The organism is Pseudoalteromonas sp. RB2-MNA-CIBAN-0110, from assembly GCF_040309305.1.
Classification (GTDB): Bacteria; Pseudomonadota; Gammaproteobacteria; order Enterobacterales; family Alteromonadaceae; genus Pseudoalteromonas; species Pseudoalteromonas arctica.
This window is the reverse complement of sequence record NZ_JBEOOQ010000031.1, coordinates 1-56780: the sequence shown is the minus strand read 5'-3', so window position 1 is coordinate 56780 and position 56780 is coordinate 1. Positions and strand designations below refer to the sequence as shown.

Here is a 56780-nt window from a genome sequence, read left to right as displayed (position 1 = left end):
CAAATTACGCGTACTACACCAGCACGTTTAATAACTTTACAGTTACGGCATATTTTCTTAACGGAAGCACGTACTTTCATTGCTCAACTCCGTAAACTGACCTTATCGACCGTAGCCTTTAAGGTTCGCTTTTTTCAGCACAGAATCATACTGATGAGACATCAGGTGAGTCTGTACTTGTGCCATAAAGTCCATGATCACTACAACGATAATCAAAACTGATGTACCGCCGAAGTAGAATGGCGTTTGCCACGCCATCGTCATGAATTCAGGCACCAGACAGATAAAGGTTATATACAAAGCACCTGCCAATGTCAGGCGTGTCATCACTTTATCAATGTATTTAGATGTCTGCTCACCTGGACGAATACCTGGGATAAATGCGCCAGATTTCTTAAGGTTATCTGCTGTTTCACGTGGGTTAAAAACCAACGCTGTGTAGAAAAAGCAGAAGAAGATAATAGCCGCAGCTAAAACAAGTGAGTACAACGGTTGACCTGGGGTCAACGTAGTAGCAACAGCTTGTAATACATCAGCGACTGGACCTTCACCTTGGCCGAACCAGCTAGCAATTGTACCAGGGAACAGAATTATACTGCTAGCGAAGATTGGTGGAATAACACCCGCCATATTTACTTTTAGTGGTAAATGCGTGCTTTGAGCAGCAAATACTTGACGACCTTGTTGGCGTTTAGCGTAGTTAACAACAATACGACGTTGTCCACGTTCGAAAAACACTACAAGATAAGTAACAGCGAATACGATTACCGCAACCATCAACAGTACAAAAACATTCAAATCACCTTGGCGCGCCATTTCGACTGTCGAACCAATAGCAGACGGCAAGTTAGCTACAATACCAACAAATATTAGAACAGAGATACCGTTACCGATACCGCGCTCTGTTATTTGTTCACCCAACCACATAAGGAACATAGTACCAGTTACTAAACTCACCACTGCGGTGAAATAGAAACCCATACCAGGGTTAACAACTAACCCCTCCATCATGCCCGGTAAGCTAGAAGCAATACCGATTGATTGAATAGTAGCTAGCACAAGCGTGCCATAGCGTGTGTACTGGCTAATTTTTTTACGCCCTTGCTCACCTTCTTTCTTAAGCTCTATAAACGGAGGATACATATGCGTTAATAGTTGCGTAATAATCGAAGCCGAGATATAGGGCATAATACCCAGTGCTAACACTGAAGCTCGCTCAAGTGCACCACCACTGAACATGTTGAACATCTCAACAATGGTGCCCTTTTGTTGCTCGAAGAAATCGGCAAGTACAGCGGCGTCAATCCCAGGGATCGGCACAAATGAACCTAGACGGTAAATTATGATAGCACCCAATACGAAGAGTAATCGGCGCTTCAATTCCGAAAGTCCACCTTGTGCACTTTTTGTATCTTGACCTGGTTTAGCCATTAGTACTTCCTTAGTCTTCTACCTTGCCTCCGGCAGCTTCAATAGCTTCGCGAGCACCTTTAGAGGCTTTAAGGCCTTTAACGGTAACAGCGCGTGAAACTTCGCCAGATTTAACAACTTTAACGAAAAGAACGTTCTTTTTAACTAGACCAGCTGCTTGTAACGCGCTTAGGTCTACCACATCGCCTTCTACTTTAGCGATTTCAAAAAGGTTTATTTCTGCAGATACTAAAGATTTGCGAGAAGTAAAACCAAATTTAGGTAGACGACGTTGCATAGGCATTTGACCGCCTTCAAAACCAACGCGTACTTTGCCGCCAGAACGTGATTTTTGACCTTTGTGACCACGGCCGCCAGTCTTACCTAGACCAGAACCGATACCACGACCAACACGTTTTGGAGCAGTTTTTGAACCTGCAGCAGGTGAAAGTGTATTCAAATGCATCGAATTAACCCTCTACCTTAACCATGTAAGAAACCTTGTTTATCATACCACGTACACATGCTGTGTCTTCTAACTCAACAGTGTGGTTGATACGACGTAAACCAAGACCGCGTAATGTAGCTTTATGTTTCGGTAAACGACCGATAGAGCTTTTTACTTGTGTTACTTTTACAGTTTGATTTGCCATGGTTACCCCAGTATTTCGTCTACGCGAAGGCCACGTTTAGCAGCGATTGACTGTGGAGAATTCATATTCTCAAGAGCCGAAATCGTTGCACGTACCACGTTGATCGGGTTAGTAGAACCGTAACATTTAGAAAGTACGTTCTGCACACCAGTAACTTCTAGTACTGCACGCATAGCACCACCTGCAATGATACCAGTACCTTCAGATGCTGGTTTCATGAACACTAGTGAGCCAGCATGACGTCCCTTAACAGGATGCTGTAATGTGTTGCCATTTAGGTCTACGTTGATCATGTTACGACGTGCTTTTTCCATTGCTTTTTGAATAGCAGCTGGAACTTCACGTGCTTTACCATAACCGAAACCTACTTTACCTGCGCCATCACCAACTACAGTTAGTGCAGTAAAGCTAAAGATACGACCACCTTTAACTACTTTAGACACACGGTTCACCGCGATTAGCTTTTCAGCTAGATCAGGCTGTTGTTGCTTTGCTTCTACGTTAGCCATAGTCTACTCCTAGAATTGCAAACCGGCTTCACGCGCAGCATCAGCTAGCGCCTTCACACGGCCGTGATATTTAAAGCCACTGCGATCAAAAGCAATCTTTTCGATGCCTTTGTCAGCCGCACGTTCAGCAACCGCTTTGCCAACTGCTTGCGCAGCTTCAACGTTACCGGTGCCTTTAACTGTTTCGCTAATAGCCTTTTCAACAGTAGAAGCAGCAGCCAGTACATTACCCTCAGCATTTACTACTTGAGCGTATATGTGACGTGGCGTGCGGTGGATAACAAGACGCGTTGTGCCTTGTTCAATATAATTTCTACGAGTGCGTTTAGCACGACGTAGACGAGCTGTTTTTTTATCCATCGTCTTACCTTACTTCTTCTTAGCCTCTTTACGGCGTACATTCTCATCTGAATAACGAACACCCTTACCTTTATAAGGCTCAGGTTTACGGTATGCACGAATGTTAGCAGCTGTTTGACCAACTAACTGCTTATCTACGCCCTTAACTAGAACTTCTGTTTGGCTTGGAGTTTCAATCGTAATTCCTTCAGGAACTGCGAAATTAACTGGGTGTGAGAAGCCAAGAGTTAAATCTAATGTTTTACCCTTAGCTGCAGCACGGTAACCCACGCCTACTAACTGAAGTTTCTTCTCGTAACCTTCATGCGTACCAACAACCATGTTGTTGATTAGAGCGCGAGCAGTACCTGCTTGAGCCCATGCATTAGCTACGCCATCACGAGGTAAAGTAGTAATAACGTTGTCATTAACTTGTACTTCAACAGCGTTGTTGATAGTACGAGTAAGTTCACCGTTTTTGCCTTTAACTGTGATTTCCTGGCCTTTTAATGTAACTTCTACACCGGCAGGAACAGTAATTGGTGCCTTTGCTATGCGAGACATAGTTCCCCTCCGATTAAGCTACAAAACCAATGATTTCACCACCAACACCAGCACTACGTGCTGTGCGGTCTGTCATTAGGCCTTTAGAAGTTGATACGATAGCGATACCAAGACCACCCATTACCTTAGGTAATTGGTCACGTTTCTTATAGATACGTAGACCAGGGCGACTTACACGCTGGATATTTTCAATTACAGCTTTGCCTTCGAAGTACTTCAACTCGATAGAAAGCTCAGGTTTAGTTTCACCGTTAACGGCGAAATCTACGATATAACCTTCGTCTTTTAGTACTTTAGCTAATGCTACTTTCAGCTTTGAAGTTGGCATCGTTACAGATACTTTCTTCGCTGATTGACCGTTACGAATTCGTGTAAACAAATCCGCGATAGGATCTTGCAAGCTCATAGTCTTACTCCCATGATTCTATTACCAGCTAGCCTTTTTAAGGCCAGGAATTTCACCGCGCATAGCTGCTTCGCGAACTTTAATACGGCTCATGCCGAATTTGCGAAGGAAACCATGTGGGCGGCCCGTAATGTTACAACGATTACGTTGACGTGCAGGGCTAGAATCACGAGGTAAAGCTTGTAGCTTAAGTACCGCGTCCCAACGATCATCTTCAGATGTATTAACATCACTGATGATAGCTTTTAGTGCCGCGCGCTTTTCAGCGAACTGAGCAACTAGTTTTGTGCGCTTTGCTTCGCGCGCTTTCATAGAATTCTTTGCCATAACCCTACCCTTATTTCTTAAATGGGAAGTTAAACGCTTCTAACAACGCACGGCCTTCCTCATCAGATTTCGCAGAAGTAGTGATAGTAATATCCATACCGCGTACACGGTCTACTTTATCGTAATCGATTTCTGGGAAGATGATTTGTTCACGTACGCCCATGCTGTAGTTGCCACGTCCATCAAAAGACTTAGCACTTACGCCACGGAAGTCACGAATACGTGGGATAGCGATTGATACCAAACGCTCAAAAAAGTCCCACATACGCTCGCCGCGTAGGGTTACTTTACAACCAATCGGGTAACCTTCACGCACTTTGAAGCCAGCAACAGATTTGCGTGCTTTAGTGATTAGAGGTTTCTGACCAGAGATTGCTGCTAGATCCGCTACTGCGTTATCTAAAATCTTCTTGTCAGCTAGGGCTTCGCCCACGCCCATATTCAATGTGATCTTTTCGATCTGAGGGACTTGCATGACAGAGCTGAAACCAAACTTCTCTTGAAGTTCCGCAACTACTTTGTCTTTATATACTTCATGCAGTTTCGCCATCATTCTACTCCAACTATTAGATAGTTTTACCAGTAGATTTAAAGATACGTAATTTCTTACCATCTTCAATCTTGAAACCTACACGATCAGCTTTACTCGTTTCCGAGTTGAAGATCGCAACGTTTGATGCATCCATAGATGCTTCTTTCTCAACAATGCCGCCAGCTTGGTTCAATTGTGGAACCGGCTTTTGGTGTTTCTTGATCAAGTTTATGCCTTCGACAAAGATTCGACCAGATTCAGTAACAACTGAAAGCACTTTTCCGCGCTTACCTTTGTCTTTACCTGCTAGTACGATTACTTCGTCATCACGACGTATTTTTGCTGCCATGATTGGCTCCTTACAGTACTTCTGGGGCTAGTGAAACGATTTTCATGAACTTATCATTACGAAGTTCGCGAGTCACAGGGCCGAAAATACGTGTACCAATTGGCTGCAAGTTATCATTTAAGATAACAGCCGCGTTGCTGTCAAAACGGATCAAAGAACCATCTGGACGGCGAACACCTTTTCTGGTACGCACAACTACCGCGTTTTTAACATCACCTTTCTTCACTTTACCGCGAGGAATAGCTTCTTTTACAGAAACTTTAATGATGTCGCCAATCGCTGCGTAGCGACGGTGTGAACCACCAAGGACTTTTATACACTGCACTTTGCGAGCGCCGCTGTTATCAGCAACTTCCAGCTGAGTTTGCATTTGGATCATGTTAATGACCTCCGGTGTAGTAATTACAACGTGTCTAAAATTCGTTTAAAAATCAGACATTTCGATTAAATCCCAATCAAAAAACAAACGAGTTGTCTCTTAAGGGCGGGCAATTGTACCAGCATTGAGGGGGTAGTGATAGGTTATTTTTTAATTAATTTAGAGCGTATGGTTATTAAAGTTGAGTAATTACGGCTATGTAGCTATTTTACAGGTGGTTACAAAACAAACAAGGCACTATATAAGTGCCTTGTTTGTTTTAACTATAGATGATTAACCGAATAAACCTTTTAATTTATCTTTAATCTTATCCTTTGCTTTGTCTTTGGCTTTTTCTTTTGCCTCATCAACCTTCTGCTTAGCTTCATCTTTAAGCGCATTGCCTACATCAAGCTTTATACCAACATCGTGGAAAGGCCCTTTTATACGTAGTGGTATTTTAAAACCAGTGCTGTCATCAGTGGTCCCCTGTCCTTCGATTGATCCAACTATGCCTGTAACCAAACGGTAATTAACTGTTGTTTGCGGTAAATCAACATCGCCTTCACCTGATATTCTAACGAGTGGGCTAATAAGTGATAAATCAGTATTTTTACCAACACCATTAGTAAAGTTAAAACTTCCCGTTAGTGCAGAGAAATCTGTTTGCTCTGATTCTTCAAACCCGGTACCCAACCCTTCAGACGCAGCACCAAAGTTTCCTGAAATGAGTTCCTTACCTTTACGAACCATCTCAGCTATATTCGCACCTTTTACAGCTCCATCAGCAAACTCAAATCCAAGTTTTCCGTTAAGCGCACCAATAAACGACTTTTGACTTTGGCCAGTTGTGTTTAGGTTCCAATTTAAAGACCCCTTACCCATTAGCTTGTCAAAACCTGCCGCATCAGTTAATAAAGGCTGTGCATCTATACCAGCTAAGTCAAAGTTAGTTGATATTTTATAAGGTACTTGTTGTGCGTTTACATTGATAACGCCTTTACCTGACCCTTCATAAGCAGAAAAGCTATCTAGGCTTAGTTTTGCAATGCTATTTTTTAAAGCAACAGTAAATTGATTTGCGCCCAACTTAATATCGTTAGCTTTTAATCCACTTGAACGAATAACTACATTCGCATCTAGTGAATTTAACGCACTTAGATCAATTTTAGTGTCATCCCATACTATTGGCTCTGCAGGTTTATCATTTTGCTCTACTGGCTCTTCTTGTTTTGCTACTGCTTCAGGTAGGTACGGGTTTAAATCAAGCATACCTAAATCAATATCAGCATTTACAGCTAAACGCTTACCTAGGTTAAGCTCGCTCTTACCTTTTATTTCCAATGCGTCTAACGTCGCAACTAAATCTTCTAAATTAAATTTCTCACCTGCTAGGTGCATTTTACCGTTTACACTAAATGCGTTAAAAGCATTGTCTTTAGCGTCTAACTCTACACCTTGCCATTTTGCAATACTTTTAACAGACTCACCGCTTAGTGATAACTGACCTTTAATATCTTGGCCTTGCCCAGCGATGCTCCCTTCGAACGTTAGATCAACTAAACGAGAATCTAAGGTTTGTTTAACATTAAAAGTAGCACCTTCAATTGCTTTAGCAGGAGTATCTAATTTTATATCAAGCTCAAAACGCTCCTGCATATAAGTAATACCCCCTTTTACTTCTAATGTTTTACGAAGTGATGGAAGTAAAATAGCGAGTTCTAAATCACTAATTTGTTGCTTAGCACCTGTTAGACCATCTAGATAAGTAAATGTGCCGCCATAAATAGCAACCTCACCTAACTCAATATCAAAGTTATCTGGAAGCTTTATCGCTTCACCTGATTGGCTTTGCTCTTTAGGTTGCTCTGCAACTGCATCAAACAACTGCCAATTAGCTTTACCATTTTTGTCAGTTTCTAATAGGATATTTGGTTCATTTATAACAAACTTATCTAATTTAAACTCACCACCAAATAATGAAAACCAAGGTATATGTACAGCAAGCTGTTTCATACTCGCCATATCGGCGCGCGAACCTGATTCCATATTTGCAAAATGCACGTCGTTAAGTTCTAACTTTAATGCAGGGAATACGCTAAGTGTTTTATCACCTTTAATAGTAAGAGTGCGCCCAGTTGTTTGTTCTACCTGCTGCGACACTTTATTAAAAATAGTATCAGTAGGGATTAAAAACGGTGCGGCAACAATTAGTGCTATACATAGTAAAAGTATTACACCTACAATTTTAAGTAAGGTTTTCATGATCGTCCTTTCAAACGTGCAAATAATGTTCTTATCATAGCGAGTGTTAGCCTTAAAATCATTGTAGTTGATGTAAAAAAGCCACTAAAACCATTTTACCTGTTCTATATGAATCTTTCCTGAAACATTTTGATACCTTTAGGTTACAAATAAATATTGACCCGGTGATACCCCAAGGTTACATTGATACCCAGAGGTTACAAAATATCAAATACTATTACAGGATAAATATTATGAAACAACAGGATATTAAAACTGAAGAAAAGTTTATGAGTCAAAATATATGGCTTAGTATAAGCACAGGCATGGTTTGTTTACTTCTCAGTGTTTACTCACTAATAAAGCACGATAACGAAGGGTTATTATTTGTTGGATTGGGCGTTTCTTTTTATATGGTTATAGTGATTATTTACCTCATTAAAGGAGGCTTTCCGTTAAAAATGTATTTTCAATACGCTTGTAAAGATGAGTTTCTAAACACCATCGATACTAATGCCTTTAAACATACAAGTTTTGCATTTGGATTTTGCCTTCTGGGTGTTTTTTATAAAGGCGATGAAATAGCTAGCGAGGTCTCGCATGCAACTATGGCGGTATTCTACCTAGGTATCGTGCTTTTGGTATATGGCGCTTCATTGCTTTGGCAAAGTCGTGATTAGGAGTGGATATGCAAAATAACATAGCAAAGTATCGAAAAGAGGCTGGGCTTTCACAGCAAGAACTTGCTGATGCTATTAACGTGTCGCGCAAAACAATAAGTACAGTAGAAACAAACCGGTTTACGCCGTCGGTAATAATTGCTCTAAAAATAGCAAAGCATTTTAATATCTCAGTCGAAAGCCTCTTTGTACTGGATGAAAATGATTGATACATGTTAAAGCATTAGTCTCATTTTATTAGCAAAAATACCGATTTAGTCACTTCAATTACAACGTATGGAGGACAGCGCTGTTGTTATTAGCGTAATTGCGCTAAAATAGACCAGCAAAAAAATATATATCTAAACCGGAGATTCTACAAGGCATGAAAAAACTGCTAATTTCACCGTCAAAAATGACGCTAGGCGAACAAGAAAATCAAATCTATCAGAACATTCTGAAGCAATCTTCAGAGTTAAGCCTTAACCTTATGGCCGTGAAAGTAGAAAACCACCCTGATGATTTTTTACCTTGGTGTTACGAATTGCTAAGTGCAAGCAGAGATCGTATGAACTACGATTTACTAGAGTCACAGCAGTTACCAGTACTTAAGAAGCTACACGATCAGCTTATTTCAGCTATCAGCTTTTTACAGGTTAAAACTTTACGTATTGCTCCGTGGCCTGTTGTAAGTGTATTTGTAGAACAACACAAAGATGTTATTGCACTTGATGAACAGCTTCGTTTGGTAGACTACATTAAAAGCATTCGTGAACAATCTCTTAAAGATATGATTCCTGAAGACTTACTTGCGTTTAGCGGTAAGCACATGGCATCACTTGATCCAAGCACATACAACTTTGACGTTGAATGGTTTGCATCTACAAAGAGTGCAAAGAGCTTCCATCAAATGCTTGGTGATTTACCAGGTGCTTTTGACGATGCACTAGTGAATATTCCACTTGAAGGTGATATTACTCAATACGAATATCAACAATTTGTTGCTGCTTATTCAAAAATATTCACCGACAACAACGAAAAACCAACACTTGCGCCTGCAACACGACTGCTTGCAATGCGTCGCCCTGATTTATTTACTCCGATTACAAATAATCGATTAGATGCATTATGTGGTGCCCTTGGTGTTTCTAAACTTAAAAATAGTGATTTTGAGCGTTACTGGCAAGATATCGTAAAAGGTATTCAAGCTATGTCATGGTACAAAATGGCTAAACCTAGTAACGAGTTAGAAGAACAATTGGTTGCTATTAAAGCATTAATTCCATGTTTCTTTCACTACGCTGATGCTAAAACACCAGATAACTCTAACTACATTAAACTGCTAACCAAGCCTAAACGTACTACAACTACAACAGGTAAAACTCAGCGTAGAGGTAAAGAGTCTGCAGAAATATTAGTAGACCGTGCTCTTGCTGCTGACGATATTCCTGAACACATTCGCAGTAAACGTGATTCAATTGTGAGTGAAGTACAAAAAGGTCGCAGCGTAAACGAAACAATTAGCCTTATGCGCACTATATTCGGTTAAAATCTTCTAATTTAGCCGTACTTTTATGGTGCGGCTAGGTTAATTTATGCACCAGCAATGTGCGCAACATCTTCCTTCATGTTATATCCCCATCCTATTCATAAAATTCAAGCTCATGTTTTTAATAAATAAAAAATAATTTTTAATAAAAAATAATGAAGCTGGCACATACAGTGCAATTATCCCGTTAGTTAAACAATAAAAAGCCGTCAGCCTAAAGGTTCAGATTACATAATAAAAACCTTGGCGAGCAAAAATCATATAACGGGAAATGGACATGCTAAAACTAAAAAAAACCATCGCTATCAGTGCTATAGCATTAATGGGCGCAACATCTTTAACGTCAACAGCCGTACATGCTGAAGTAACAGCAAACGCAGCGGCAACATCAAACTACTTATGGCGTGGTCAAGAGCAAACTGGGGGCGATGCAGCTATTTCAGGCGGTATTGATTACGCCAATGAATCGGGCTTTTATGCAGGTACTTGGGCTTCAAATGCATCGTGGGCAGATGAAATGACCTATGAGCTTGATTTATACGCAGGCTTTGGTGGCGACATTAACGAAAGCGTTAGCTACGATGTTGGCTATATTTATTACGCTTACCCAGATGCCGCTTCTGAGGCTGACGCAGATTTCTCTGAAATTTACGGTAGCATCAGTGTTGAAGGCTTTACATTTGGTGCTTCAGTACTTGCAACATCAGCTGCAAGTGGTGATGGTACAGACTTTGGTGATTCACTTTACCTAACAGCTGATTACGGTTTTGCTGTTGGCAGTAACGGCACTGAAATGGCACTTCACTTAGGCCACTACTCTGGTGACTTTATTGGCGATGACAATATTCTAGATTACGGTGTATCAATTTCGAAAGATGGTTTCACTTTTGGTTTATCTGATACAGATATGGATGATTCAGATATTAAAGCTTACGTTGCTTATTCTGTAGACTTTAATTTATAAGAAAGAATGTGTTACTTGCTGCGACACGAAGGGCCTTTTGGCCCTTTTCTCGTTTTTGAACAAGACCCCTCACATCTGTTAACAAACCGTTACAATTGAATAAAAACAATACATACATTTTCCTTTATTCTATTACTTAGTCACTGGGCATTTATAACTGCCTAGCCATAAAATAGGTATAAAGGAATAATAATGAAATCACCTAACGCTTTTAGCGCCCTACTCGATATTTATATAAATCCTAGTAAAGCTTTCAATGGTGTTGAACACGCCAAAGGTTGGTCATGGTTAGCATTTATATGTATTACCCTTGCTAGTATCGCTAGTGTTTATATTTTTTACTCTAGTGTTGATATGCAGTTTTTGATTAATGAGCAAGTAGCAGCATCAAGTATAGATGCAACAATTGGCGAGCAAAAAGCAATTCGTCAAAGTATAGAGCTAAATGCAGAAAACCAAATTTGGTTTGCTCTGTTTGGCGGCGTAATTGCGCTGGCTATCATGAATGCACTCATGGCACTTTATTATATGCTTGTGGCTAAACAAGATCCTGAATCAGAACATAGCTACGGAGCTTGGTATGGATTCTCTACCTGGACAATGATGCCAGTTGTTATTTCAAGCCTAGGCACAATTGCTCTTGTACTAAGTGCAAGTACAGATCAAATATCTCAACAAGCCGTATTTAGCTACGCATCTATTAACCAATTAATAATAGGACTTGAAATTGGTCATCCTTTTTATAGCTTATTAGAATCAATAAACTTATTTAGCTTTTGGAGCATTGCACTGGGAATGATCGGCTTAAAATGCTGGACTAATTTTTCAACTAACAAAGCACTCCTATTCTCTGCACTTCCTTCAATCATTATTTTTGGTATTTGGGCAGTCATTGCAGCAATGTAACCACTAGATGGGGGTATGTATTGCCTCCGCATTACTTAATTCACGGATAGATAAAAATGAAAAAAGCAATAATCATCACACTCGCTGTAGGCGCATTTATAGCCCTAATTGTGTCAAAGCAAATTTCTGGCGATGAAAAACAAGCCGAAGTAAATATTGCTCAAGTAGAGCTTGGCGACATTACTGACTCAATAATGGCTTCAGGTAATTTAGTTTTTAATACACAAGTGCAATTACGCTCTGAAGTGACAGGCCGAGTCGATAAAATATTTGTTCAAGAAGGCCAAGGAGTGAAACAAGGTGACATGTTAATGCGCCTTGATACAACTGCTTTTGAATCAGAAGTTACCCGTAGTAAAGCAATCCTTCGCGCCACAGAGATTGAAATTAAACATAGTAGAACACGCCTTACTAATCTAGAGCGCCAACTTAAAAGACAAAAAGACTTATACGATGTCGGTTTAGGTAATCAAGAGAGCTACGAGAACATTGAGAGCGCACGCGATCTGGCTAAAATCGATATTGAATCACGAATAGAGTCGTACAACCAAGCACAAGCGTCACTACAAATTGCGCAAGATCGCTTAAGTAAAAGTGTATTTAGAGCTCCAATGAGCGGCTTGCTTGCATCTGTAAATATTAAAGAAGGTGAAACCGTTATAGCCGGTACTACTAATATTATTGGTTCTGATTTGATGTTAGTAGCCGATCCTAGCGCTATTTTAGCCGAGCTGCGTGTTGATGAAACCGACATTGCGAGTATTAAGCTTAACCAAAAAGCGAATATTTATGCGGCCGCATACCCTAATAAACCATTTAGCGGCACAGTAATCAATATTGGTACTTCAGCTAAAAACCAAGCCGGCTCTCAAGGTTTATCATTTAAAGTAAAAGTATTACTCGATACTACTGAGCGCCAGCTATATGCAGGAATGAGTTGTAGAGCAGAGATCGCAACAAGCATTGCCGAAAACGGTTTAAAACTTCCAATAGAAGCAATCCAAAAAGAGGACGATAAAACATTTGTATGGCGACTAAATAGTGACAACACAGTTAGCAAAATTGCCGTAACTGTTGGAATATCATCTGATATAGAGCAAGCAATTACTGACGGCTTAAATGAGGGCGACAAAATAGTTATTGGCCCTGCGCGCCCAGTAAGTCTTCTGACTGAAGGTGATGTGGTAAAACTTAAATCAGATGCAGACAAGGAAGAAGCCTAATGTCTGCGGTAATCAAGCTAGAGCATATTAATAAACAATACAAAATGGGCTCAGAGGTATTTAAGGCACTTGATGATGTAAACGTACATATAATGCAAAACGAATACGTGGCGATTATAGGACCTTCTGGTTCAGGCAAGTCGACCTTAATGAACTTACTAGGCTGTTTAGATACACCCAGCAGTGGCGAATACTACTTAAAAGATAAACTAGTAAAAAGTATGACCGAGACAGAGCTTGCTCATCAGCGTAATGAAAGTGTCGGGTTTATATTTCAAAGCTTTAACTTAATACCACGTGCAACCGCACTAGAAAATGTAATGCAGCCTTTAGTATATCGCTTTATTCCTAGTAAACAACGCAAGCAACAAGCTCTAGAAGCACTAAAGCGGGTAGGTCTCGGTGATAAAGTTAATCATTTATCTAGCCAGCTATCGGGTGGGCAACGTCAACGTGTTGCTATTGCCCGCGCTTTAGTCACAAAACCACATATATTATTAGGAGATGAACCCACAGGTAATCTTGATAGTAAAACAACCCGCGAAATTATGGATTTGTTTGATGAGCTGCATAACGAAGGTCACACTATTATTTTAGTAACACATGAGCAAGAAATTGCCGATCATTGCCAACGCGTAATTCGTTTAGTGGACGGTAAAGTGGTAAGTGATGTAACTAAAGATGAAGGAATCAAGCAACATGTTTAAATCAGCTCTTGCCATAATGGAAGGCACTAAAGCCGCTTTTTCAGCTATTAAAGCTAATGCAATGCGCAGCGCACTGACTTGCTTGGGCATTATTATTGGTGTTGCCGCCGTAGTTACTGTAGTTGCAGTAATGCAGGGTTTTACAAAGCAAATAAACGATCAACTTGCTGATATGTCGCCAGATGTAACAACAATAAAGCCTTACACCAGTATTGAACTCGAAATGGTTGGCAAAAATGCCAAGCTTACCTACGACGATTTTTTAGCTTTAAAGTCGCGTATAAAAGAAGCTGAAACGCTAACTGCCCTAATGTTTACCTGGCGCTTTTCGGGGGGAGCTGAGTATGGAAATAAAAGCCATTCATCGCGTGTTATCGGTACTGAGCAAGACTATCAAAAAGCGTATCGTACTTATCCTGAACTTGGTCGCTTTATTCGTGCTGAGGACGATGATAAGCGAAGAAGGGTCGCATTTATCGGCCCTTCAATCATAGAAAAGCTAAACCTTCCTGAAAACCCAGTAGGTGAATATATAAAGCTAGGTGGTGAATGGTTTAGAATTATTGGCGTTGCTGAAAAACAAGGTAGCTTATTTGGTTTTGACCAAGACGATTACATTAATATTCCAATTAGTACCATGAGTGCTTTAGAAGGCGGAAGTACACAAACTAATGTGCAAATTATGTTTAGACTGAATGAAGATACTAACGAAGAACAAGTGCTTGCAAAAATAACCCGTGTATTGCGCCAACTACATAAACTAAAAGAGAAAGATGAAAACGACTTTGAATTTGAAACCGCTGAAAAATCTCGTGCCCAAATAGATAAATTTACCAGCAGTGCTACTGCTATTACTGCTGGTATTGTTGGAATAAGCTTACTTGTTGGCGGTATTGGTGTTATGAATATAATGCTAGTGTCGGTAACTGAACGCACACGCGTTATTGGTACATTAAAAGCACTAGGCGCAACACCTGGTTTTATTATGCTGCAGTTTTTAGTTGAAGCCGTTGTGCTTTCACTCTTTGGTGGTTTAATAGGACTCATTATAGGATATGGCGCCGCAGGGCTTATTTCGTTTTTAGTCCCTAGTATGCCTGATGCATATATACCAGCATGGGCTGTAATACTATCGTTCGGATTTACATCAATGATTGGGATTATATTTGGTTTAGCCCCTGCTATTAAAGCAGCAAGACTAAACCCTATAGATGCACTGCGTTACGAATAACTATTTTAAATAATTATTTAGCTTTAAATGGTACCTTATTACATTGTACTTCTACTGTTTTAGGGTACCAAGCTGGGCTGATTTGATTCACAACCACCTCAGCTAAACCATTAGTAAACGATTTATACGTATGAACGCTTTGCCACTCCCCTTGTGGGCAATGTGTTGTTAAATCTAACGGCTCTGATCCCTCGTACAACGCAAGTGCAAAATTATGATGCCACTGTGAGCTTTTTAGCGTTTTATTGCTTACTTTGCTCTGTATACCGTTATCAAAGTAAATATTTGTACACCCCGTTAAAATAATCAGTGTGCAACCGGCTGCAAATAGCTTGATGCTCATAATGTCTCCCCTAGTATTTGCTCTTGGCACCACACTTTAATGGTATGGGGCGAGTATATTCCAAGCGTAATTAAACTCAGCGCTCCATCACTAAACGTTTGTTGTGACTGCATTTGAATAACCGGTGTATTTGAACATATTTGTTTTACGTCTACCCGCTGCTCACCCACTAATCCCCATAAATAAAATGGGCGGCTATCTTCGAAATTAGCTTGGCTCGTTACTTTTGCTGTTGCCTGTGGCTGAATGGTTACCGCAGAACAAGCACTGAGGCTTAATGCTATCGCCCCTATAATTAATGGTTTCATACTCTTCCTTATAAACTAAATACCAGTAAGGTAACTTTATAAGAGAACATATAATATTAGCGTAAAAAGCTGTGGGGAATATGTAGAAACGCTATGAAGTTTTATACAGTTTATTACACATAAAGGCCGCATAAATGCGGCCCTTAAAGTAGTTAGTTTAGGTTAGTAAATAAATAGACGTTAGAATTTAGCTAAATTATTTTTACTGTCTTTGTCGACCAGCTTAATGTAAGGATCTACCCCCGCAAATAATGGTTTTTCTTTTACTTTTAGCTCAATAGTATTGGTACCAGACACTATTTGATGCTTTTGCGAGTAAATAACAAAGTCTTCAGCTAGTAAGTTTTCAGGGTCGTCGCTAAATAATGCAATATCAATTAGCTCATCGAGCGGCTGTTCAGTTTCTTCACCTTGGCCATCCGCACGCTGTTTAATGGCTTCAATGTTTAGCGTAACGCTATAAAAGCCATCACTATCAACGCTATCTGTAACTGAAACATCTTTCATCTCAAGCTCATACAAGGTGATATATTTAAACTGATCGTCAATAAAGCTTTGTTCAGCTTGCGTTGCGTCTTGTTTTAAATAGCTAAGTAAATCAAGCGTAGTTGGGTATGGTGTTGATTGGTACTGAAATTCATTTAAAAATGCTTTGAGTGCATCATTTAAACGTTTTTCACCTAAACGATCATAAATCGCCATCATCACAACTGATCCTTTATTGTAATGAAGATATTGTTGCGACTGTGTTTTATATAGTGGCATTTCTTCAAAGGCTTCCCCTGTACGCCCTATTAAGTACCTATCAAGCTCATATTTTAAAAACTTACGTAGCTTCTCTGCGCCAAAGCGTTTCTCAAGCACCATAAGCGCACTATACTGTGAAAGCGTTTCTGAAATAACGGCACTGCCCTCAACATTCGCTCCCGACACTTGATGTCCCCACCACTGGTGCGCTACTTCATGTGCGGTAACATAGTAAGGGTAGTCAACTTTACTCTCATCTCTTAAGTCTGTAATAAACCCCATGCTTTCTGAGTAAGGGACTGTATTGGCAAAACTTTGTGCAAACGAGCGATACTTAGGAAATTCAATTATACGTAGCTGTTTATGCTGATATGGCCCAAATGCTTGTGTAAAGTAATCTATCGAGTCTTGTACTGACTCAATCATACGGTCAATATTCCATGCATGATTTTTGTGGTAATACACCTCAATATTTACCCCATTATGCTCAACCTTTTTACTTTCAAGTTCAGCCGAAAGCACCGCATAAAAGTTTAAAATAGGCGCATCCATTTCATAAACAAAAGTGCGGCGCCCGTCTTTTACACTTTCACTTTGTAAATACCCTGGGGTAATAGCAAATTGCGACTCGTCGGTTGTTACCGTTGCCTTAAAGTTAATAAACCCATTAGCTGCACCAAAATCACTTTGTGTATAGTACTGACTGTCTTCTAGCTTATGGGCACGTTCAAGTTCTGGTAAATCATGCTTACGGCGTTCAAATTTATCAGCTACCTGTAAACCACGGCTATAACCAAAGCTAGGAAGGAGTTCCAAGTTATTAATAAAAGTGCCATTGGCAACTAATTGTGTATCAGAACCTTGATCAGTAAAGCCTTTGTGATCGCGAGTAACCGACAGCTGCCCTTCTCTTACTTCGTTTGGCATAAGCGGCTGCTCAAACTCAAACCATGCTGAATAAAACGCTGGTAATTTTTCAACTATCTTACCGCCTGCCATGGCTACATCCCAACTTTTAGCGTGTTGAGGTGAGCTTATTAACACTCGCGTAATTGGCTCGTTAGATGTATTGGTAAATTTAATTTTTGCCACAGCACTTAAAGCACGCTTTTTTGAAAAAATATCAACAGTTAAGTCAACATCGGTCACCATAGGTAGTGCTAAGTCTTTGTATTGTGCAAACTGCTGCTCATAACTTATTTGCTTGTCTTGAAACTCATCGCTCGTAGTAAACTCATTCAAAACTCGCGTGTTGTTATAAATATTGTAGCCTGCACCAACAAACACTAATGCACTAATAACCGCAACCGCTTGCCCTTTTAACGACATATTATAACGAAGCATAGACAGGCGTGTGCGCAGCGTTTGTGAAGGACCACGATGCCATAACGCAAACCCAACAATCGCTAAAACAAGACTTAACGCACCCCAATATAATGTGTACCAATGCGCGCCTTGTAAAAAGTGCCCATAACCATTTATATCAGAATACGGTACGCTACTGCTTTGCGAAAAGTGATACATATGGTGCTCAAACCCATAAGAACCCATTACTTTTTGCGCTATGTAATACAAAATAAACAAGCCCATTCCTACATATTTATTCGGGCTAATAATTTGTAAAAAGAAGGCGAGTACCGTCAGCATAATTAACGGTAAAATCGATAAATAAACAATCCTAAATAAATACTGTCCTAGCTCTAAATTAAATTGACCTTTAAATAACTGAACTGTAATTGTGAGTATCATTCCCACTAGAAACAACCCAGAAATAGCGGCGATTAAAGCCAGTATTTTTGACACCCAAAAAACACTGTTATGTACAGGAAAGCTGTCAACAATATCGCCCATGCCACTTTGTCGCTCTCGCCACACTAGCTCAGCACTATAAAAAGCGATAATAACAAACAAAAATAAACCGGAAATACCACTAATAACATTTACCATATTCTGAGTTAAAGGCCAGTTAGTAGTGCCATAAGCACCAATAGGCGCAAACAGAGGGATCATAAGCGTTACAATGCTTACACCCGCTAAAATCATAAAAGGAGCACTAAATATAACTTGTTTAAGTTCGAATATACTGCGCATTATTAGCTGAGATTTAGTACTAACCCCCGCTGATTTATAATTTTTAGCACTATTGATAAGTGCAGCTTGTTTATTTTGTACAAAAGCAGAGACTTTAAATTGCTTCTTCTGTTTTTTAGTTACTATGCGATTGCTTAGCTTTCCAAGGCCAAAAAACATTGCAACACTGATTGCCACCCACAATATACGGTTAACTAAAAGGTCACCTGTGAGCGTTAGCACTTCTGTGTTTTTATCATTTACAGTCCAATAACGTGTTAAATCAATTAACGAACCAGAACCAAATGGGTCGGCGTAAACAACAATATTTCTAAATGCTAAATCATCAAAGTAAACGCCGGCAATTTGATAGGCTATAAAAATCACAACAGCTGCTACATACACCGACATCATGGTTTTAAAATAGACCGCTACACTATTAAAAATAGCCGAAAGCACCAGTAAACTTGGCACTGCTAAATAAAGATAAGGCGCAGCGTAGTACATTAGCTTATTAGGACCAATCAATTCGCCATCGAGCCAGCCAACTAATAAACCAAATTGCGACCCTAAAAACACACCCGATGGCACGCTTAAAAACACAATAAGTACAACTAAGTAAGAACCAAAAAAACGCCCTGCTTGATAAGGCACAGGATTAACAGGCTTACTAAAAACCAGCTCATCCATTTTGCTTTCACTGTTGCGAATAGCAGAGCTGGCAACAAAGTTAACCACTAAAAACATCGCAAACGTACAAAATGTAACGGTTAAAAGCATAATAGAGAAAGGCGAGTTCATATGAACATTCGCCCCACCAAGTGGAAATTTACTGCTAGAGCTTATAAAAAACGCCATCAAAAAAAAGATTAACGAGGTGACATAGAACGAAGGCTGACGCGCGAAATAACGCAGCTCAAACGCGAGCATATTAAAAAACATAACGCCTCCTTATGCTACTTGGCTGTTACGATGATTAAGCAGAGTAGAAAAATACACATCTTCTAAATTTGCATTACTTGCTTCAAACCCTTGTGGGGCTTGCTCTGCTATTACATGTAAAATTGTTTTCCCTGCAAATAGGCGCTTAGAAATAACCGGTAATTGCGGCTCAAGTTCTTGCGCTTCTTCTTGGCTCATGGCTTTGCGCCAAATTTGTCCTTGCAGTTTATCGGTAAGCGCGATTGGGTTGCCTTCGAGTAAAATCTTACCGCCAGCCAACACCGCCATGTTTGGGCAAAGCTCTGCTACATCTTCAACAATGTGGGTCGATAATATAACTACTTTTTGCTCGCCTAAGCTTACTAACAAGTTATGAAAACGATTACGTTCCTCTGGGTCTAGCCCCGCTGTTGGTTCATCAACGATTAGTAAGTCGGGGTCACCTAGTAAGGCTTGTGCAATACCAAAACGCTGGCGCATACCGCCCGAAAAGCCACTTACGGCTTTTGAGCGATGTTGATATAAATTAGTGTGCGCAAGTAATCCTTCAACCGACTCTTTACGCTCTGCTTTATTATGAATACCCTTTAAAACAGCCATATGGTCCAGTAAGTCGTAAGCACTAACACGCGGGTACACACCAAAATCTTGTGGTAAGTAACCTAAGCGTTGACGCAGTGCCTGTGGGTCTTTAAATACATCAATACCATCAAAAGTAATTGAACCTGAATCAGCCGACTGCAGTGTTGCAATGGTACGCATTAGCGATGACTTACCTGCGCCATTTGGCCCAAGCAATCCAAACATCCCTTTACCGATAGATAAATCAACACCTTGTAGTGCATGTACGCCGTTATCGTAGGTTTTAGATAACCCAGTTATTGATAGCATTTTTACTTCCTTGAATATGAGTAATTATTTTTATAATGTTTTATACCACAAGGAAAATAGGAACATAAGTTACTTGATGGTTAAATTTGTAACAACAAATAAACATAATTTAAACTCATAACACTTGCCTGCACTGTATTCACTCGGTATAAAAACCACATATACTTTTTATAAGAAGCGAAAAGCCATGCAAGATCACCAAAGCCAACCATTAAACGACTTTATAGAATACCCACACGACGAAATGCTAAATCGCGCTAACGAGTTTTTACAAACCAGCCAACGCCGCCATAGCATTCGCAGCTTTAGCGATCGCCCAGTACCAAAAAATATTATTGAGACATGTATAAAGGCAGCAGGTACAGCACCTAGTGGTGCAAATCATCAGCCTTGGCATTTTGTGGCTATAAACAGCAGTGATGTAAAAAAACAAATAAGAGAAGCGGCCGAAAAATTAGAGCGTTCTTTTTACGAAGGACGAGCAGGTGAAGAATGGTTAGATGCGCTAAAGCCGTTAGGTACCGACGCCAATAAACCTTATTTAGAGCATGCACCTTGGCTTATAGCTGTATTTAGTCAAAAAAAGGGCGGTGTAAGCACCGATGATAAAAATACGAATTATTATGTGCATGAGTCTGTTGGTTTAGCTACCGGCTTTTTAATTCAAGCTTTGCACCGCAGTGGTTTGGCAACCCTTACTCATACTCCAAAGCCAATGAGCTTTTTAACCGACATATGTGGTCGCGATAGAGATAATGAACGCCCATACATGCTACTTATTGCAGGCTACCCAAGTGATGATGCAACAATACCGGCTCATGCACTGGATAAAAAATCACTCGATGAAATAGCTACATTTATTTAGTATTTTCTTGTCGGCAAAACCACTCATATAGCAAAGCAATGATCGACTCAACTTTTGGATCGGTCAATGAGTAATAAATAGTGTGCCCTTCTCTGCGAGTAGCAACCATATCTGCCTTGCGTAAACTTGCTAAATGCTGAGATAACGCTGACTGTGCTAAAGGTACATTTTTATTTAGCTCACCTACACTTTGCTCACCTTGTAATAAACTACATAAAATCATTAAGCGATTTTTGTTAGCCATTAATTTTAAAAACTGTTCGGCTTGCTCTGCGTTGACAGCTAGTTGTTCAATATTCATTTTATTATTTCTCTTTTTGATACCTTTTTAAGTATAGACTTTTACATTAGTAAGTTCTAATGTAATTAACATTAGGTTTTACTAATATTAAGATGACCATGAAACTACCGATGCCATTTTATTAATCGGCGGAAGTGCTGTAGCAGTATCCGCACTATTAAGTTACTTTATATAAAGTAACTTTCAGTTTTTAACGTTATTTATAAGTATTAACTCAATTCAACCTACTTATACCAAGTAGCACTCATTAATGTCTTTTTTAAGAAAAAGAGGATTTACAAACTAATGCTTACATCAATCCCTGACTTACTAAAAATTATCACACCTAACCAACGCCGTATTGACGCAGCGCAAGCAAAACTCGAGCTTGAACAAAATAAAGGTTTACTTATTGATGTGCGAGAACCTGCAGAGCACGCGACAAAATCGGCTGCCGGCGCTATAAATATTCCGCGTGGATTACTCGAGATGAAACTAATGGAAATAGAAAAAGACGCAGCTCGCCCTATTTACGTGCACTGCGCAAGTGGTGCACGCGCAACGTTGGGAGCAGAAGCATTAACGCGTGTGGGTTATGAAAACGTGACTGTTATTACCTGTGACGCAAACCAAATATGTAGCGTATTTTAAGTATCTACTAAGTACTTATAATTATGCGCCTAACAAAGGTAGGTGTTTAACGCTGTGATAAGTCAGTGCTAATTTAATACACTCTTTAACTGGGTGTTCTGGTAATGGCTTTTCACTATTTAACACTATTGCTCTATTTCCTTCAAAGATAAGATTATGAGAGTACAACTCTCTAAATGTGCTTACTAGCTTTGATTGGCAATGAAAAAACAAATAACACGATGAGCCCTTAAAGCCTACGCGAATGGGGCTACCATTTATTGTGTTATAACTTGGCTCTCCCCACTTTAAAGACTCTTCAACAGCTCCTAAGTTTTGCTCTTGTGCTACGGTATAAATTAGCTCTCGTAATTGTATAAGCGTACTTTTAGCTGCCTCAGGATGATTATTAAATATATTTTTTATATCCGTATTCATAAAAACATCCTTATAAGCGCTCTACCTATACTTAAAGGTAAATTACTTTTGTTGTTTTTCATCAAGTAAAACAAGTAGCATTTGTTCTATATTTTTTACACTATAAGTCAGCGCTCTTAGTAGCTCTTTCTCACTTTGCTCTGTTGCCTGCTGCGACGTTTTACCTTGATTAGCCAATACATCTTTTTGCTCAAGTATCGCCTCTCTAAACTCACTCGCATTAACCACACCAAGCAAAGACACTAAAGCACCATTTCCTGACTGCCCTGCCGTTTCAAAGCTTAAACGATATAATCCAAAAATTCGCATGAGCGGCCCTTGGCTTAATCCAACATCGGTTATTTTTTCAAGCGGAATAGATTTTTCTTCTTTAAATAATATGCCACGTTTAACTACCAATTTTTGTGGTAATAAGTCAGCCGACATAGCTGCGAGTATTCGCCCGCCCACCAGCCATACAATCGCTAAAACAATGGGTAACAACGGAATAGTCACCAGCGCTAGTACACTAAAAAAAGCGGCCATTAGCATCCAGTATTGCTGAACCTTCGGGTCGAAAGATGCACTTTTTAAAATATGTTTTGTCATTGTTTTAATCCTTTATCTATATAACTAAAAATACACTCTGCAAACTTCAATAATCTCTACTCAATCTTACAAACTAATAACGACTTTTATAGCAAGAGCAATAAACACAACCCCCAGTATTTTATCAAGCCATGGGTTCTGCTTAGTAAAACCAAAGCGATTTTTTGAAACCTCAGTAAGTACTGCAACTAGTAAATACCAACCTGTATCAATTACAAACACGGTTAAGCACATAATAATGCCAATGCTTAAAGTGAGATTTTGCGGGTCTATAAACTGCGAAAACAACGCTAAAAAGAAAATAGCGAGCTTGGGGTTCAAAAAGGCAATGGCAAAGCCATCTTGTAATGCTTTAACTGCACTTATCTCACTTTTTTGTACTTGCAGTTCGTCATTATTGGGTTTTGCTAATAGTATTTTTAAACCTAAATAGGCTAGATACCCAGCGCCCAAATATACAAGCACTTGGTATACCGTTGGAAACTGAGCCATTAATGCCCCTAAACCAAGTAATGAAGCTGCCGCATAAAGCCCAACGCCTAGGCCATGACTAAGCGCTGCAAGCATGCCGTTTTTCATTCCGCCACTCATTGTATGCTTTAACACAACTGCAAGGCTTGGGCCTGGCGACATTGCACCCATCATGCATACAAGTACTAAACTAAACCATGCTGCTAATGTCATTCTTATCCTTATAGTTCATCGTTTTCTATTAATAATATATAGGCCGTTATTTGGCCTTGAAAAGCAGTCGCGGTATTTATACTTATTACTTTCCAACCTTCTTGATTTAAGTGGTATACGCGCTCATTCAAAGCATCTACATCAATGCCGTTACTGAAAAAGCCACGCTTTTTAAATTCTACTATTTTTTGCATTGTTTGTTATCCATTTTATAAGCGGTAGTCAAAGTCGTAATAGTGAATGCCCTGCTCAATGCGTATTTTCATACTGCCAGTTAACCCTTTTAGCTCATTTGTGCCTGAATCAGGAGTAACATTTAAAATAAGATTGTCTTGGCCTTTATTCATAGTGCCAAAGTGTTGCAGTACAAAACTGCCCTGCTTACCTTCAAGCTCACCTATCACTTGCTCTATTGCCACGTAACCCGCACTGCCTTGGGTTGGCGTCATTGCGCTAAGCATCTCGCCTTGGCCTGTAGCATTTAAGTCACCACTAAATGTTTTATCAATCGACATGCGCCCTAAGGTAATGCCTTGCTGCCCTTTGGCATAACCTTCAATAGGCGCTAAAGCCACTGTAAATTCACCGCTTATTATTTTTGTTGTCATAACAATTCCTTATTGATGATATTTAATACTATTGATTTTTAATCCGATGATGCCATATCTATACCTTAACCTTTAAAAAGAATCTACTATGTCAAAAAACACCTCTGCATCCGAAAAAGCAGCTTTTAGCAGCCTATTACCTGTTTTTGCTTTTATAAAACCTTACAAATGGATGGTAGTAGCTGCGCTAGCTGCACTGTTAGTGACTGCGGGTGTTAACTTATCACTAGGTCAGGGGGTTAAGTTTGTTATTGATCATGGGTTTATTGCAGGCTCCAAAGATCAATTACAACAAGCTGTACTGGTGCTCATTGGCTTAATCAGCTTATTAGCGATAGGTACCTTTAGCCGTTTTTATTTAATGTCGTGGATTGGCGAGCGAGTCAGTAACGATATTCGAAAAGCGGTGTTTAATCGTATTGTTACGCTACACCCTAGCTACTTTGAAGAAAACCGCAGTGGCGAACTTATGTCGCGTTTAACCACCGACACCACATTACTGCAATCAATTATCGGCTCATCATTTTCTATGGCACTGCGCAGTGTACTTATGTTGATTGGTGGACTTGCTATGTTGTTGTTTACTAATTTGAAGCTCACCTTAATAGTTGTTGCCTGTGTACCGCTGGTACTTGTCCCTATGATGATATTTGGTCGCAAGGTACGCAAACTAGCAAGCTCAAGCCAAGATGCCATTGCCGATATAAGTACCTATGCAGGCGAAATCATACAAAATATTAAAGTAGTGCAAAGCTATAGCCATGAAGAACAAGAGCAACATGCTTTTGCACTTGAGACCGAAAAAGCCTTTAACGTAGCTAAAAAACGCATTAAGCAACGTTCATTTTTAATAGCCGTAGTGATTTTTTTAACCTTTAGTGCCATTAGCGCAATGCTTTGGGTCGGTGGTAACGATGTACTTGCGGGTACTATGACCGGCGGCGAGTTAGGTGCATTTGTGTTTTACGCTATTATGGTGGCAATGTCGGTGGCAACCGTTGCTGAAGTATATGGCGAACTACAACGCGCAGCAGGCGCGGCAGCAAGGCTGCTTGAGTTACTTGCCGTTAAAAGTGAGATAGAAAACCCATTAAATCCACAAGATAGTAATTTACTGCAAGAGAGTAGCAGCCCCGCAATTGCACTTGAAAATATTAGCTTTAACTACCCTTCACGCCCCGATGTAAGTGCACTTAATAAAATAAGCCTAAATATAAATCAAGGCCAAACCGTGGCAATTGTTGGCCCTTCTGGCGCAGGTAAAACAACGTTATTTGAATTGCTACAACGTTTTTACGATCCGGCTAGCGGAGCTATTAAGTTTAAAGATGTAAACATTAAAGACCTATCACTTAATACTCTGCGTAATAAAATGGGCATGGTAGCGCAAAACCCTATTTTATTTAGCTCCGACGTAATGCATAACATCCGCTACGGCAACCCAAGTGCAACCGATGAGCAAGTATATGCCGCAGCAAAGTATGCGCATGCCGATGAATTTATCAAACAGTTACCGCAAGGTTATAACAGCTTTTTAGGTGAGCAGGGTGTGAGGTTATCGGGTGGGCAAAAGCAGCGTATTGTACTGGCACGCGCTATATTAAAAGACCCTGAAATACTCCTTCTTGATGAAGCCACCAGCGCGCTGGATGCGCAAAGCGAACACCATGTACAAGCTGCACTTGAGCATTTAATGCAAAACAGAACAACGTTAATAATTGCCCATAGGCTGGCAACGGTAAAACATGCCGATGTAATTGTAGTAATGGAAAATGGGGAAATCATAGCAACGGGTACTCACCAAGAGTTGTTAGCAAGTAACCCGTTGTATCAAAAACTGTGTGAATTACAGTTTAATAAGGATTAGGGTCTGTTGACCTTTCAAGGTTAAATTTGCAAGGTTCAAGAACCCTAACCTTCGGTATTTGGCACTATCTGAATTTCTACGCGACGGTTTTGAGCACGGCCATTTGCACTATCATTAGTTGCAATTGGGCGTGTTTCGCCATAGCCCATAGTGCTAACACGTGTAGCCATAATTTGTTGGTTCACTAAGTAGTCTTTCACACTTTGTGCGCGTTCACGCGATAGGTTCATGTTGAAGCTATCTTTACCCGTACTGTCAGTATGCCCTTGCACACTAAGGTAGGTTTTTTCGTACTTGTTCATTACTTTAGCAATCGCATCTAACGTATCGTTAAAGCCTGATGAAATATAAGACTGAGCAGTCGCAAACGTAATGTTTGATGGCATTACTAAACGTAAGTTATCGCCTTCACGCACTACTTCAACACCTGAACCCGCTAACTCATCACGAAATGCTTCTTCTTGCTTATCCATGTAGTCGCCAACAGCAGCGCCCGCCAGTGCACCAATAGCTGCACCAATAAAAATACGTTTATCTTTATGATTACCCGTAGCCTTACCTAATACACCTCCGGCTGCGGCGCCTATAGCGGCTCCTTTACCTGTGTTATTCATTTCACAACCAGAAAGTAATACAGCTACTACGGTTACGCTTAAAAGTGATTTAGTTAAAGTCATGGTGATACCCTATTCATTAAGAATTTAGCAAGAGTATGCAAATACATGTATGAACAAACTATGAAGAGAGTGTTAAAAGCAACGCATCTTGCTTGATTGTTAAACAGACCTCAAACTAATGTGTCATTTTAATAAAAATGTCATACTACGCTGTGACAATTTAATGAATTTTACAAAGGATATTGGCGCAATGTTAATTGCTATTTTTAGACAGTTTTTTTTACTAGGGTGTATGAGCTTTGGCGGCCCTGCTGCGCATTTAGGTTATTTTAAACGCCACTTTGTAGACTCGTTAAATTGGTTAACTAACACGCGTTACGCACAACTTATTAGTTTAAGCCAAGCACTGCCTGGGCCAGGCTCTAGCCAAGTTAGTTTCGCTATTGGTGTTGAGCGTGCTGGAGTACTGGGTGGTATAGCTGCTTTTGTAGGTTTTACTCTGCCTTCGTTTTTAATAATGGTGCTACTTGCGGTTAGTGCTCATCAGTTTGACGCTGTTTACTTTGCTATTATTGCAGGCTTAAAGTTATTTGCCGTTGTTATAGTTGCTGATGCAACACTTAGTATGGCTAAAAGCTTTTGTACAAGTGCTGCGCTTAAGTTACTTGCTGTAATGAGTACACTTGCTTTGGTGTTATTTCCAATGATGGGAACTCAAATCGCTATTTTAATAACCGCTGCAACAATAGGTGCTATATGGCCTTTATTAAAACTGGGTACAGCCACAGAAAATGTTAGCAGTACAAAAAGTAATATTAATTGGATTGCACTGGGATTATTTGCGCTCTTACTGGGTGTTAGCTTTATTCCACTAGGACATGAGTTTGCTTTGTTTGCCCCTTTTTACCAAGCGGGTGCAATGGTGTTTGGCGGCGGACACGTAGTACTGCCGGTACTTCAAGCTGGCGTACCAGCATTGAGTGATGATCAGTTTTTAAGTGCTTACGCGAGTGCACAAGCAGTGCCTGGGCCTATGTTTACTATTGCTACTTACTTAGGCGCACAACTTACTACAGAACAACCTTTAGTGGGTGCTCTTATAGCTACACTGCTTATATTTATGCCTGGTTTTTTACTTATACTCGCATTTCAAAAGAGCTGGATTAACTTGGCAAGTAAGCCACGTTTTGCAAGCTCAATAGCGGCGCTTAATGCCGCGGTAGTAGGTTTTTTAGCGGCTGCACTATATTCGCCAATTTGGACATCAGCGGTGCATAACCTTTGGCAAGTTGCGTTAGTAATAATTACATTTGCATGGCTGCGATTTAAAAAGCCACCTATTTGGTGGCTCTTAGCTTTATTTATTGCTGTGGGTCTTTTGCAACACTATTTGCCATCACTCTAAATGTTGGCTTATCTGTTTGTTGCTCACTCGGTGGGCTTAATTGCCCACTTACACTTTGATACGCTCTAAGCCCAAACACGGGTAATACCGCAAGTAAATGGTCCATTATTTCGGCTTGTAAATGCTCGTACGAAATCCAGCGTTTGTCTTCACTAAAGCAATAAAACTCAATAGGTAAACCATGGTTTAGTGGTTGTAGCTCTCGTACCATTAACGTAAGCGACGTATTAATTTTACTGTGCTGTTTTAAATAGCCTTCAGCATAGCGACGAAATAGCCCTAAATTAGAAACCTGAGCAGGTAATGTCGTCACTCGAATATAGTCGTGCAGCGGAATAGCCGCATCAATTTGTTTTCTAAACTCATCACCCACTAAACAAATACTGTGCATATCAATATTGAGTGAGCGTTTAATACGTCTACCGCCCGACTCTTGCATCCCGCGCCAGTTTTTAAATGAACCCGCTACCAGCATATAAGTTGGAATAGTTGTTATGGTGTTATCCCAGTTACGTACCTTTACGGTATTTAAACCCAAATCAATTACTTCGCCATCGGCGCCGTAGTTTTCTACTTGAATCCAATCACCATAGGTTACTAGGCGATTTGCTGCTATTTGAATACTGGCTACAAAGCCTAAAATAGTGTCTTTAAATACTAACAACGTAACAGCAGCAATAGCACCAAAGCCAGAGAGAATATAAGTAGGTGACTTCTCAAGAAAAATGCTCACAATTAAAATTGCACACACAATAAAGGTTATTAGCTTAACAACCTGAATTAAGCCCTGAATAGGGACCTCGCGGGCAAACTCTAACTGGTTATAAATAGTACCCGCAATGCTCACAATACTGCTAAAAATAAAACCAGCATAAATAATAAGCAAAGCTTGTCCTATCGTTTTTAGTATTTCTCCTGCAATTTCATTAACTGGGTATACGCTATCAAACGTAGCTAAAAACAATACGCAGCACAGCATTCCGGCAATACGCTTATTTAGCTTATTAAGCATAGGAGAAAGCGCACCAATTCGCTCAGGAGAAAGCCTCGTCACTATTTTTTGAATGCCAGGTAACATTAATCTACGAGTAAATAAGTAAACAATTAATAAAGAGAATATTCCTATTGAGACTGCGGTAATTGAGCTAAGAAAATCCGCGTCGGGTACTTTTTCAAACCAAGGAGCAATTAATTCCTGAAGATGGGTGTTGGTCATAGTGTTTCAATTTCCTTACTGATTTGTGGTTCAGGTAAATCTTGTTGAGCATAAATGTCGGCAAGCTGCTGATCTTTAGCAACCCATAGCTCATTCACATAATGTTGAAAATTAACTTTAAATACGTCATCGCTTTGATAGCTGCCCTGCATATTGTCATTAATGGGCGTTACGTCTATTGAAACATAAATAGAATCTAGCTCACCTTTTAGCAAGTTACGACAAACGTGATCTGTCTTACCGCTATATACTAAACTTGTATTAAGCATGGCATCAAATTGATCGGCTAATACTTCAAGCGCAAAAGCAATGCCACCCGCTTTGGGCTTTAATAAATGCTTAAAAGGGCTTTGTTGCAGATTATGTTTGGCTGGCGTATAGCGTGTACCTTCAACAAAATTAATGATGGTAGTAGGATGATGACGAAAATTACGACAGCTACGCTTGGTGCGCTCTACATCCAACCCTTTCAACTTTGGATTTTTAGCTAGTTGCGCTTTGCTTACCCGTTTCATAAACGGCATACCCATAGCCCACGCACCAGTGCCAATAAAAGGCATGTATTTTAACCCGTCTTTTAAAAAGAACTTAGGGGCAGGCAATGCATGTAATGAGCTAAGTACAGTTATATCTAACCAACTCGCGTGGTTACAAATAAGTAAATACCAACTTCTTGAGTTTAAGTCGCCACTTATATCAACCACAATATTAGGGCAACCTAACCAAAGCCCTAAACGGTTGCCGTTACACCAACCTCGGTAAGCGCTGTGTAATATAGAGTTAACCACAGGCAAAGGCAGTAATAACTTAATAAGGCCCAGTACAAATACTAGCGAGCCAAAAAGTATCATGTTAGAAAACAATACGCAGCCTACAATTAAGCCGTTAAGCCAATTTGGTAACCACTTTTTTAGCATAACTGTAAGCTCATATTTTTACCTTTTACTTATGGGTTTTTTCGAGCGATTGCAGTGTTTGCTCTTTGTTTTCCCATAAGCGGTTTAACTCGCTTTGAAAGCGAACTCTAAATTCAGAATCACCTGTGTAGTCACCAATAAGCTCTGCGCTTACTGGCCTTACTTCCACGTGTACGTTGATATTTTTTACCTTACCACCAGCAAAATCCATAAAAGTAGGAATACCATCTGGGTAATGAATGGTGACGTTAACCACTTTAGTAATTTGCTCGCCCATTGCTTGCATTACAAAAGCAATACCGCCCGCTTTTGGTTTTAATAAATGTGGGAACGGACTATTTTGGCGCTCATGCTTTTGCGTAGTAAAACGAGTGCCTTCTACAAAGTTAACCACACTTACTGGCATCTCTTTAAATTTTTCGCAGGCTTTACGTGTGGTTTCTAAATCTTTGCCACGCAGCTTTGGATTCTTTTTTAATTGGCTTTTACTCGTGCGAGTCATAAACGGAAAATCAAGCGCCCACCAACATAAACCTAAAATAGGCACGTAAATAAGCTCTTTTTTCAAAAAGAAGTTTAAAAATGGAATTTTACGATTAAACACGCGCTGTAATACTAAAATATCGACCCAGCTTTGGTGATTTGCAATTACTAGGTACCAATCTTTTAGTTTAAGGTCTTCAAGGCCAGTTACATTAAGTTTAGTTGGCGTGAATAACGCTTGATTTAAGCTATTAAAGGTAACCCAAATAGTTGCAAATTGCTTAGCTGCCCAGCTCATAAGCTTTTGTAGAGGCTTAATAGGGATAAGCTTTATAAGCCCACAAACAAAAATAGGCACAAACCAAAAAAGTGTGTTTATTGTGTAAAAAATAATACTAAATACACTGCGAATAACTGACATTACTTCCATTCCTTTAAACATTGCGCAGCCACTAATACTGCGCTTTCAGTTGCTTACAAATTAATCTTCAAAATAGGTATAGCCTTCAAGGCCTGCATTAAGCTCAGCTAAATAACCTTCTTTACACTGCGTCGATACATCAAGTTTATTAACTTGGTACGCAAAGTTGTCAGCTAAAATGGCGCTATCATAGTCAACAAACTTTAATACATCCTTAACGCTATCACCTTTTATAGCATTGGTTAACACGTAACCATCGTCGTTAAGCTCTACGTGCACCGAATCAGTGTCACCAAATAGGTTATGTAAATCACCTAAAATTTCTTGATACGCGCCTACCATGAACATAGCAATGTGGTATTGCTCGCCATGCTTATATTCTGGTATTGGTAGGCTGGTTTCGATACCTGCGCCTTCAACGTACTCACGAATTTGCCCGTCAGAATCGCAGGTAATATCTTGAATAATCGCGCGCTGAGTCAATGGCTGAGTTAAATTTTCGATTGGCATCACCGGAAACAACTGCTGAATACCCCATACATCAGGCAACGACTGAAATAATGAAAAGTTAACAAAGAGTTTATCAGCAAGCTTTTCGTTTAAATCGTCGAGTACTTCACGGTGCGCACGTGCATTATTACTAAGCGATGCACGTACACGATGTAAAATAGTAAAGTAAAGCTGCTCTATTTTCGCCCACTCTAGCATGCTTACTAAGCCATGCACGTACTGATCGTGCGCTTCGCTAAATAAGTGCATAGCGTCGTGATAAATCTCTAATGCCATACGCGGATTTAAACGTTGTAAACACTGCCACATTTCATCAAGCACTAATGCACTGTTTTTAACCGGTGGCTCTGGATTTAAATGATTAGGCGCTTTTTCTACGTCAATTACATCGGTAATTAATACCGCATGGTGAGCGGTTAAAGCACGCCCCGACTCGGTGATAATAGCCGGATGCGTAAGGTTATGTTGGTCGCACACTTCTGCAAATGCATTCACTACGTTACGCGCATACTCTTCTACGGTGTAATTCATTGAACACGCACTACGCGAGCCAGAGCCCTCGTAATCAACGCCTAAGCCGCCGCCAACATCAACAGTATTTAACGGTACGTTTAATTGTGTAAGCTCAGCAAAATGGCGCGCGCATTCACGTAAAGCACGGTGAATATCACGAATATTGGCAATTTGAGAACCAATATGAAAATGCACCATTTGCATTAAGTGCAGCTTATTATGCTTTTTAAGCACTTCAACAGCACTTAGTACTTGGCCTGCTGTTAAACCAAACTTGCCTTTTTCGCCGCCCGTGTTTTGCCACTTGCCTTTGCCTACTGAGTTTAGGCGAATGCGAATACCAATAGCCGGTTCAATGCCTAAGTTGTCTATTTCTTCAAGTAGTGTGGTCAGTTCTGAAAGCTTCTCTACCACAATTTTTACGCTGTGGCCCATTGCTTGACCAATACACGCTAGGCGTAAAAACTCACTGTCTTTATAGCCGTTACACACTATTGTGATTGGCTCTTTTGCTACACCCAAAATAGCCATAAGTTCTGGCTTTGAGCCTGCTTCTAAGCCAACAAGCCCGCTTGGATGCGCTAATAGCTTACTTACTACAGAACGTTGCTGATTTACTTTAATTGGGTAAACACAGGTGTATTTTCCGTTATATTCACGATTTGCTCGCGCTTGCGTAAACGCGTTAGTAAGGGTGTCTACACGATTTTTTAAAATATCGGTAAAGCGTACTAAAACCGGCAGCGTTAAACCTTGTTGCTTAAACTGCTCAGTTAATTGCGTTAAAGAAATGGCCGGTTTTGTTTGGTCGCCATCTGGGTAAGCCACCAGTTCGCCTTGTGCGTTAATATCAAAATAACCATCACTCCAATGAGCAACGTTATAAGTGGCGCGTGCTGTTTCTAAACCCCAGGTCATGGCAACTCTTCTTTAGTCAATTAGGTATAAAGGCGCATTTTAATACGTCACTATCCACTAGGCTAACAAAAATTGAACTTTCACTCACTCCTAACTAACTTTATTCGTCAAATCAGTTAAAATGTCATTGAGCAAAACGCCAAGCACTGGCAGAATTGCCCCTTTTTCATACTCAACCTAAAAAGTGTAATAGTAACTATGGCAAATTTAGATCAAAGTAAGTGGTTTACTGAAATTAGCGACCGCGATGGCAGCGCATTTTCATTACGTATTAATAAAAAGTTAGATGAAAAACAGTCTCCTTTTCAAAAGGTAGAAATGTTTGAAACCACAGACTTTGGTAATTTAATGATCATCGACGGGTGTACTATGGTAACAACCCGCGAAAACTTCTTTTATCATGAGATGATCAGCCACCCTGCACTTTTAGCGCATCCAAACCCTAAAAACGTCGTTATTATTGGCGGCGGCGACTGCGGTACTTTACGCGAAGTATTAAAACACCCAGGCGTAGAAACTGTAACGCAAATAGATATCGACGAAGTAGTAACGCAAATGTCGTTAAAATACTTCCCAGAGCTTTGTGAATCTAATAACGACGCCCGTGCAACTGTTATGTTTGACGACGGTATTAAATACATGCGCGAAGCCGCTGGCGAATCTATCGACGTAGTGATTGTTGATGGCACAGATCCGGTAGGTCCAGGTGAGGGTTTATTTAACCATGCGTTTTACACAAGCTGTTTAGATGCACTGCGCCCAGGTGGTATTTTAGTACAACAAAGTGAATCACCACTTATGCACATGCCACTATTAGTTGAAATGCGCGAAGCAATGTTAAGCGTAGGCTTTAACGATTTACAAACATTACCATTTCCACAACCAATTTACCCAAGCGGTTTATGGTCAGTAACACTTGCACGTAAATCACAAGCATTTGACGGTTTTAGAGAAGATGCAGCTGCAAATATTGCACAGCACAGCGAGTACTATAACAACGGTATTCACCATGGTGCACTCGCTACACCTAACTACATGAAACGCGCATTCGATAAAAAATAATACCAATCTGCTTATATATAGGGTCTATTTAACGTTAAGAAAATTACGCTAGAACTAGGCAAAAATTTTTGTATCTAGTTGTTCTAAATAAAAAATTTTTAACGACGTTATAGTGCAATTTAATTCGTTAAATTGATCAAAGATTTATGCAGGTTGGTATAATCTATACCAATTTTATTAAACTAAAAAGGGAGCATTTAAATGCTCCCTTTTTTATGCTTTTAAAAACGCCATTGCGCATTTAGCATTATTTGCTGCTGCGAGATTCGTTCATTAAATCCAATTGGCTCTCTATTTTTTGCAACACTTTTAAGTGCAGAACCTTCAACCCCTATTTGTAGTTTATTAGTGAGCTGGTAGCGCCATGTTGCGGTTAAGCCTTCCCCATTACTTGCATTAGGGTCAAACGCGGTTGTGTCGTTGTCAGTAACTTTAAAATAATCATAACGTACTGAAACTCGATGTTTGCCTTCTTTATGGCTCAGCATTAAATAATGGCTATAAAAAGCATTATCAATTAATGCGTTACTGCCCATTTCAGTTTTACCATTAAGTACCTGTGCTATTAAACGTGTTTTACTATTAAACTTATAAAGCCAAGCGGCGCTTGTAAAGCGAGTATCCCAAGCATACTGCCCTGTACTAATATTAAGTGTGGTTGGGTCACCGTTATTGTTGTAATAATAAATTCGAAATTGTGATTTTTTTAAGTAATCCCAATGTACGCCAGCGTAATAGCCAAAACGCCCGTCTACTTCTTCAAACGGTAAAACCTTATTAGCCTGCCAACGTAATTCGTATGCATTTAATGCCGCTATAGGCGCAAATTTAACACTTTCGTTAAATGTAGTTTGCCTATCGTGTAATGCAAAACCACGCCACGCAAGTAAAGTACCGGCAGGATCATTGCCTTTAAATGTAGCACCTACAAAACTAAAGCTATGAGCGCTGTTAAAACGTTTTGCTGGGCGCTTAATAGTTACCTCTGCGCCAATAGTGCGTACTTCCTCGCCAATCCAGCTATTAATAGCTGAGTTTGTATAGTTATAAGGAGAAGTCCATCCTATATCAGGGTTTTCAAGCGACATAAGTGGGTAAAAGCCCCCCACGCGCATGTGCCATTTATAGTTGCTGCTAGATAGCGGCTGATACTTTATATAAGCCTGCGTAAAACCAAGGCCAACGTCAGGATCTTGATTCGCATTTAACACCCCATGAGCCGACCAACTAGATGCTAAATCAACATTTAAATCTAAAATACCTTGGGATAAAATAAGTTCGTCGCTTGTAGTATCGTGCCGATATAGCCCAAGGCCACCCTCTTGGAAGCTACGTATATCGTCACCCTGCACGGCTCTAATTTGTATCAAGCCTTTTACTTGTGCATACAATGCATTACTAAAACATAAAGCACCGGCTAAAAATGCCAGCCTCGTTAAGCGATTAATAGTCATCAAATTCATCCGTAGCAAAGTCAATTTGCTCCGCAATTTCCTGCTTTACTTTATAAGTGATAGGGTTAGTAGCCACATTGATAGTTTGAGATTCAACCTTACTAATATCACTAAACCCAGAATGCCAAACACTTAACATGTATTCGCCTGCATTGGCATTTAAATCAACATTCCCGTTTTCATCAGTGATTGCAAAAATAGTACTATCTACCACCACAATATAACCTAACATCCAATCATGAATATTACAGCCAAGCTCAACAACACCCGTTTGATCAAAAGTAATGGGCGCTTTTGGGTGCTCCTTATATAGCTTTAATTCGAACGTTTTGGCTTTAGAAAATGAATAAACATGATGCATGATTGAGTCCGCATTCGGAAACTCTACCTTTGCATTTTGTGGGACAACTAAAATACGCGGCTTAAATTCTCTATTTTGCTGGGTCATCGCATAAGGTGCTTCTGGAGGAATAACGCTAGAGGGGTCTCCTGCAGTTAGCCATACAACAGCATTAGGTAATGGGTCATTATTAGCATTTTTAATTGTAATATTTGCTGCAAAAACTCCAGTACTAACACTTAGTAAAAATACATAAAGTAAGCTTTTTATCATTTTCTTGTCGCTATTATCAATTTGTTTACATTATAGACCGATTAAGCCACCAAATTCTTTCTATTTTTTAAAACATTGAATACGTATGTAAGCAGTCGTATTAATCATCAACAGTCATTATCCTTAGATGTCACCACCGACTCATCTAAGGACACACCATGAGAATACCAGCACTTGTGCTTTTAGCCTTTGCTAGTAATAGCTACGGACAAACCGTAGAGCTAAAATCGCCAGACACACAAATAACAGTAAGCATCTCTGACGAGAACAACACGCCAAGCTACGCAATAAAATTTAAAAACAAAGCGGTTATAAACAAATCTTTACTGGGGTTTGAATTTAAAACACAAGCAGCTTTTAGCGATGGCTTTAAAATTAAAAGCATTGAACAACAAAGCGTTAACTCGCAGTGGCAACAACCCTGGGGCGAACGCCAAAACGTTGTTGACGAATATAACGAAGTAGCCGTTACCTTTACAAAAAACGAGCCAAATAAAGGTACCTACACTATTCGATTTAAAGCATTTGATAGTGGTGTAGGTTTTAGATACGAAGTACCACAACAAGCCGGGTTCGAACATACAGAAATAACCAAAGAGTTAACTGAATTTGCAATAAACAATAGCCATGATGCAACAGCATGGTGGATACCTGCTCGTGGCTGGAACCGCTACGAATATGTTTACAACACTACCCCACTTAACGAAGCTCCACTAGCTCACACACCATTTACGTTTAAAACAAGTGACGGTACTCATATTAGTATTCATGAAGCCGCACTTGTTGATTACGCAGGCATGGTGCTTAATCAACGCCGCTCTGGTACGTTCACTGCCGATTTAACACCGTGGTCAGATGGTGTTGCAGTTAAAAAACAAGGTGCTTTTAAAACACCATGGCGCACCATTCAAATAGCCGACAGCGCTGTTGGCTTAGTTAATTCAGATATAATACTAAACCTAAACGAGCCTAATAAACTCGGCGACGTGTCGTGGGTTAAGCCTGGCAAATACGTGGGTATCTGGTGGGGTATGCATATAAACACGCAAACTTGGGGTAGCGGTAAAAAACACGGCGCCACTACGCAAACCACAAAATACTATATGGATTTTGCAGCGCAGTATGGTTTTGATGGCGTACTCGTTGAAGGCTGGAATATTGGCTGGGATGGCGATTGGTATTTTAATGGCGATGTATTTAACTTTACCAAACCGTACGACGACTTTGATATAGCAGCACTGACTCAATACGGCAAAGAAAAAGGCGTACAGCTCATTGGCCACCATGAAACATCAGGCAATGTAAGCAACTACCGTGACCAAATGGAAGATGCCTTTGCCCTTTACGAAAAATCAAACGTAAGCCAAGTAAAAACAGGTTATGTAGCCGATGGCGGAAATATAAAACGTATAGACAAAAACGGTGTTGCTCGCCACGAATGGCATGACGGCCAGTTTATGGTTAACGAATACCTTTATAACGTAAAACTTGCAGCTAAACATAAAATTAGCATTAATACTCACGAGCCAATTAAAGATACAGGCCTGCGCCGTACTTATCCAAACTGGATTGCGCGCGAAGGCGCACGCGGACAAGAATACAATGCATGGGGTTCACCTCCTAATCCACCAGAGCATGTACCAATGCTTGCTTTTACCCGCATGCTTGCAGGACCAATGGACTTTACGCCAGGTATTTTTGATATGAGCTTTAATGGTTTAGGAGGCGATACAAACCGCCCACAAACCACACTCGCCAAACAACTCGCACTTTATGTTGTTTTGTATAGCCCAATTCAAATGGCTGCCGACTTACCTAAAAACTACTTGGCTAAGCCCGATGCATTTCAATTCATTCAAGACGTACCAACAGATTGGCAGCAAAGCATTGCTATTGATGGTGAAGTAGGCGACTTTATTGTATTCGCTCGTAAAGAACGTAAAAGCACTAAATACTCAGGAAACGATTGGTACCTAGGTGCTGTTACTGACGAAAAAGCCAGAACTATTGAGGTAAAACTCGACTTTTTAGAGCAAGGCAAAAAGTTTGAAGCACAAATTTATAAAGATGGTAAAAGCGCAGAGTGGAAAAACAATCCGTACGATCTAGCTATCGAAAAACGTGTTGTAACTGCAAGCGATAAACTAACGCTTAAATTAGCCACTAGTGGCGGTACAGCTATTCGTTTTAAAGCACTTTAATATAATAAAGCCCCTGCATTTACTATGCAGGGGTTGATACCTTTATTGGCAAATATACTTGTGCACTTAAACCGCCTTCTGGGCGGTTTTCTAGTTTTACTTTACCGTCGTGCATATCAACAATGCGTTTAATAATAGCAAGGCCTAGGCCACTGCCTTCACTTCCGCGAGCTGCATCGCCTTGTTTAAAGGGCTCAAACACAGACTCTAGTTCGTTTTCAGGAATGCCGGGGCCATTATCGTTTACAGCGATAACTACATACTTTTTGTTTGAATTAAAGTAGCTAAGTACTTCAATATCGCCCTCAGAATAACGCAGTGCATTACCAATCATGTTGGTAATTACACGCTTAATAGCCACAGAGCTTAACGGTATATTGCCTATATTTGGATTACTTTTAAACGTAATAGTACGTTGATGCTGAAGCTCAGAATTGACAACCTCGGCAACTAAAGCATTTATATCTTCGCAACTTAGTTCTTCACGTTTATGGTGGCGTAGATACTCAATAAACTGATCAATAATCCCGTTCATGTCTTCTATATCGTAAATAATACCTTCACGGAGATAGTCATCTTCATCAACCATCATTTCGGTGGCTAAACGGATACGCGTAAGCGGCGTACGTAAATCATGAGATACACCGGCCATTAGTAAACGGCGGTCGTTTTCAAGTGCAGCAATTCCGCGCGACATTTGGTTAAACGCGCGCGTTACTTCTATTACTTCTGTTGAGCCTTGTTCTTCTAACTTGGTAGAAAAGTCGCCTTTACCCACTTTCACTGCAGCTTGTTGCAGTGCTTTTAATGGTCTATTAAGGTGCCTTGCAAACAACCACCCACCCAGCACACTTAAAAAGCCAATACTTGATAAGTAAAAAGTTAAAAACTCTAAGTTGTTCTCTTTAAAGCCTTTAAGCGGTACTTTTACCCAATAACCTGGCGCTTGCGGTGCTTCAACCCAATAAATCAACGGATCAGTTTGGCTAATACGTACACGAGAATAACCACCAAGTTGCTCAGTCATGCTGCGCGATAGCATAGAATATTCGCGGCTTTGCCCAAGCCCTTGCCGCATCGCTTCTCGCTGAGTCATGACTTCAATGCCGGTAATTTCAAAAAACTTTGCAGATACTTCGTCGTTTATTTCAACGCCATCTTCCCAGTCAATAAATACTGTTTTAATTTGCTTAGCAAGCATCAAGTTAACTTGCTCAATGGTTGGTTTTACAACATAAAAACTAACCGTAACATAAGACACTATTTGATTTATGAGCAGCAGAGCCGCCACTAAAAAAACAGTTTGTCCAAAAGCACTGCGCGGAAACATGCCCATAAATATTACTTTTCACCGTCGGGAACAAACACATACCCCAAACCCCAAACGGTTTGAATATATCGTGGATTGGCAGCATCTACTTCGATCATGCGGCGAAGTCGCGACACTTGCACATCAATGCTTCGCTCAAGCGCACTGTAATCGCGGCCACGCGCTAAGTTCATTAGCTTATCGCGGCTAAGTGGCTCACGTGGATGCGAAACAAGCGCTTTAAGCACTGCAAACTCACCACTGGTAAGCGATATTGTTTTATCCCCTTCACTCATTTCGCGCGTTGCTAAATTAAGCGTAAATTTACCAAAAGCGATTAAGTTTTCTTCAGCAGCAGGTGCGCCTGGCACTTCTTTTGCGCGGCGACGTAAAATGGCTTTTATGCGAGCAAGTAGCTCTCGTGGATTAAATGGTTTTGGAATGTAATCGTCAGCGCCAAGTTCAAGGCCAATAATGCGATCTACTTCGTCGCCCTTTGCAGTAAGCATAACAATAGGAATTTCATTTTCTTTTTGGCGTAGACGGCGACAAATAGATAAGCCATCCTCGCCTGGGAGCATTAAATCGAGAACCATTAAGTGAAAGTTTTCTCGCTCTAGGAGTCTATCCATTTGCTCCGAGTTTCCTGCGGTTCTAACAATAAAGCCTTGCTCTACTAAATAACGTTCAAGCAAACTGCGTAAGCGCATATCGTCATCAACAACTAATACTTTTGTGGTTTCGTGTCCCATAATCTCTTTCTTATTTTTATATCCAATTACTAGTTAATATAAATGAAAAACTTAATAATCAAAAACTAATTACTTGCTTAGATTGTTACTGAACATTTCAAAGCTTACTTACTCGTACTTTATTACATTTTACGCTCGACAAGTTTTGGCAAATTTAATAACGTGCACACCATTAGAGCTAATAAAGAATTCACCATGAAAACAAATTTAGTCACCCGCGAAGGTTACTTACAATTACAACAAGAACACGACCAACTATGGAACGTTAAACGCCCAGAAGTAACAAAAATAGTAAGCTGGGCAGCCAGCCTCGGAGATCGCTCTGAGAACGCAGACACGCAATTAGTACCTCTAAAAACATACTATGAAATAGAATTGCATTGATAAACAAATAAATTTTAATAGTACACATACTAATTAAGCATACTATTTAGTGAAAGGTTCAAAAAGTTTAACTAAGTTTTTCTTGGGTTATGTCAATTAAGCCATGTAAACTTAATTGATAGACACTGTTAAACCTGAACGTCAACCGCGGAACTTGCTAGAAGAGTAGCTTCTACTTTAGTTTCTACTTCAGAATAAATATCTATATCTACTTCAGGCACTGAAAGAGTAACAATTAAAGAGTATCTTGCTTTTGAATCCCAACGCTCATGTGAAGTACGAGTTTTCCACCAACCACTGGCAGGATAAATAGCAATTTGTCCTCGCTCTGCAAGCTCTGCTGCACTGCCTTTCCAAATGTCTTTATGAATAGAGCCTCTATGTCGGTTATCAGCCCCTAAAGTCCAATTAGAGTCACTCGGAGAGTCATCTGGTCTGCCCCCCTCCGCAGCTGCATTAATACGACTTTGAAATGCAGCAGAAGATTCTTCATGCCGTTTTACATCAAAGCGCAATTGATGACTGGCGTAGCTATATTTATTTAAAGTATTACGGCTTGATGGATTTGGTTCAACAAAGTAAGAAAGCGTTACAGTTAGTTCAACATCTGCCTCACCTATTGTTTGTAACGTATCTTTCGGCCATGGTAAATCATGTAAATGCATATCCTTTGTTTTAACGTTACCATCCTTATAAAACGGTTGTAATTCATCTTGTATAACTAACGAAAGAGAGTTGCTGGCACTTTTAACTGCCCTTTCTAAATTGGGCACACCAAAGCCAACCATGCGAGTTAAGTTACTCATATCACTTTTTCTAATTGCTTTATTGGAGCGCCCTGTATTTATTAATTGATACATTTCATCTGTCCAATCCGCGGAGTGGACAGTTAAAGCCCGAATAGTCTCAGGCCACAAGTCAGGGTGTTCGGCTTTTACTTGCGCAGTAAAGCGGGCGGCAAGCGCTGTAGCTGCACTTGTAGCATTACTGGTTTGGAAGTTCCGTTGAGAGAAATCATGGAAAGTAGTAAGTAAGTGTAAGTCTTGCATTCCTGCACACCCATATTGATCTTTACCAATATTCCCCCCTTCAAAAACAATCTCGGGTTTTATGGGGGCGTTTTTTCTATCCCATACAAGAGAAGTCGTACTATAAGGTGATAATCCCCCCACTTTTGCTAATGGTTGATAATCACAGGACTCTGTAATAGTCACTTTATTGGTATAAGCACCAACTGTAATAGAATTCCAAGATTGAGCAGGGTCATGAATATCTTGTAGTTGATTAGTATCGGGGTATTCCATATCAGAATCAAACGGAACATTACCTGCGCATATAGTAAATAAACGAGGATTTTTTCCTTCCCCTAAATAATCTACAGCTAATGAATCTAGCGTACTTGACCAAGATGAAGGCCTGCCTCCGTCTGTCCCAGTATTAGCTGAAAGTGACATTGAAAATATACGGCTTCGTTCAATATTTGCAAATTCTGCTGTTGCAATCGCATTAGCAGTTATTAAACCTAGAGACTTGTCTTCATTATCACCACTACGATCTAAAACTTTAATTGATTCAAATTTATGATTAATAGTTGCTACATCATTAGAACCAAGTATATCGGTTAAATCCCCCCACATAGCAAGCCCAGCCATTTCTGTGCCATGACCATTAATATCCGTAGCGTCTCCGTTATCAGTAACCGTTAATTGATCATTAAGACCTGCAAAAGGAGACAACAAAGGATGCTCTACATTTACGCCTGTATCTAACACGCAAATGTAAGGCTCAGTACCACTGTTATTCACGCTTAGACGTTGCAATAAATCTTCTGTCCATTGCTCTTGTTCTTCATGGGGGGCAGAGTCAAAAAAATCAGCTGTGGTTTTTGGTGCGCGAATTTCAGCAACTCGGCTTAGTAGTAAGGTATTATTTGCTAGTTGATTTTGAGTCGCTTTAACTTGAATAACAGTATGTTCGGGAAATCTTAGCTTATGTTGAGAAACCTCAATTTTAAGCTCGTTAGCTATTAACGTGAAATCAGCAATAATTTCTTTATAGTAGTTTATTGATTCTTTTCTTTTTTTCGGAGTAGATACCCATACTTCCCACCAAATAGATTCATCTTTATCATCTGGTAATAAGGAGTCATCATCAGACCAAATAGCGGCAAATGCCGCAGTTCGGATTGACTGTATTGAATCAATTAATTTCTGATTGTCTAAAGGTTTTTTATGTTTGTTCTTTTTCTTATTTAAATAATCGGTAATTTTTTGTTCAAAATGATGGAGCTTTCCATCTGGAATAAAAACTGTAGCAATAGTTTTTATTTGATTATCATGGGTGATTGTCTTTACGTTATAAAGTTCAATTCCTTGAGTCGCATTAGCAAGGCTTTCCACTGCAATTTCAATATCAGGAAAGCTTTCAAATTCAACTTGAATACCTATACCCATTTTTAATGGAGTTTCTGATGACTCATTTTTAAGTTGATCTAATTGAATTGAAACAGTCGATAAATCACCTCGTAATTTACCACTATGGGCTATTCGGTTTCGGGCTGGGATTATTTTAGAAGGGCCTCCACCACCACTTGGTGAAGTAAATTTTTGCGCCGAACCATATGATTCTAAAAAAAAATGAGGTTTATTATAAATCTTATTCGCCATTAAATTTCCCTATTACATTGCGAAATGCTGACTAATACTCTTTCTATCTTCAATTGCTTCTTGAAGCATAGTGATAGTGATCGACGAATAATCATGAATCAACATCTCCTTGATTGCGTCATTAGCAGCTTGAGTAACTTCTGCATTACTTAGACCATCTGACTTCAATGCTAACTTTTTCCATGAGAAATTCTTAGCAACATAAGGATGAAGTCTAGACTTGAAAAGTGAAACTATTTCACTCTCTGACGGCAATTCGTAGCGAATGACATCATCAAAGCGCCTAAATAGTGCATGGTCAAGGGCTTCAATATGATTAGTAGCACAAACAATGACACTACTAGAATCATCTTGTTCAATCATCTGTAAGAAGCTATTTAGGATTCTTCGTGCTTCACCTACGTCATTATTTGATCCTCGGTGAGAGCCTAATGCGTCAAATTCATCAAAGAAATATACGCCTCTTACATCTCTAATAGCATCAAATATTTGACGTAATTTAGCTGAAGATTCACCTAAATATTTAGTAATCACCGCATCAAGGCGGACTTCAAATAAAGGGAAATTTAATTCTCCTGCAAGTACAGATGCCGTATAAGTTTTACCTGTACCTGGTTTTCCTGCTAATAGTAATTTTCTTCTTGGTGATAAACCATGATTTTTTAGTGTTGATAAATGTTTTTGCTCTTTGACTAAGCGATTTAACCGGCCTTTAACACTTTCAGAAACTATAAGATCATTAAAACGTAGCTTAGGATAGCTTGTTGTCAGCAGTCCCGTAGAATCTTTGACACCACTTGCAATTGAAACAGGTAGATTATTAAGGCTCTTTTTTTTTGCCTTATCAATAAGCTGTTTTAATTCCTGTGCTAGTTTGCCATGACCACTTCTTGCTTCATGCGCAGCAACTTGAAGCGCAATAGATAAAAATCTATCGTCATCTTTATCGATATGCGATTGCATAAGTGCTTTTATTTGCGTTGAACTAGCCATGAAAAATGCTCGAATTAAATAATATATTGACCAATATTATTATACATGAAAGGTGACTTTTCTTCTATTGTTCGATAATAATATGCATGCATATTGTACAAAAAATCCGGAATTAATTTTGATACGTGCTTTTAATTAATAAAAACTCGTAGAATTTGAATGTATTTTAATTAATCTAAATTGAGTTTATACATCAACCTTGGTGGCATTATGTCTTCAAATTCACAATTTAACGCATTAGCTAGCTTGTATAATGTCTCTAACTTAATATTCACATTACCTCTTTCCATTTTTCCATAATTACCGCGCTCTATACCTACATAGGCCGCAAAACCTTCTTGCGAATAACCTGCTTCTTTGCGTTTTTCTCGTAGCTTTTCACCAAAATGTTTAACTAAATCACTCACCTGATTTCCCTCAAGGCAAAATGATTAGATTTTCATGTTGAGCGCTTAACTACCACGCCCTATAATACCCATTATTATAAGAAGTTTATTAGGATTTACTTTGAAATTTGATCCTCTCGTAGCTCAAATTATTGTTGCACCAAATTTTGATAACTTTACAACAAGTGATGTACGCTCGGCGTACTTAGCACTAAAAAATGACTCTTCTTTAGTACCTACAGCAGTTAGGCGAAGTATATATGCTGAATTGCTCAAGCTTGTTAAAAAAGGCTGGCTGAAAAAAGTGGTATCAAATAAAAAAGGATTTACGCGATTCAATAAAACAGAGAGTTTTAACGTTGAGATAATTACTCATTTAGCCAGCTCAGTACCCATTAAAGCCACAGAAAAGGCAGGTGATAAACACTCGCTGTTACTTAGTAAGTTAAATCATTACAAAGCCGATCTATTATTGAATATGGGGGAATCTGAGGCATATAAAGAGCTTTATTTGGAGTCGCCCGAACTGGTAGATGAACTACAGCCACAGTACAACAAAGCGAGAGACAACAATACAAGAATACTTGGCAAGATTAGAGCGATTGAAGGCTTACTGAAGCAGAGCGAAGCATTAGAGAAAATATGAAACTAAGACTATGGCAAGCCGAGTGTATTAATTTAGCGCTTACACAATATCAGAACGGCAATAGCCACTTTTTAGCCTTGGCAACTCCTGGGGCGGGTAAGACCTTGATGGCCTCGGAATTAGCCGATCAATTATTAAAAAATAATATGGTCGATGTGATTATTTGCTTTTCACCGTCTTCAATTGTATCTCAAGACTTTAAGGAAAGCTTGCAACTAAAAACGAATGAACGATTTGATGGGCTTATTGGCGCTAAAGGTAGAACTTTAACATATCAAAGCTTACAGTATTTAGATGTGCACTTTTGGCAGCTATTTGAACGATATCGTGTTTTTGTAATATTTGATGAAATTCATCATTGTGCTGGCTCTAATATTGACAATGCTAATGCATGGGGTGAGCAGATAATTCTTAACATTCATAATAAAGCACAATGCACATTAGCCTTAACAGGTACACCTTGGCGCTCTGATGCTGCTCCTATTGTTCTTTCATCTTATCAGCAGCCTAACAACAAAATAGCGTGTGACTACGTTTACGGGCTTTCAGAGGCTATTGTAGATAATGTGTGTCGGGTTCCAAAAATAGTAGCTGTTGATAATAACCACATTACAGTTGTAGATGACGTTGAAACCAAAACATTTGACTGCTTTAAAGCGTTATTAAACGACTCTGGCGTTTCTTATCAAGAAATTATTGAAAATGAAGCGGTAGTAAAATACATAATTTCTTCCGCTCAAAAAAAGCTTATCTCAATTAGATTGAAAAACCCCGATGCAGCGGGGTTAATTGTTGCATCGTCTGTTGAGCATGCCCATCAAATCTCTAAGTTAATGCGAACTTACTTTGACGAGGATAGCATTGTTGTAACCTACCGAGAAAATGAACCTACAAGTATTATTCAGCAGTTTAGGTATGCACAAACTAAGTGGATTATTTCTGTTGGTATGATTAGCGAAGGTACAAACATCCCTCGTTTACAGGTTTGCTGCCACCTTACAAACATAAAAACAGAAATGCATTTTAGGCAAATATTGGGCCGCATACTGAGGGTAACAAACTCTAAGAACCAAGAAGCTATTATGTACATGCCCGCCGAACCTAAGCTTTTAGAATACGCGTATAGAGTTAATCAAGATGTTCCATTGGAAGCTGATGTAGTTAAGTTTGAAAAAATTGAAACTCCTGCTGGAAAAAACACCGCAGATACAGACTCAAGCAATATTACTTTTAATAAACAAAGTAAAAAACCTTCCAAAGCTCAGTTTGATTTTAATAACTTTGCTGACTTTTTTGAGCAGCCAGCTATGGGCAATAGACCTGAAGCGACAGAGGAGCATTTTTTAACCGGTGCCTATGAGCGAATAATTAATATATCAGGCCGCTTTCAGCAAGAGGCTATTGCTTTAGGGTTAAGTGAGCTGAGGTAAATACGCTAGAATTTATCTCAAGTAGACCTCTACAGGTAACATCGATTTCAGTTACACGAGGAAACATAACTTAATTTGAGGTGTTGCTATGTATAGCTTCTCTGAAATTCATAAAAAAATAGACTTTATAGAGATTCTAACCAATAGAAAGATCAGCGAAAGCTCAAGCCACCTAGAGAAAATTAACTTTATAAATCAAGGTCTTAATATCAGAAATGCTGAGCATTTAAGGATGGAGTTAGGCTGGGATATACGAGTGTTTTCTTCAGCTATTAGAACTAGCTATAGCTCATATGTACGCTATAAAAAGGAATTAAAGCCTTTAAATATCACTTTAAGTGAAAATGCATTTGAAATTGCAAACGTCAGCTCTTTTTGTCTTGATTACTTTGAAAATATAGAACGATTTAACATTTGGTTGAATACCCCTTCACTCCAATTCGACTCTAAAAAACCTTCAATATTTATAGATACTATAGCTGGCCGTGAATTAATTAAAAATACCGTAAACAGGCTCAAATATGGATACAACGCCTAAAAGCAAAGTGTCTGAGGTGTTATGCGCACTATAAACAGGTTGCAATATATGAAGCCAAGATCTGTACCTTTGGTTAATTTAACAAGAAGCTATCACATTAGAGGTTAATAAGTTGATTTGAGCTTATTAATGGCTCAAGTCACTCTGACAGTCGTATTTGTGATCTTCACCCGATTTAATTACCTTGTTATAAGCACTTTTCTCAAAATACATCTTGAACTTTAAGTACAGCAACCTGGGCGGTTTTATCACCACTAATTAATGCAAGCTCTCCTGCTGCGAGTAAGCCATAATCATTCGCAAAACTTATAGTCTCTGCGATAAAAGCTTCATTAAAATTAGAGCCAATTTGGTCACCAGAAATTCTTCTAGAAAGCTGCCCAGCTCCCGAATGAGTTAGTCCATTTAATATGTCCCAATTATTACTTTTAGCATTTGATAGCCCTTTCACTTTTTTTTCTTCTATTTCTTTAACTAACATACCAAATTGCTTTTTAAACTCATCTTTTCTTAGTAAAGCAATATCACACTCTCCACTACAATAGTAGAACCATAAGCCTTTAACATAACTTTCAAAAAGACACCTTAAAAGTGCGCTAGCTGAGCTATATAGTTTTAGCTCAACCAAGATAAGTATCGATCTATAGTGTTCCATACAAATGGAATAGTAGGAACTAGCAACCATTACTTTATCAGTTCGTGGGAGTTTTATGTGATTTAATGCATTTTCAAGAATGAGCAATTTTTCTTTCGATATATCCATAACTCTCCATGTGCTTATAATGCTCAAAGCAGCCGCTCATTTATGCGTCGGCCGCCTTTGCTTGTTAAATCCTTGACTCTACGCATAACCCAAGCTTATTGAATAATCGCTGAATAGTTTAGAGCAAGTCATATTTTCAATGTTTATTTTTAGCTCGCCTTCATATAGATGTGATATTGAGCTGCTGATAGATTCCTGCTCACTCTTCGATGTCTTAAACGCCGTGGCATAACAGTCAATTGCTACAGGGTTTTCATAGCGGTCTACATCTGTTAACGATAAGTGTAGGATCTGATATGCCTACTACACTACCTTTATACTTTTGTTTGTATTTGGAGTTGCGACATTTCAAAGACATTCACTCTATTTTTATCTCCAACAATCATCTCGAGACTTTCATATATACTTTCTTTCTCATCGCTTGGGTAATACGTCCCCCACCATTGACATTCCATCCCAACAAGCTGATTAATATATTCAAAATAAACATAATCAATTTCAGCTAAAGAGTGCCCAAGGATTATAACATTATCAATATCACGTAAAGGGTAAAAAAAATCGCTCGCCAGCGTTAAACAATCACCAGAGTCTTTAAAGCTTTTTTTAAAATAACTATGAGCACTTTCAAGTGCGGATTCATAGTCTTGAGAATACGCATCTGTATAAGCTTCTATTACTTCTTCAGGCCAAGTTGACATATCAACCTTTGGCTCAGGCTTATAATCAGAATCTTTCATCGCATGTCCAATAACAACCCCTGCTTGATTATTAAGATTACCGTGAATATAACAAATATTCTCGGATGGGATTGCATATATTCGTTCTAAAGTATTGGTGTAATTAAAGCTTAAGAAACGCGCATTAGTATCGAGCCTTAATTGTTTATCTGCTTCAACATCCTGTTTCTCAGCTTTAATTAAATAGCTACATAATTCCTGGACAAGCCCTAAAGTTATTGCATCAATTGCTACCTCAACTTCATATAAGAACTGATTTTCATGGGGGTCATCATCATAATATTCTCTTTTTTGTTCCATAAGTTCATCAACATCGAGGTTAGCTAGGTTTTCCTCCAAGTTGTTCCAGTGTACTTCTAGTTTTTGATGGGCTAACATCATAAATACACCGTTTTCGTACAATCGACCGAATGCGCTGTCTTTAGCATAGTCACGGAATCCTGCTAACGAGGTAGGTAAACCATGATGCATATCAAATCCGTTTCCAATTACATAAAGTGTACCCATAACAAGTATTTCCATTTTCGAGTTTAATTACTAATAAAAACAAAAAAGCCAAATCTTGACTTCATGCATCACAATTATTAACCACTACACTCTCAGTCGAACTTCGCAAAAGTGCCAAAAGCGGACTTTGATAACGCGCCTTACCTTGACTTGTTAGATACCATTTTCAGCAATTCCTGCTCGAACATCATCTTCGCATCTCACACAAGCAAAATATTTTATCGTATCCATATCACCAGTAACAAACTCATCACAATTTGGACATGAAACTGCTTGCCAGCCTCTATCAAAACAAGATATACAACTCCATAATCCATCTATGTAAAATACAGATCGTTCATCACAGTGGCACGCATGACAATAGGCGACCCATTCTCCATCATCACACCAACCATCGCCTTCAGAGTATTTTTCTCTACATGCTTCTGATAAATAATCATCGTCTATTACCAAATCACAATGAGGACAATTTGTGAGTTTCTTATCGAAAAATTGAAAATCTTTACCGCAACTTTTGCAGGGTAATGTCGCTTCAGTATTCTTAATTGATGTATCTGTAACCCCACAAACCATGCATTCGTAGTCATTACCCCAATGATTTTTTTTTGCAACAACTGCAGCGTTCATCTTGCAGTGCGAACAAACCTCAACTTCAGAACCTGATTTTCTCTTAATTTCGATTTGAGGTGAAATTTCAGCAAACCTGATAGCAATAAATTCTTTTTGGCGCATCATCCGATTGTGGATACGTGTAATCTCCTCAAGGTAATCATCAAAAACTGGAGCCCAGCTAGTAACAATTAGCTCATGTAAATAATGCCACGCACACCACTGCTCAACAACTACACTTACTTTAGTTGCATTAATATTTTGATAGTTAGTATGAGCAAAATGAACAATTTGGTTTCGGTGTTCACCAAGAGCTTTAAATACATCAATAGCTTTTTGTGGAATTGGACTATTAAGAATATTTTTCATTCTCTTAATAGCATCATCAAGGAAGACCGAATGAAAATCCCCGACTTGAAAGCTGTCAATGGATGCCAATTCAGGCCGACTGATAATCAAAGTCCAATGCTCACTCATTAATCTAGCTTTTAAAAATAGCTCGATTGAAGAATAGAAATCTACAATCGAGTTTTTAGGTCTCTTATCAAGATCATCTAAAGATGAATCTAAGAAGTCGATAGCATTTTTAACTAATGCATCAAACATGTCTTCTTTCTTCTGTTTTCTTTGAGATATAAATTTATGCCCCACGATGCATTCCCTTGGTTTCTAAGAGCTTATTGAACACCATTTTGGTGGTTTGTAACACCCCAAAACGGCGTATATTACATACCCAGATAATTTCACCAATAATAACCTTTGTAAATAAGTAATTAAAATAGCTAAAATTCTAAGCTTATTATCTTGCACTAAAAAGGCAGTTAATAATATTATCGGACAAATTAGAAGCCAACTCATTAAAACAAAAATAAGTTTAACTTTTTCAATGTCCGCTTTCCGCTGTGAATTCAACCACTCGTTGCATTCACCAGTTGAAACCACAGCTCTAAGCAGACTAACAGCAGTATATTAAAGAAGACTTTGATGATTAAAGCTCAAGAGGGTAACGCAGAAATATGAGGCTCTCTAAGGCATAAGCTGTACTAGCTTTTTACTTATACTCAATTTTATTAATAAACCACTCTTTTACCCCAACTGGCGTTTTCACTTGAAACTCATCATCAACTTCCTTTTTTAGCATCGCTCTGGCCATAGGAGAGTCAATAGATATGTAATCGCTACGACCATAGATCTCATCAGGGCCAACTATGCGAAAAATTTTTGTTTCACCATCATCATTTTGAACCTCTACCCATGCCCCAAAGAAAACCTTGCCGGCTTGTTGAGGAGAGTAGCCAATGACTTTGACTGCTTCGATGCGTTTCCTAAGGAACCTAATTCGAGAATCTATCTGTCTAAGTAACCTTTTATTTTCTTTATAATCAGCATTATCTGAACGATCGCCAAGACTAGCAGCCCAAGCTACTTTTTTTGTTATTTCGGGCCTGTAGTCGCGCCAAAGATAATTAAGCTCTTTATTAAGACCTTCTAATCCTTCACGCGTTATTAGATTCGTATACAAATGGTTTGTCCCATCCCACTATTACAAATACTGCAATGCTTTTTTAACAGCATCTAAAATTGCAACCGGGAGAAAATTATCTTTATCATTACTTGATAATATACTACCGTTTGGCCCCACTTCCAAACCAGCTCGGCGCATAAACTCTTTAGATATGAGGTATTCAAGAGCTTCTCTTTCTAAGTCAGTCAATTTTGAGTGTGGTGACGAAGACGACCCACCGTCATAAAATTCTATGACTTGATCAATCGGTACAATTTCCTTTACTAGTTTTTCAGCTGCTAATTTTTGAGAGTAGAGAATGTTAGCTTGCAGCCTAACTACAGGGTCTTTTAATTTTTCTATCCAAGAGAAGCTTTTTCCTTTATTCAAACTAATTGTTGATTTATCCGGTTTGAAGTTTGAATCTGTAAAACTCGCGATCAAGATTTGGTATGGTTCTCCGGTCTTATTGCGCAAACTTTGAGCTGCCGGAACACCACGACCTTTGCCAAGGCGTGCAATAATAGAGTAACCAAATTCATTTAAGCCGCGTTCTTTTTGTTCTGTACAGACTTGAAAAATTGCATCTAATGAGCATTGGACACGAGATGATGTTTGCTTTTTAAGTTGTTCAAGTACTGTTTTAGGCGATAATTCTGTCATATTAATCTACCTGATTTAACGGTGTTGAACTTGCGAATAATGATTTAATATCCATTAAGGTCAACCTTTCTTTTTCTAAAAAGTCGTTTAAAGCTAAAGTACCATTTATTAGCTTATCAAGCTTCTCCCAGCTTTGAAGTCTTGACAGCATAAGCTGTGTCATTTGATTGCCAACCGCAAGTTGCTGCTTCTCTGTTAGAAAGATAAATTGAGGATTCATTCCATTGTTCAGCAACATCCTATCAAGAGCCTGGCTTCTCCGTGTAACTGCTAGTTCATCACTACAGCTATGATAAAGTTCAGCATTCTCACATACTTCTGAAAGTTGCTGAAAACTGCTAACATCATCGAGTTCAAAGCTAATTTCAAACTCATTTGGTACTATTAACTGAAGCTTTGAACCTTCTTGTTGCTTATCGTTATTTATTACTTTTTGACAATTGGTCAGATGCTTATGAAGCGAGTTCATGTCAGCCATATACAGATCCAACTTTTTAGCTCTAGTTTCAATTTCTGAATTTAATTTGCGTCTGAGAGCTTGAAGCTGTTGCTTTTCATCTTCTAATTGCTGATTTTTTTGTTTATACAACTCATGTGAAATAACATCTACTTTGCTAGCTGCATTATTTAGCTCTTTTTCTAAGCTTGTAAAGCGATATGATTGAGTATTAACGGCTAGACTAACCTCATTAAAAAGTGCTGAAAGACCCATCATAAAAGCTGGACCTGTGACAAAAAACCTGCATTGAATACAGTTTTGTTCACCTAGGTAACCTGCATTCACAGGGTGATATATATTTGCCTTTGTTGCAACCGCATCACCGCCTTCTCTACAGAACGCACCGCCAACAGGGCAGATTCCAAAGTCCTTAAACAGATAGCTAGAAGCAGGTCTACTATTGTTTAAAGTCTGCAGAAATTCAGGGTTATTTCCAAGTAATTGCTTTTTACATTCTTCAATTCGTTGGGATTCAATAAAGCTTTTTAAAGTATCCGACCCATTGCTTAAGGCTTGTTTTTCACCAAGCTTCAATTTTTCACGAAGATTAGCCCCCGTTTTATCGCTTTTTAAGTAGTAAATCGACATCACAACAGATGAGTGGCCAACTAGCTTCATGATGACTTCCAGTGGCATACCAAACTCATAAACGTATGCATTAATTAAACTCACACGCATAGAATGAGGAGTATATTCAGATTTAAATAAGCTAAGAGCAATGCCCTCTTGCTGTTCAAGTTGAAGATGACATTCTTTGAAACTTTTTCCAGCATAAGTTGCAGAAGTCAGTTGGTCTTTCGAAGCAAAAAATAGTGCTGCTGCAAGGCGGCTTGCTAAACGAGACCCAAAAAAACCAGGCTCTTCATTTTGATAATCTCTGAACAAAAAACAATTAATACCTTTTTGTTTTCTCTGTACCTCATTTAAATTAGTTCGCCTACAATCAAACCACTTTGTTGGTTTTGAAATAGGGTTATACTTTTCTTGCCACTTTCTCAACTTAATGAGCCAATAAGCTAATTCGATTGGCATAAATGCTATGGTATAACCTTCACCACTAAAGTGAGTTTTATTTGAAGTATAATGGACACCAAAGTCATTATCTTTGGTTTTGTTTATCATACTTTGTTGCTTTGTTAGACCCGTTAACTTATTCCGATTTGGTTTCCAGATAATTGCTCCATTTTTAATATCCGGCACTTCAGCATCTGCCTCACCCGAATCACAATAAACAATTTGTCTTCCTCTTGCAGGTAACTGCATTAATGCATATGTATAAGTCCAGTATATTGGTAGCCAAAGGAATGTTTTATCTCCTTCCTGCCTGATAATACAATCAGGATCTGTATCATCAATAAGGGATAAATCATTGATTTGAATCCAATCTGCTGAGCTTCTGTGAAGGTGTTTGAGATCTGAATAGTTAGTCTTATTTTGAATCTCATTAGGAGGGAATATCCACTCTCTAGCACTTTTTACAAACTGATAAGGCAAAGCTAATTTATTTGTTTCATTGAGTAAAACTGGTGCTATTTCATCATCAAAGTTAATTCGGACAAAGGGGTTTCTTGCTCCTTTAATTCTAGAAATTTCTCCCGTTTCAGGATCTTCAACAGTTAAAAAGTTAACAATAGTCCAATTTAAAAACTCATTAACTGAAAATAACCACTTTTTCTTACGTAAAACAGATTCCTTTTCAAACAAATCTAACATTGGTTGTATATTAGTTTTATCCCTTATAAGGAACTCTAAAGGAGATACTTCATAATTGTTAGGTTCAATATATTCACGGACAAACTCACATAAATCTTTAACCTTTGTATCACCAGCTTTAGCAGATTTCAAAAATTCAACTATGGAATCTGACCATAATTTCCATTTTGGATCAAAATATTTAATTTGATATGGTCTATTTGTCCCAAGAAAATTATATGCGTTTGTCCAACCACATGTTTTATAAGTCTCTTCTGGCGAAGAAGGAATTCGCGGATCATGTAGTTTCGTACGCATATTTTTATAATCTTTTAAAGTCTTACATTTATATTTAAGTACTATTAAACGTAGTTCTTCATATGAATATGGCCGAGAGATGTTTAATAAATCATACCAATCAACCCAATTTTCAAACTTTTTATCTGGCTTGCCAGGTAATTGTTTATATTTTTTTTGTACCTCCCGGTACTGCTTCGAGTTACTAATATTAAGTATTTTGCATGCTTTTTTGAGTATTTCTAAGTTATCAACGATTTCAGGTAAGACAAAATCTATCCAATTTGTCCAACTAATAGAGTAATAGCTGTCAGGGTTTTTAGGTAAATGCAAATCAGCTAAAGGACATTTTTTATAATCGGCAAAACTAATAACATTTAAAGTTTGGATAATTTTCTTAGCATCTTCATAAGACTTAAAAATTTTCTTTTCCAAATCTAGAAACTCTGTCCAATTTATCCAATCATCTGCATATATAGAAAAAGGTTTTACAGTTAAGCGTGGATCTTCTTTATACCTGGTTTTGTATTCTAACAAAGAGGATACTTTTAGTGCTTTCGCTGCATTATGAGCTTCTGTATAAGTGGAATAAAACTTGCTTGCTGCTTTAAGAAAGACTTGCCAAGACTCCCATCTATGGATATATGTTTGTCGTGGAACTGATGGTAATTTCAAGTCTTTTTTATAGTTTCTCGATATTCAGCAGCTGTTTTGATACCTAATTCAATAACAGCCTCCTGTGCTTCTTCATAACTATGAAATTTAGGGGTACTTCCTAGAAAAGTATGCCAATTAATCCATTCTTTGCAATATTTTACACCGGGGTTTGCTGGTAAGTAAGGATCTAAGTGATACTTACTTTTATACTCCTTAAGAGAAGTGATATTCATTGCTTGCGTGGCTTGCATAGCTTCAATAAGAGTTAAATATTTTTCTTTCTTTGAAGTATTTAAAAAAAATTTCCAGCCAAGCCAGTCTTTCAAATAGACTTGGTCTGGACAAGATGGAAGTTTTGGGTCATCCAAACGTTTTTGTTTATATTGAACTAATGTAGTGACTCCTAGTTTTTTTGCAGCAACTTTAGCTTCCTCATATGTCAGATAAAACTGTATAAGCTTTTTACCTAAAAAATCCCCCCAGTTTATCCAGTTCTCTTCATATATCTTATATGGTTGTGATGGTAGTTGGAGATCTTCTTTAAAACGTTTCTTATATTCGCTGTTAGACTTAATTCCTAGTGCTTGAGTGGCACTTTTGGCATCTGCGTAAGAAGTATAAAACTTGTAAGTTTTATTTAAAAAGTGGGGCCAACCATGCCAACTTTTGGCATACTTTTTATTAGGCATACCGGGGAGCATTGGATCGTTGTGATAGTTCTCACGGTATTCAGTTACTGAAATTATACCAAGCTTTAGAGCTGCTTTTTGAGCAAGTTCATAACTTTCATAAAATTTAATATCTTTTCCTAGAAAACTAAACCAGCCAGGCCATTCATCTTTATATTTTCTAGTTGGTTTCGCTGGTAGTCTGGGGTCTTCTTTATAGCGTTTAACATATTCACTACTAGATTGAATCCCTAAAGATATAACTGCTTTTTTTGCCGAGCTTAAATCAAAGTAGGATTCATCAAATGTATTTAAAAAATGCTGCCAACCCTCCCACTCTTTAAAAAATACCTTGCGGAGTTTTTCAAGTTAGTTGTCGCATCAAATTAAATTTTATGCCGCCCGCATTGCTTCTTTTTTCTCTGGATTTAAATTTACTTCATTGATCATCGTCCAATCTCGAGACTTTCCTGACCAACGACTTGGATTCTGTAATTTCGCCATCTCATTTACCTGATGACGTTTCGCTAGTATCGCTTCATCTAATCCTAAATGACGC

General features: G+C 39.0%; 59 protein-coding genes and 2 pseudogenes (1 of these 61 running past the window's edge). 18 read left to right on the top strand and 43 right to left on the bottom strand.

Annotated elements, in window-relative coordinates; translation table 11 throughout:
* From rpmJ to AAEY68_RS14855, 13 genes are all read right to left on the bottom strand, one after another.
* Positions 1–80: the 5' portion of a 50S ribosomal protein L36 gene (gene rpmJ, locus AAEY68_RS14915; RefSeq protein WP_002959476.1), read on the bottom strand. It extends 34 nt beyond the left edge of the window; 80 of the gene's 114 nt are visible here — the first part of the coding sequence; its start codon is at positions 78–80; its stop codon lies off the left edge, out of view.
* Positions 81–102: 22 nt separating this feature from the next.
* Positions 103–1431 (bottom strand): preprotein translocase subunit SecY, encoded by a 1329-nt coding sequence (secY, locus tag AAEY68_RS14910; RefSeq protein ID WP_007584663.1) that lies wholly within the window; start codon positions 1429–1431, stop codon positions 103–105.
* Between the two features lie 10 nt (positions 1432–1441).
* Positions 1442–1876 (bottom strand): 50S ribosomal protein L15, encoded by a 435-nt coding sequence (gene rplO / locus AAEY68_RS14905; protein WP_002959480.1) that lies wholly within the window; start codon positions 1874–1876, stop codon positions 1442–1444.
* Between the two features lie 4 nt (positions 1877–1880).
* On the bottom strand, positions 1881–2063 hold the full coding sequence (rpmD, locus tag AAEY68_RS14900) for a 50S ribosomal protein L30 (protein WP_002959482.1): 183 nt from the start codon (positions 2061–2063) through the stop codon (positions 1881–1883).
* 2 nt (positions 2064–2065) lie between these two features.
* Complete coding sequence (rpsE, locus tag AAEY68_RS14895; RefSeq protein ID WP_002959485.1) at positions 2066–2572, bottom strand: 30S ribosomal protein S5; 507 nt, start codon at positions 2570–2572, stop codon at positions 2066–2068.
* Positions 2573–2581: 9 nt separating this feature from the next.
* A complete protein-coding gene (gene rplR, locus AAEY68_RS14890; RefSeq protein WP_002959486.1) occupies positions 2582–2932 on the bottom strand; it encodes a 50S ribosomal protein L18 in 351 nt (116 codons plus the stop codon).
* Positions 2933–2941: 9 nt separating this feature from the next.
* Entirely contained in the window at positions 2942–3475 is a 534-nt protein-coding gene (rplF, locus tag AAEY68_RS14885) for a 50S ribosomal protein L6 (protein WP_002959488.1), read from the bottom strand.
* Between the two features lie 13 nt (positions 3476–3488).
* On the bottom strand, positions 3489–3881 hold the full coding sequence (rpsH, locus tag AAEY68_RS14880) for a 30S ribosomal protein S8 (RefSeq protein WP_007584660.1): 393 nt from the start codon (positions 3879–3881) through the stop codon (positions 3489–3491).
* Between the two features lie 21 nt (positions 3882–3902).
* The gene (rpsN, locus tag AAEY68_RS14875) at positions 3903–4208 is read right to left on the bottom strand and encodes a 30S ribosomal protein S14 (protein ID WP_010554914.1); all 306 of its coding nucleotides are present in this window, start codon (positions 4206–4208) and stop codon (positions 3903–3905) included.
* Between the two features lie 10 nt (positions 4209–4218).
* Complete coding sequence (rplE, locus tag AAEY68_RS14870) at positions 4219–4758, bottom strand: 50S ribosomal protein L5 (protein ID WP_010554915.1); 540 nt, start codon at positions 4756–4758, stop codon at positions 4219–4221.
* A gap of 16 nt (positions 4759–4774) precedes the next feature.
* Positions 4775–5089, bottom strand: a complete 315-nt coding sequence (rplX, locus tag AAEY68_RS14865; RefSeq protein ID WP_002959496.1) for a 50S ribosomal protein L24 — start codon at positions 5087–5089, stop codon at positions 4775–4777.
* Between the two features lie 10 nt (positions 5090–5099).
* Positions 5100–5468: a 50S ribosomal protein L14 gene (gene rplN, locus AAEY68_RS14860; RefSeq protein WP_002959498.1), complete on the bottom strand. Its 369-nt coding sequence runs from the start codon at positions 5466–5468 to the stop codon at positions 5100–5102.
* A 273-nt stretch (positions 5469–5741) separates the two neighbouring features.
* Positions 5742–7712, bottom strand: a complete 1971-nt coding sequence (locus AAEY68_RS14855; RefSeq protein WP_024594261.1) for an AsmA family protein — start codon at positions 7710–7712, stop codon at positions 5742–5744.
* 233 nt (positions 7713–7945) lie between these two features.
* Between AAEY68_RS14855 and AAEY68_RS14850 the strand changes: the two genes are divergently transcribed.
* The 8 genes from AAEY68_RS14850 to AAEY68_RS14815 all read left to right on the top strand — a co-directional run bounded on the left by AAEY68_RS14850 (position 7946) and on the right by AAEY68_RS14815 (position 14930).
* On the top strand, positions 7946–8371 hold the full coding sequence (locus AAEY68_RS14850; protein WP_024594262.1) for a hypothetical protein: 426 nt from the start codon (positions 7946–7948) through the stop codon (positions 8369–8371).
* Between the two features lie 8 nt (positions 8372–8379).
* Entirely contained in the window at positions 8380–8580 is a 201-nt protein-coding gene (locus AAEY68_RS14845) for a helix-turn-helix transcriptional regulator (protein WP_024594263.1), read from the top strand.
* Positions 8581–8735: 155 nt separating this feature from the next.
* Positions 8736–9899, top strand: coding sequence for a hypothetical protein (locus AAEY68_RS14840; RefSeq protein WP_024594264.1), 1164 nt, complete (start codon positions 8736–8738; stop codon positions 9897–9899).
* Positions 9900–10176: 277 nt separating this feature from the next.
* A complete protein-coding gene (locus AAEY68_RS14835) occupies positions 10177–10863 on the top strand; it encodes a TorF family putative porin (protein ID WP_024591363.1) in 687 nt (228 codons plus the stop codon).
* Positions 10864–11055: 192 nt separating this feature from the next.
* The gene (locus tag AAEY68_RS14830) at positions 11056–11769 is read left to right on the top strand and encodes a YIP1 family protein (protein WP_024594265.1); all 714 of its coding nucleotides are present in this window, start codon (positions 11056–11058) and stop codon (positions 11767–11769) included.
* Positions 11770–11825: 56 nt separating this feature from the next.
* Positions 11826–12992, top strand: coding sequence for an efflux RND transporter periplasmic adaptor subunit (locus AAEY68_RS14825; protein WP_024594266.1), 1167 nt, complete (start codon positions 11826–11828; stop codon positions 12990–12992).
* Entirely contained in the window at positions 12992–13699 is a 708-nt protein-coding gene (locus tag AAEY68_RS14820) for an ABC transporter ATP-binding protein (protein WP_024594267.1), read from the top strand. Before AAEY68_RS14825 ends, AAEY68_RS14820 begins: the two co-directional genes overlap by 1 nt.
* Entirely contained in the window at positions 13692–14930 is a 1239-nt protein-coding gene (locus AAEY68_RS14815; RefSeq protein WP_024594268.1) for an ABC transporter permease, read from the top strand. Before AAEY68_RS14820 ends, AAEY68_RS14815 begins: the two co-directional genes overlap by 8 nt.
* Before the next feature lie 13 nt (positions 14931–14943).
* Here AAEY68_RS14815 and AAEY68_RS14810 read toward each other — a convergent pair whose 3' ends face one another.
* From AAEY68_RS14810 to AAEY68_RS14795, 4 genes are all read right to left on the bottom strand, one after another.
* A complete protein-coding gene (locus tag AAEY68_RS14810) occupies positions 14944–15273 on the bottom strand; it encodes a Bor/Iss family lipoprotein (protein WP_024594269.1) in 330 nt (109 codons plus the stop codon).
* The gene (locus AAEY68_RS14805; protein ID WP_024594270.1) at positions 15270–15581 is read right to left on the bottom strand and encodes a Bor family protein; all 312 of its coding nucleotides are present in this window, start codon (positions 15579–15581) and stop codon (positions 15270–15272) included. The genes AAEY68_RS14810 and AAEY68_RS14805 overlap by 4 nt, the downstream gene beginning before the upstream one ends.
* 180 nt (positions 15582–15761) lie before the next feature.
* Complete coding sequence (locus tag AAEY68_RS14800) at positions 15762–19340, bottom strand: ABC transporter permease/M1 family aminopeptidase (protein WP_024594271.1); 3579 nt, start codon at positions 19338–19340, stop codon at positions 15762–15764.
* Positions 19341–19349: 9 nt separating this feature from the next.
* A complete protein-coding gene (locus AAEY68_RS14795) occupies positions 19350–20231 on the bottom strand; it encodes an ABC transporter ATP-binding protein (protein ID WP_007584623.1) in 882 nt (293 codons plus the stop codon).
* 187 nt (positions 20232–20418) lie between these two features.
* Between AAEY68_RS14795 and AAEY68_RS14790 the strand changes: the two genes are divergently transcribed.
* Positions 20419–21096: a nitroreductase family protein gene (locus AAEY68_RS14790; RefSeq protein ID WP_024594272.1), complete on the top strand. Its 678-nt coding sequence runs from the start codon at positions 20419–20421 to the stop codon at positions 21094–21096.
* On the opposite strand, the gene AAEY68_RS14785 is transcribed toward AAEY68_RS14790, so the two are convergent.
* A complete protein-coding gene (locus AAEY68_RS14785; RefSeq protein WP_010554926.1) occupies positions 21089–21397 on the bottom strand; it encodes an ArsR/SmtB family transcription factor in 309 nt (102 codons plus the stop codon). The two genes, AAEY68_RS14790 and AAEY68_RS14785, sit on opposite strands and share 8 nt — an antisense overlap.
* A 285-nt stretch (positions 21398–21682) precedes the next feature.
* Here AAEY68_RS14785 and AAEY68_RS14780 point away from each other — a divergent pair, with 285 nt between their 5' ends.
* Positions 21683–22027, top strand: a complete 345-nt coding sequence (locus AAEY68_RS14780; protein WP_024591370.1) for a rhodanese-like domain-containing protein — start codon at positions 21683–21685, stop codon at positions 22025–22027.
* 21 nt (positions 22028–22048) lie between these two features.
* On the opposite strand, the gene AAEY68_RS14775 is transcribed toward AAEY68_RS14780, so the two are convergent.
* From AAEY68_RS14775 to AAEY68_RS14755, 5 genes are all read right to left on the bottom strand, one after another.
* Positions 22049–22444, bottom strand: a complete 396-nt coding sequence (locus tag AAEY68_RS14775) for a DUF1801 domain-containing protein (RefSeq protein ID WP_024591371.1) — start codon at positions 22442–22444, stop codon at positions 22049–22051.
* Positions 22445–22486: 42 nt separating this feature from the next.
* Positions 22487–23032: a PH domain-containing protein gene (locus AAEY68_RS14770; RefSeq protein WP_024594273.1), complete on the bottom strand. Its 546-nt coding sequence runs from the start codon at positions 23030–23032 to the stop codon at positions 22487–22489.
* 66 nt (positions 23033–23098) lie between these two features.
* Entirely contained in the window at positions 23099–23716 is a 618-nt protein-coding gene (locus AAEY68_RS14765; RefSeq protein ID WP_024594274.1) for a LysE family translocator, read from the bottom strand.
* Positions 23717–23724: 8 nt separating this feature from the next.
* Entirely contained in the window at positions 23725–23910 is a 186-nt protein-coding gene (locus tag AAEY68_RS14760) for a hypothetical protein (protein ID WP_024594275.1), read from the bottom strand.
* Between the two features lie 15 nt (positions 23911–23925).
* Positions 23926–24324 carry a DUF3224 domain-containing protein gene (locus tag AAEY68_RS14755; RefSeq protein WP_024594276.1) on the bottom strand — a complete coding sequence of 133 codons (399 nt, stop codon included), beginning with the start codon at positions 24322–24324 and terminating at the stop codon, positions 23926–23928.
* 88 nt (positions 24325–24412) lie between these two features.
* Between AAEY68_RS14755 and AAEY68_RS14750 the strand changes: the two genes are divergently transcribed.
* Positions 24413–26191, top strand: a complete 1779-nt coding sequence (locus tag AAEY68_RS14750) for an ABC transporter transmembrane domain-containing protein (protein WP_350586250.1) — start codon at positions 24413–24415, stop codon at positions 26189–26191.
* Between the two features lie 44 nt (positions 26192–26235).
* Here AAEY68_RS14750 and AAEY68_RS14745 read toward each other — a convergent pair whose 3' ends face one another.
* Complete coding sequence (locus tag AAEY68_RS14745) at positions 26236–26868, bottom strand: YiaD family glycine zipper/OmpA-like lipoprotein (protein WP_007584604.1); 633 nt, start codon at positions 26866–26868, stop codon at positions 26236–26238.
* Positions 26869–27058: 190 nt separating this feature from the next.
* On the opposite strand from AAEY68_RS14745, the gene chrA reads away from it, so the two are divergent.
* Positions 27059–28213 (top strand): chromate efflux transporter, encoded by a 1155-nt coding sequence (chrA, locus tag AAEY68_RS14740; RefSeq protein ID WP_010554934.1) that lies wholly within the window; start codon positions 27059–27061, stop codon positions 28211–28213.
* Here the strand turns inward: chrA and AAEY68_RS14735 are convergent.
* The 4 genes from AAEY68_RS14735 to speA are packed head-to-tail and all read right to left on the bottom strand — an operon-like array spanning position 28170 to position 33191.
* The gene (locus tag AAEY68_RS14735; RefSeq protein ID WP_024608077.1) at positions 28170–29429 is read right to left on the bottom strand and encodes a mechanosensitive ion channel family protein; all 1260 of its coding nucleotides are present in this window, start codon (positions 29427–29429) and stop codon (positions 28170–28172) included. The two genes, chrA and AAEY68_RS14735, sit on opposite strands and share 44 nt — an antisense overlap.
* The gene (yihG, locus tag AAEY68_RS14730; RefSeq protein WP_350586247.1) at positions 29426–30346 is read right to left on the bottom strand and encodes a 1-acylglycerol-3-phosphate O-acyltransferase, YihG family; all 921 of its coding nucleotides are present in this window, start codon (positions 30344–30346) and stop codon (positions 29426–29428) included. The genes AAEY68_RS14735 and yihG (AAEY68_RS14730) overlap by 4 nt, the downstream gene beginning before the upstream one ends.
* Positions 30347–30371: 25 nt before the next feature.
* Positions 30372–31250, bottom strand: a complete 879-nt coding sequence (gene yihG, locus AAEY68_RS14725) for a 1-acylglycerol-3-phosphate O-acyltransferase, YihG family (RefSeq protein WP_010554936.1) — start codon at positions 31248–31250, stop codon at positions 30372–30374.
* A gap of 60 nt (positions 31251–31310) precedes the next feature.
* Positions 31311–33191 (bottom strand): biosynthetic arginine decarboxylase, encoded by a 1881-nt coding sequence (speA, locus tag AAEY68_RS14720; protein WP_350586245.1) that lies wholly within the window; start codon positions 33189–33191, stop codon positions 31311–31313.
* A gap of 198 nt (positions 33192–33389) precedes the next feature.
* On the opposite strand from speA, the gene speE reads away from it, so the two are divergent.
* Complete coding sequence (speE, locus tag AAEY68_RS14715) at positions 33390–34253, top strand: polyamine aminopropyltransferase (protein ID WP_007584590.1); 864 nt, start codon at positions 33390–33392, stop codon at positions 34251–34253.
* A gap of 221 nt (positions 34254–34474) precedes the next feature.
* Here the strand turns inward: speE and AAEY68_RS14710 are convergent, their stop codons facing one another.
* The gene (locus AAEY68_RS14710; protein WP_350586243.1) at positions 34475–35707 is read right to left on the bottom strand and encodes a hypothetical protein; all 1233 of its coding nucleotides are present in this window, start codon (positions 35705–35707) and stop codon (positions 34475–34477) included.
* The gene (locus AAEY68_RS14705) at positions 35697–36320 is read right to left on the bottom strand and encodes a cupredoxin domain-containing protein (protein WP_350586241.1); all 624 of its coding nucleotides are present in this window, start codon (positions 36318–36320) and stop codon (positions 35697–35699) included. Before AAEY68_RS14705 ends, AAEY68_RS14710 begins: the two co-directional genes overlap by 11 nt.
* A gap of 158 nt (positions 36321–36478) precedes the next feature.
* Between AAEY68_RS14705 and AAEY68_RS14700 the strand changes: the two genes are divergently transcribed.
* Positions 36479–38521, top strand: coding sequence for a glycoside hydrolase family 97 protein (locus AAEY68_RS14700; RefSeq protein ID WP_350586239.1), 2043 nt, complete (start codon positions 36479–36481; stop codon positions 38519–38521).
* A 22-nt stretch (positions 38522–38543) separates the two neighbouring features.
* Here AAEY68_RS14700 and envZ read toward each other — a convergent pair whose 3' ends face one another.
* Complete coding sequence (gene envZ, locus AAEY68_RS14695) at positions 38544–39857, bottom strand: two-component system sensor histidine kinase EnvZ (protein WP_007584979.1); 1314 nt, start codon at positions 39855–39857, stop codon at positions 38544–38546.
* Between the two features lie 5 nt (positions 39858–39862).
* On the bottom strand, positions 39863–40582 hold the full coding sequence (gene ompR / locus AAEY68_RS14690) for an osmolarity response regulator transcription factor OmpR (protein ID WP_002959552.1): 720 nt from the start codon (positions 40580–40582) through the stop codon (positions 39863–39865).
* Between the two features lie 195 nt (positions 40583–40777).
* Between ompR and AAEY68_RS14685 the strand changes: the two are divergent.
* Positions 40778–40924: pseudogene (locus tag AAEY68_RS14685) on the top strand (transcription elongation factor GreB); the annotation flags it as partial.
* A 170-nt stretch (positions 40925–41094) separates the two neighbouring features.
* On the opposite strand, the gene AAEY68_RS14680 reads toward AAEY68_RS14685, so the two are convergent.
* From AAEY68_RS14680 to AAEY68_RS14670, 3 genes are all read right to left on the bottom strand, one after another.
* Positions 41095–43632, bottom strand: coding sequence for a S8 family peptidase (locus AAEY68_RS14680; protein WP_024591384.1), 2538 nt, complete (start codon positions 43630–43632; stop codon positions 41095–41097).
* Between the two features lie 12 nt (positions 43633–43644).
* Positions 43645–44625, bottom strand: coding sequence for an AAA family ATPase (locus AAEY68_RS14675; RefSeq protein WP_024591385.1), 981 nt, complete (start codon positions 44623–44625; stop codon positions 43645–43647).
* Positions 44626–44795: 170 nt separating this feature from the next.
* Positions 44796–45032, bottom strand: coding sequence for a helix-turn-helix domain-containing protein (locus tag AAEY68_RS14670; protein WP_024591386.1), 237 nt, complete (start codon positions 45030–45032; stop codon positions 44796–44798).
* A gap of 100 nt (positions 45033–45132) precedes the next feature.
* Between AAEY68_RS14670 and AAEY68_RS14665 the strand changes: the two genes are divergently transcribed.
* From AAEY68_RS14665 to AAEY68_RS14655, 3 genes are all read left to right on the top strand, one after another.
* On the top strand, positions 45133–45657 hold the full coding sequence (locus AAEY68_RS14665; RefSeq protein ID WP_024591387.1) for a VspR family transcription factor: 525 nt from the start codon (positions 45133–45135) through the stop codon (positions 45655–45657).
* On the top strand, positions 45654–47087 hold the full coding sequence (locus AAEY68_RS14660; RefSeq protein WP_024591388.1) for a DEAD/DEAH box helicase: 1434 nt from the start codon (positions 45654–45656) through the stop codon (positions 47085–47087). Before AAEY68_RS14665 ends, AAEY68_RS14660 begins: the two co-directional genes overlap by 4 nt.
* An 88-nt stretch (positions 47088–47175) precedes the next feature.
* Positions 47176–47625 (top strand): antitoxin Xre/MbcA/ParS toxin-binding domain-containing protein, encoded by a 450-nt coding sequence (locus AAEY68_RS14655; protein ID WP_350586237.1) that lies wholly within the window; start codon positions 47176–47178, stop codon positions 47623–47625.
* A 202-nt stretch (positions 47626–47827) separates the two neighbouring features.
* Here AAEY68_RS14655 and AAEY68_RS14650 read toward each other — a convergent pair whose 3' ends face one another.
* The 8 genes and pseudogenes from AAEY68_RS14650 to AAEY68_RS14615 all read right to left on the bottom strand — a co-directional run.
* Complete coding sequence (locus tag AAEY68_RS14650) at positions 47828–48388, bottom strand: DUF6988 family protein (protein ID WP_350586235.1); 561 nt, start codon at positions 48386–48388, stop codon at positions 47828–47830.
* Positions 48389–48702: 314 nt separating this feature from the next.
* Positions 48703–49632: a bacteriophage abortive infection AbiH family protein gene (locus AAEY68_RS14645; protein ID WP_350586233.1), complete on the bottom strand. Its 930-nt coding sequence runs from the start codon at positions 49630–49632 to the stop codon at positions 48703–48705.
* 153 nt (positions 49633–49785) lie between these two features.
* Complete coding sequence (locus AAEY68_RS14640; RefSeq protein ID WP_350586231.1) at positions 49786–50892, bottom strand: hypothetical protein; 1107 nt, start codon at positions 50890–50892, stop codon at positions 49786–49788.
* A 400-nt stretch (positions 50893–51292) separates the two neighbouring features.
* Positions 51293–51763: a transcription elongation factor GreB gene (gene greB / locus AAEY68_RS14635; RefSeq protein ID WP_350586229.1), complete on the bottom strand. Its 471-nt coding sequence runs from the start codon at positions 51761–51763 to the stop codon at positions 51293–51295.
* A gap of 21 nt (positions 51764–51784) precedes the next feature.
* A complete protein-coding gene (gene gmtX / locus AAEY68_RS14630) occupies positions 51785–52408 on the bottom strand; it encodes a gamma-mobile-trio protein GmtX (RefSeq protein WP_350586227.1) in 624 nt (207 codons plus the stop codon).
* A 1-nt stretch (position 52409) separates the two neighbouring features.
* Positions 52410–55571 (bottom strand): gamma-mobile-trio integrase GmtZ, encoded by a 3162-nt coding sequence (gene gmtZ / locus AAEY68_RS14625; RefSeq protein ID WP_350586225.1) that lies wholly within the window; start codon positions 55569–55571, stop codon positions 52410–52412.
* Positions 55568–56242, bottom strand: coding sequence for an integrase repeat-containing protein (locus tag AAEY68_RS14620; RefSeq protein ID WP_350586223.1), 675 nt, complete (start codon positions 56240–56242; stop codon positions 55568–55570). The genes gmtZ and AAEY68_RS14620 overlap by 4 nt, the downstream gene beginning before the upstream one ends.
* Positions 56243–56362: 120 nt before the next feature.
* Positions 56363–56470 (bottom strand): annotated as a pseudogene (locus tag AAEY68_RS14615) (integrase repeat-containing protein); the annotation flags it as partial.
* Positions 56471–56780 lie beyond the last annotated feature (310 nt).

What these genes read in the sequence shown, in the direction of transcription:
- secY (WP_007584663.1), bottom strand. Translation starts at nt 1,431, where the DNA reads ATGGCTAAACCAGGTCAAGATACAAAAAGTGCACAAGGTGGACTTTCG.
- rplO (WP_002959480.1), bottom strand. Translation starts at nt 1,876, where the DNA reads ATGCATTTGAATACACTTTCACCTGCTGCAGGTTCAAAAACTGCTCCA.
- rpmD (WP_002959482.1), bottom strand. Translation starts at nt 2,063, where the DNA reads ATGGCAAATCAAACTGTAAAAGTAACACAAGTAAAAAGCTCTATCGGT.
- rpsE (WP_002959485.1), bottom strand. Translation starts at nt 2,572, where the DNA reads ATGGCTAACGTAGAAGCAAAGCAACAACAGCCTGATCTAGCTGAAAAG.
- rplR (WP_002959486.1), bottom strand. Translation starts at nt 2,932, where the DNA reads ATGGATAAAAAAACAGCTCGTCTACGTCGTGCTAAACGCACTCGTAGA.
- rplF (WP_002959488.1), bottom strand. Translation starts at nt 3,475, where the DNA reads ATGTCTCGCATAGCAAAGGCACCAATTACTGTTCCTGCCGGTGTAGAA.
- rpsH (WP_007584660.1), bottom strand. Translation starts at nt 3,881, where the DNA reads ATGAGCTTGCAAGATCCTATCGCGGATTTGTTTACACGAATTCGTAAC.
- rpsN (WP_010554914.1), bottom strand. Translation starts at nt 4,208, where the DNA reads ATGGCAAAGAATTCTATGAAAGCGCGCGAAGCAAAGCGCACAAAACTA.
- rplE (WP_010554915.1), bottom strand. Translation starts at nt 4,758, where the DNA reads ATGGCGAAACTGCATGAAGTATATAAAGACAAAGTAGTTGCGGAACTT.
- rplX (WP_002959496.1), bottom strand. Translation starts at nt 5,089, where the DNA reads ATGGCAGCAAAAATACGTCGTGATGACGAAGTAATCGTACTAGCAGGT.
- rplN (WP_002959498.1), bottom strand. Translation starts at nt 5,468, where the DNA reads ATGATCCAAATGCAAACTCAGCTGGAAGTTGCTGATAACAGCGGCGCT.
- AAEY68_RS14855 (WP_024594261.1), bottom strand. Translation starts at nt 7,712, where the DNA reads ATGAAAACCTTACTTAAAATTGTAGGTGTAATACTTTTACTATGTATA.
- AAEY68_RS14850 (WP_024594262.1), top strand. Translation starts at nt 7,946, where the DNA reads ATGAAACAACAGGATATTAAAACTGAAGAAAAGTTTATGAGTCAAAAT.
- AAEY68_RS14845 (WP_024594263.1), top strand. Translation starts at nt 8,380, where the DNA reads ATGCAAAATAACATAGCAAAGTATCGAAAAGAGGCTGGGCTTTCACAG.
- AAEY68_RS14840 (WP_024594264.1), top strand. Translation starts at nt 8,736, where the DNA reads ATGAAAAAACTGCTAATTTCACCGTCAAAAATGACGCTAGGCGAACAA.
- AAEY68_RS14835 (WP_024591363.1), top strand. Translation starts at nt 10,177, where the DNA reads ATGCTAAAACTAAAAAAAACCATCGCTATCAGTGCTATAGCATTAATG.
- AAEY68_RS14830 (WP_024594265.1), top strand. Translation starts at nt 11,056, where the DNA reads ATGAAATCACCTAACGCTTTTAGCGCCCTACTCGATATTTATATAAAT.
- AAEY68_RS14825 (WP_024594266.1), top strand. Translation starts at nt 11,826, where the DNA reads ATGAAAAAAGCAATAATCATCACACTCGCTGTAGGCGCATTTATAGCC.
- AAEY68_RS14820 (WP_024594267.1), top strand. Translation starts at nt 12,992, where the DNA reads ATGTCTGCGGTAATCAAGCTAGAGCATATTAATAAACAATACAAAATG.
- AAEY68_RS14815 (WP_024594268.1), top strand. Translation starts at nt 13,692, where the DNA reads ATGTTTAAATCAGCTCTTGCCATAATGGAAGGCACTAAAGCCGCTTTT.
- AAEY68_RS14810 (WP_024594269.1), bottom strand. Translation starts at nt 15,273, where the DNA reads ATGAGCATCAAGCTATTTGCAGCCGGTTGCACACTGATTATTTTAACG.
- AAEY68_RS14805 (WP_024594270.1), bottom strand. Translation starts at nt 15,581, where the DNA reads ATGAAACCATTAATTATAGGGGCGATAGCATTAAGCCTCAGTGCTTGT.
- AAEY68_RS14800 (WP_024594271.1), bottom strand. Translation starts at nt 19,340, where the DNA reads ATGTTTTTTAATATGCTCGCGTTTGAGCTGCGTTATTTCGCGCGTCAG.
- AAEY68_RS14795 (WP_007584623.1), bottom strand. Translation starts at nt 20,231, where the DNA reads ATGCTATCAATAACTGGGTTATCTAAAACCTACGATAACGGCGTACAT.
- AAEY68_RS14790 (WP_024594272.1), top strand. Translation starts at nt 20,419, where the DNA reads ATGCAAGATCACCAAAGCCAACCATTAAACGACTTTATAGAATACCCA.
- AAEY68_RS14785 (WP_010554926.1), bottom strand. Translation starts at nt 21,397, where the DNA reads ATGAATATTGAACAACTAGCTGTCAACGCAGAGCAAGCCGAACAGTTT.
- AAEY68_RS14780 (WP_024591370.1), top strand. Translation starts at nt 21,683, where the DNA reads ATGCTTACATCAATCCCTGACTTACTAAAAATTATCACACCTAACCAA.
- AAEY68_RS14775 (WP_024591371.1), bottom strand. Translation starts at nt 22,444, where the DNA reads ATGAATACGGATATAAAAAATATATTTAATAATCATCCTGAGGCAGCT.
- AAEY68_RS14770 (WP_024594273.1), bottom strand. Translation starts at nt 23,032, where the DNA reads ATGACAAAACATATTTTAAAAAGTGCATCTTTCGACCCGAAGGTTCAG.
- AAEY68_RS14765 (WP_024594274.1), bottom strand. Translation starts at nt 23,716, where the DNA reads ATGACATTAGCAGCATGGTTTAGTTTAGTACTTGTATGCATGATGGGT.
- AAEY68_RS14760 (WP_024594275.1), bottom strand. Translation starts at nt 23,910, where the DNA reads ATGCAAAAAATAGTAGAATTTAAAAAGCGTGGCTTTTTCAGTAACGGC.
- AAEY68_RS14755 (WP_024594276.1), bottom strand. Translation starts at nt 24,324, where the DNA reads ATGACAACAAAAATAATAAGCGGTGAATTTACAGTGGCTTTAGCGCCT.
- AAEY68_RS14750 (WP_350586250.1), top strand. Translation starts at nt 24,413, where the DNA reads ATGTCAAAAAACACCTCTGCATCCGAAAAAGCAGCTTTTAGCAGCCTA.
- AAEY68_RS14745 (WP_007584604.1), bottom strand. Translation starts at nt 26,868, where the DNA reads ATGACTTTAACTAAATCACTTTTAAGCGTAACCGTAGTAGCTGTATTA.
- chrA (WP_010554934.1), top strand. Translation starts at nt 27,059, where the DNA reads ATGTTAATTGCTATTTTTAGACAGTTTTTTTTACTAGGGTGTATGAGC.
- AAEY68_RS14735 (WP_024608077.1), bottom strand. Translation starts at nt 29,429, where the DNA reads ATGACCAACACCCATCTTCAGGAATTAATTGCTCCTTGGTTTGAAAAA.
- yihG (WP_350586247.1), bottom strand. Translation starts at nt 30,346, where the DNA reads ATGCTAAAAAAGTGGTTACCAAATTGGCTTAACGGCTTAATTGTAGGC.
- yihG (WP_010554936.1), bottom strand. Translation starts at nt 31,250, where the DNA reads ATGTCAGTTATTCGCAGTGTATTTAGTATTATTTTTTACACAATAAAC.
- speA (WP_350586245.1), bottom strand. Translation starts at nt 33,191, where the DNA reads ATGACCTGGGGTTTAGAAACAGCACGCGCCACTTATAACGTTGCTCAT.
- speE (WP_007584590.1), top strand. Translation starts at nt 33,390, where the DNA reads ATGGCAAATTTAGATCAAAGTAAGTGGTTTACTGAAATTAGCGACCGC.
- AAEY68_RS14710 (WP_350586243.1), bottom strand. Translation starts at nt 35,707, where the DNA reads ATGACTATTAATCGCTTAACGAGGCTGGCATTTTTAGCCGGTGCTTTA.
- AAEY68_RS14705 (WP_350586241.1), bottom strand. Translation starts at nt 36,320, where the DNA reads ATGATAAAAAGCTTACTTTATGTATTTTTACTAAGTGTTAGTACTGGA.
- AAEY68_RS14700 (WP_350586239.1), top strand. Translation starts at nt 36,479, where the DNA reads ATGAGAATACCAGCACTTGTGCTTTTAGCCTTTGCTAGTAATAGCTAC.
- envZ (WP_007584979.1), bottom strand. Translation starts at nt 39,857, where the DNA reads ATGGGCATGTTTCCGCGCAGTGCTTTTGGACAAACTGTTTTTTTAGTG.
- ompR (WP_002959552.1), bottom strand. Translation starts at nt 40,582, where the DNA reads ATGGGACACGAAACCACAAAAGTATTAGTTGTTGATGACGATATGCGC.
- AAEY68_RS14680 (WP_024591384.1), bottom strand. Translation starts at nt 43,632, where the DNA reads ATGGCGAATAAGATTTATAATAAACCTCATTTTTTTTTAGAATCATAT.
- AAEY68_RS14675 (WP_024591385.1), bottom strand. Translation starts at nt 44,625, where the DNA reads ATGGCTAGTTCAACGCAAATAAAAGCACTTATGCAATCGCATATCGAT.
- AAEY68_RS14660 (WP_024591388.1), top strand. Translation starts at nt 45,654, where the DNA reads ATGAAACTAAGACTATGGCAAGCCGAGTGTATTAATTTAGCGCTTACA.
- AAEY68_RS14655 (WP_350586237.1), top strand. Translation starts at nt 47,176, where the DNA reads ATGTATAGCTTCTCTGAAATTCATAAAAAAATAGACTTTATAGAGATT.
- AAEY68_RS14650 (WP_350586235.1), bottom strand. Translation starts at nt 48,388, where the DNA reads ATGGATATATCGAAAGAAAAATTGCTCATTCTTGAAAATGCATTAAAT.
- AAEY68_RS14645 (WP_350586233.1), bottom strand. Translation starts at nt 49,632, where the DNA reads ATGGGTACACTTTATGTAATTGGAAACGGATTTGATATGCATCATGGT.
- gmtX (WP_350586227.1), bottom strand. Translation starts at nt 52,408, where the DNA reads ATGACAGAATTATCGCCTAAAACAGTACTTGAACAACTTAAAAAGCAA.
- AAEY68_RS14620 (WP_350586223.1), bottom strand. Translation starts at nt 56,242, where the DNA reads ATGCCTAATAAAAAGTATGCCAAAAGTTGGCATGGTTGGCCCCACTTT.